Annotated in this window: 56 protein-coding genes (2 of these 56 cut by a window edge); 38 read left to right on the forward strand and 18 right to left on the reverse strand. The window is 32.8% G+C overall.

Annotation, left to right across the window (positions count from 1 at the left end; all coding sequences use genetic code 11):
* The 9 genes from C3729_RS10040 to C3729_RS10080 all read left to right on the forward strand — a co-directional run.
* Positions 1 to 77, forward strand: the 3' portion of a protein-coding gene (locus C3729_RS10040) for a glycoside hydrolase family 2 TIM barrel-domain containing protein (protein WP_104794021.1). 3,052 nt of this gene lie to the left of the window's left edge; the window shows 77 of its 3,129 coding nt (coding positions 3,053-3,129); its start codon lies beyond the left edge, outside the window; its stop codon occupies positions 75 to 77.
* 10 nt (positions 78 to 87) lie between these two features.
* Positions 88 to 1,971, forward strand: coding sequence for an Ig-like domain-containing protein (locus C3729_RS10045; protein ID WP_123057194.1), 1,884 nt, complete (start codon positions 88 to 90; stop codon positions 1,969 to 1,971).
* Between the two features lie 29 nt (positions 1,972 to 2,000).
* On the forward strand, positions 2,001 to 2,846 hold the full coding sequence (locus tag C3729_RS10050; protein WP_104794022.1) for a family 16 glycosylhydrolase: 846 nt from the start codon (positions 2,001 to 2,003) through the stop codon (positions 2,844 to 2,846).
* A gap of 32 nt (positions 2,847 to 2,878) precedes the next feature.
* Positions 2,879 to 4,426, forward strand: a complete 1,548-nt coding sequence (locus C3729_RS10055) for a T9SS type A sorting domain-containing protein (protein WP_104794023.1) — start codon at positions 2,879 to 2,881, stop codon at positions 4,424 to 4,426.
* Between the two features lie 71 nt (positions 4,427 to 4,497).
* Positions 4,498 to 7,212 carry a triple tyrosine motif-containing protein gene (locus C3729_RS10060; RefSeq protein WP_133159970.1) on the forward strand — a complete coding sequence of 905 codons (2,715 nt, stop codon included), beginning with the start codon at positions 4,498 to 4,500 and terminating at the stop codon, positions 7,210 to 7,212.
* Between the two features lie 33 nt (positions 7,213 to 7,245).
* Positions 7,246 to 7,710, forward strand: coding sequence for a hypothetical protein (locus C3729_RS10065; protein WP_104794025.1), 465 nt, complete (start codon positions 7,246 to 7,248; stop codon positions 7,708 to 7,710).
* 12 nt (positions 7,711 to 7,722) lie between these two features.
* Complete coding sequence (locus C3729_RS10070; RefSeq protein WP_104794026.1) at positions 7,723 to 8,115, forward strand: hypothetical protein; 393 nt, start codon at positions 7,723 to 7,725, stop codon at positions 8,113 to 8,115.
* 28 nt (positions 8,116 to 8,143) lie between these two features.
* Entirely contained in the window at positions 8,144 to 8,488 is a 345-nt protein-coding gene (locus C3729_RS10075) for a phage holin family protein (protein WP_104794027.1), read from the forward strand.
* A 164-nt stretch (positions 8,489 to 8,652) separates the two neighbouring features.
* Complete coding sequence (locus C3729_RS10080; RefSeq protein ID WP_104794028.1) at positions 8,653 to 9,096, forward strand: DUF2147 domain-containing protein; 444 nt, start codon at positions 8,653 to 8,655, stop codon at positions 9,094 to 9,096.
* Between the two features lie 35 nt (positions 9,097 to 9,131).
* Here the strand turns inward: C3729_RS10080 and C3729_RS10085 are convergent, their stop codons facing one another.
* Positions 9,132 to 10,904: an AMP-dependent synthetase/ligase gene (locus C3729_RS10085; RefSeq protein ID WP_104794029.1), complete on the reverse strand. Its 1,773-nt coding sequence runs from the start codon at positions 10,902 to 10,904 to the stop codon at positions 9,132 to 9,134.
* A 122-nt stretch (positions 10,905 to 11,026) separates the two neighbouring features.
* On the opposite strand from C3729_RS10085, the gene C3729_RS10090 reads away from it, so the two are divergent.
* The 3 genes from C3729_RS10090 (at position 11,027) to C3729_RS10100 (ending at position 14,052) form a co-directional block, all read left to right on the forward strand.
* Positions 11,027 to 12,169, forward strand: coding sequence for an acyl-CoA dehydrogenase (locus C3729_RS10090; RefSeq protein ID WP_104794030.1), 1,143 nt, complete (start codon positions 11,027 to 11,029; stop codon positions 12,167 to 12,169).
* 90 nt (positions 12,170 to 12,259) lie between these two features.
* Positions 12,260 to 13,333 carry a DUF2891 domain-containing protein gene (locus C3729_RS10095; protein WP_104794100.1) on the forward strand — a complete coding sequence of 358 codons (1,074 nt, stop codon included), beginning with the start codon at positions 12,260 to 12,262 and terminating at the stop codon, positions 13,331 to 13,333.
* Between the two features lie 11 nt (positions 13,334 to 13,344).
* Positions 13,345 to 14,052 (forward strand): endonuclease/exonuclease/phosphatase family protein, encoded by a 708-nt coding sequence (locus tag C3729_RS10100; protein ID WP_133159971.1) that lies wholly within the window; start codon positions 13,345 to 13,347, stop codon positions 14,050 to 14,052.
* Between the two features lie 132 nt (positions 14,053 to 14,184).
* Here C3729_RS10100 and C3729_RS10105 read toward each other — a convergent pair whose 3' ends face one another.
* From C3729_RS10105 to C3729_RS10115, 3 genes are all read right to left on the reverse strand, one after another.
* Positions 14,185 to 15,354, reverse strand: a complete 1,170-nt coding sequence (locus C3729_RS10105) for a DUF4349 domain-containing protein (protein WP_133159972.1) — start codon at positions 15,352 to 15,354, stop codon at positions 14,185 to 14,187.
* 173 nt (positions 15,355 to 15,527) lie between these two features.
* Positions 15,528 to 16,034 carry a hypothetical protein gene (locus C3729_RS10110; RefSeq protein ID WP_104794033.1) on the reverse strand — a complete coding sequence of 169 codons (507 nt, stop codon included), beginning with the start codon at positions 16,032 to 16,034 and terminating at the stop codon, positions 15,528 to 15,530.
* Positions 16,035 to 16,155: 121 nt separating this feature from the next.
* Positions 16,156 to 17,751 (reverse strand): peptide chain release factor 3, encoded by a 1,596-nt coding sequence (locus tag C3729_RS10115; RefSeq protein ID WP_104794101.1) that lies wholly within the window; start codon positions 17,749 to 17,751, stop codon positions 16,156 to 16,158.
* Positions 17,752 to 17,945: 194 nt separating this feature from the next.
* Here C3729_RS10115 and C3729_RS10120 point away from each other — a divergent pair, with 194 nt between their 5' ends.
* From C3729_RS10120 to C3729_RS10135, 4 genes are all read left to right on the forward strand, one after another.
* A complete protein-coding gene (locus C3729_RS10120; protein WP_104794034.1) occupies positions 17,946 to 18,785 on the forward strand; it encodes a CPBP family intramembrane glutamic endopeptidase in 840 nt (279 codons plus the stop codon).
* A gap of 46 nt (positions 18,786 to 18,831) precedes the next feature.
* Positions 18,832 to 19,401 carry an RdgB/HAM1 family non-canonical purine NTP pyrophosphatase gene (gene rdgB / locus C3729_RS10125; RefSeq protein ID WP_104794035.1) on the forward strand — a complete coding sequence of 190 codons (570 nt, stop codon included), beginning with the start codon at positions 18,832 to 18,834 and terminating at the stop codon, positions 19,399 to 19,401.
* A gap of 132 nt (positions 19,402 to 19,533) precedes the next feature.
* The gene (locus C3729_RS10130) at positions 19,534 to 20,448 is read left to right on the forward strand and encodes a ribonuclease Z (RefSeq protein WP_104794036.1); all 915 of its coding nucleotides are present in this window, start codon (positions 19,534 to 19,536) and stop codon (positions 20,446 to 20,448) included.
* A 104-nt stretch (positions 20,449 to 20,552) separates the two neighbouring features.
* Complete coding sequence (locus C3729_RS10135) at positions 20,553 to 21,320, forward strand: TIGR02757 family protein (protein ID WP_104794102.1); 768 nt, start codon at positions 20,553 to 20,555, stop codon at positions 21,318 to 21,320.
* 9 nt (positions 21,321 to 21,329) lie between these two features.
* Here C3729_RS10135 and mgtE read toward each other — a convergent pair whose 3' ends face one another.
* Positions 21,330 to 22,679 carry a magnesium transporter gene (gene mgtE / locus C3729_RS10140; RefSeq protein WP_104794037.1) on the reverse strand — a complete coding sequence of 450 codons (1,350 nt, stop codon included), beginning with the start codon at positions 22,677 to 22,679 and terminating at the stop codon, positions 21,330 to 21,332.
* Positions 22,680 to 22,812: 133 nt separating this feature from the next.
* Between mgtE and C3729_RS10145 the strand changes: the two genes are divergently transcribed.
* Positions 22,813 to 23,340: a coiled-coil domain-containing protein gene (locus C3729_RS10145; RefSeq protein ID WP_104794038.1), complete on the forward strand. Its 528-nt coding sequence runs from the start codon at positions 22,813 to 22,815 to the stop codon at positions 23,338 to 23,340.
* Here the strand turns inward: C3729_RS10145 and rsmA are convergent.
* On the reverse strand, positions 23,337 to 24,110 hold the full coding sequence (gene rsmA / locus C3729_RS10150; RefSeq protein WP_104794039.1) for a 16S rRNA (adenine(1518)-N(6)/adenine(1519)-N(6))-dimethyltransferase RsmA: 774 nt from the start codon (positions 24,108 to 24,110) through the stop codon (positions 23,337 to 23,339). The genes C3729_RS10145 and rsmA overlap by 4 nt on opposite strands.
* An 89-nt stretch (positions 24,111 to 24,199) precedes the next feature.
* On the opposite strand from rsmA, the gene C3729_RS10155 reads away from it, so the two are divergent.
* The 5 genes from C3729_RS10155 to rluF all read left to right on the forward strand — a co-directional run bounded on the left by C3729_RS10155 (position 24,200) and on the right by rluF (position 27,741).
* Entirely contained in the window at positions 24,200 to 25,099 is a 900-nt protein-coding gene (locus C3729_RS10155) for a cell division protein FtsX (protein WP_104794103.1), read from the forward strand.
* 12 nt (positions 25,100 to 25,111) lie between these two features.
* Positions 25,112 to 25,387, forward strand: coding sequence for a DUF3098 domain-containing protein (locus C3729_RS10160; protein ID WP_104794040.1), 276 nt, complete (start codon positions 25,112 to 25,114; stop codon positions 25,385 to 25,387).
* 79 nt (positions 25,388 to 25,466) lie between these two features.
* Complete coding sequence (locus C3729_RS10165) at positions 25,467 to 26,282, forward strand: undecaprenyl-diphosphate phosphatase (RefSeq protein ID WP_104794041.1); 816 nt, start codon at positions 25,467 to 25,469, stop codon at positions 26,280 to 26,282.
* Positions 26,283 to 26,303: 21 nt separating this feature from the next.
* The gene (gene truB, locus C3729_RS10170; protein WP_104794042.1) at positions 26,304 to 26,999 is read left to right on the forward strand and encodes a tRNA pseudouridine(55) synthase TruB; all 696 of its coding nucleotides are present in this window, start codon (positions 26,304 to 26,306) and stop codon (positions 26,997 to 26,999) included.
* Between the two features lie 22 nt (positions 27,000 to 27,021).
* A complete protein-coding gene (gene rluF / locus C3729_RS10175; protein WP_104794043.1) occupies positions 27,022 to 27,741 on the forward strand; it encodes a 23S rRNA pseudouridine(2604) synthase RluF in 720 nt (239 codons plus the stop codon).
* Between the two features lie 2 nt (positions 27,742 to 27,743).
* Here the strand turns inward: rluF and C3729_RS10180 are convergent, their stop codons facing one another.
* From C3729_RS10180 to C3729_RS10195, 4 genes are all read right to left on the reverse strand, one after another.
* The gene (locus C3729_RS10180) at positions 27,744 to 28,526 is read right to left on the reverse strand and encodes a hypothetical protein (RefSeq protein WP_104794044.1); all 783 of its coding nucleotides are present in this window, start codon (positions 28,524 to 28,526) and stop codon (positions 27,744 to 27,746) included.
* A 12-nt stretch (positions 28,527 to 28,538) separates the two neighbouring features.
* Positions 28,539 to 29,792 (reverse strand): M48 family metallopeptidase, encoded by a 1,254-nt coding sequence (locus tag C3729_RS10185; protein ID WP_104794045.1) that lies wholly within the window; start codon positions 29,790 to 29,792, stop codon positions 28,539 to 28,541.
* 893 nt (positions 29,793 to 30,685) lie between these two features.
* Complete coding sequence (locus tag C3729_RS10190) at positions 30,686 to 31,060, reverse strand: DUF779 domain-containing protein (protein ID WP_104794046.1); 375 nt, start codon at positions 31,058 to 31,060, stop codon at positions 30,686 to 30,688.
* 76 nt (positions 31,061 to 31,136) lie between these two features.
* Positions 31,137 to 32,642, reverse strand: a complete 1,506-nt coding sequence (locus tag C3729_RS10195; protein WP_104794047.1) for an aldehyde dehydrogenase family protein — start codon at positions 32,640 to 32,642, stop codon at positions 31,137 to 31,139.
* A 195-nt stretch (positions 32,643 to 32,837) separates the two neighbouring features.
* Between C3729_RS10195 and C3729_RS10200 the strand changes: the two genes are divergently transcribed.
* On the forward strand, positions 32,838 to 33,782 hold the full coding sequence (locus C3729_RS10200; protein WP_104794048.1) for an AraC family transcriptional regulator: 945 nt from the start codon (positions 32,838 to 32,840) through the stop codon (positions 33,780 to 33,782).
* 65 nt (positions 33,783 to 33,847) lie between these two features.
* Here C3729_RS10200 and C3729_RS10205 read toward each other — a convergent pair whose 3' ends face one another.
* The 8 genes from C3729_RS10205 to C3729_RS10240 form a co-directional block, all read right to left on the reverse strand.
* Entirely contained in the window at positions 33,848 to 35,623 is a 1,776-nt protein-coding gene (locus tag C3729_RS10205; RefSeq protein ID WP_104794049.1) for an acyl-CoA dehydrogenase family protein, read from the reverse strand.
* Between the two features lie 121 nt (positions 35,624 to 35,744).
* Positions 35,745 to 36,929 carry a thiolase family protein gene (locus C3729_RS10210; protein WP_104794050.1) on the reverse strand — a complete coding sequence of 395 codons (1,185 nt, stop codon included), beginning with the start codon at positions 36,927 to 36,929 and terminating at the stop codon, positions 35,745 to 35,747.
* Positions 36,930 to 37,060: 131 nt separating this feature from the next.
* Positions 37,061 to 39,454 carry a 3-hydroxyacyl-CoA dehydrogenase/enoyl-CoA hydratase family protein gene (locus C3729_RS10215; RefSeq protein WP_104794051.1) on the reverse strand — a complete coding sequence of 798 codons (2,394 nt, stop codon included), beginning with the start codon at positions 39,452 to 39,454 and terminating at the stop codon, positions 37,061 to 37,063.
* Between the two features lie 13 nt (positions 39,455 to 39,467).
* On the reverse strand, positions 39,468 to 39,920 hold the full coding sequence (locus C3729_RS10220; RefSeq protein ID WP_069798987.1) for a MarR family winged helix-turn-helix transcriptional regulator: 453 nt from the start codon (positions 39,918 to 39,920) through the stop codon (positions 39,468 to 39,470).
* Between the two features lie 165 nt (positions 39,921 to 40,085).
* Complete coding sequence (locus C3729_RS10225; RefSeq protein ID WP_104794052.1) at positions 40,086 to 41,009, reverse strand: ABC transporter ATP-binding protein; 924 nt, start codon at positions 41,007 to 41,009, stop codon at positions 40,086 to 40,088.
* A gap of 81 nt (positions 41,010 to 41,090) precedes the next feature.
* Positions 41,091 to 41,468, reverse strand: coding sequence for a GxxExxY protein (locus tag C3729_RS10230; RefSeq protein ID WP_104794053.1), 378 nt, complete (start codon positions 41,466 to 41,468; stop codon positions 41,091 to 41,093).
* Positions 41,469 to 41,566: 98 nt separating this feature from the next.
* Positions 41,567 to 42,538: an iron ABC transporter permease gene (locus C3729_RS10235; protein WP_104794054.1), complete on the reverse strand. Its 972-nt coding sequence runs from the start codon at positions 42,536 to 42,538 to the stop codon at positions 41,567 to 41,569.
* A 137-nt stretch (positions 42,539 to 42,675) separates the two neighbouring features.
* Positions 42,676 to 43,230 (reverse strand): thioredoxin domain-containing protein, encoded by a 555-nt coding sequence (locus tag C3729_RS10240; RefSeq protein WP_104794055.1) that lies wholly within the window; start codon positions 43,228 to 43,230, stop codon positions 42,676 to 42,678.
* 117 nt (positions 43,231 to 43,347) lie between these two features.
* Here C3729_RS10240 and C3729_RS10245 point away from each other — a divergent pair, with 117 nt between their 5' ends.
* The 15 genes from C3729_RS10245 to uvrA all read left to right on the forward strand — a co-directional run.
* Positions 43,348 to 43,983 (forward strand): vancomycin high temperature exclusion protein, encoded by a 636-nt coding sequence (locus tag C3729_RS10245; protein ID WP_165785761.1) that lies wholly within the window; start codon positions 43,348 to 43,350, stop codon positions 43,981 to 43,983.
* Positions 43,984 to 44,061: 78 nt separating this feature from the next.
* Entirely contained in the window at positions 44,062 to 44,679 is a 618-nt protein-coding gene (gene udk / locus C3729_RS10250; protein WP_069798997.1) for a uridine kinase, read from the forward strand.
* Positions 44,679 to 45,038 (forward strand): FtsB family cell division protein, encoded by a 360-nt coding sequence (locus C3729_RS10255; protein ID WP_069798999.1) that lies wholly within the window; start codon positions 44,679 to 44,681, stop codon positions 45,036 to 45,038. Before udk ends, C3729_RS10255 begins: the two co-directional genes overlap by 1 nt.
* Before the next feature lie 63 nt (positions 45,039 to 45,101).
* On the forward strand, positions 45,102 to 46,259 hold the full coding sequence (locus tag C3729_RS10260; RefSeq protein WP_104794056.1) for a methylmalonyl-CoA mutase family protein: 1,158 nt from the start codon (positions 45,102 to 45,104) through the stop codon (positions 46,257 to 46,259).
* Positions 46,260 to 46,336: 77 nt separating this feature from the next.
* The gene (locus tag C3729_RS10265; RefSeq protein ID WP_104794057.1) at positions 46,337 to 46,708 is read left to right on the forward strand and encodes a GxxExxY protein; all 372 of its coding nucleotides are present in this window, start codon (positions 46,337 to 46,339) and stop codon (positions 46,706 to 46,708) included.
* 68 nt (positions 46,709 to 46,776) lie between these two features.
* Positions 46,777 to 47,928: a THUMP-like domain-containing protein gene (locus C3729_RS10270; RefSeq protein ID WP_104794058.1), complete on the forward strand. Its 1,152-nt coding sequence runs from the start codon at positions 46,777 to 46,779 to the stop codon at positions 47,926 to 47,928.
* A gap of 77 nt (positions 47,929 to 48,005) precedes the next feature.
* Positions 48,006 to 48,227, forward strand: a complete 222-nt coding sequence (locus C3729_RS10275) for a hypothetical protein (RefSeq protein ID WP_104794059.1) — start codon at positions 48,006 to 48,008, stop codon at positions 48,225 to 48,227.
* 72 nt (positions 48,228 to 48,299) lie between these two features.
* Positions 48,300 to 49,682 (forward strand): dipeptidase, encoded by a 1,383-nt coding sequence (locus tag C3729_RS10280; protein WP_069799013.1) that lies wholly within the window; start codon positions 48,300 to 48,302, stop codon positions 49,680 to 49,682.
* A gap of 364 nt (positions 49,683 to 50,046) precedes the next feature.
* Positions 50,047 to 50,793 carry an electron transfer flavoprotein subunit beta/FixA family protein gene (locus C3729_RS10285; protein WP_104794060.1) on the forward strand — a complete coding sequence of 249 codons (747 nt, stop codon included), beginning with the start codon at positions 50,047 to 50,049 and terminating at the stop codon, positions 50,791 to 50,793.
* A gap of 85 nt (positions 50,794 to 50,878) precedes the next feature.
* Positions 50,879 to 51,826 carry an electron transfer flavoprotein subunit alpha/FixB family protein gene (locus C3729_RS10290; RefSeq protein WP_069799018.1) on the forward strand — a complete coding sequence of 316 codons (948 nt, stop codon included), beginning with the start codon at positions 50,879 to 50,881 and terminating at the stop codon, positions 51,824 to 51,826.
* A 227-nt stretch (positions 51,827 to 52,053) separates the two neighbouring features.
* Entirely contained in the window at positions 52,054 to 52,653 is a 600-nt protein-coding gene (locus C3729_RS10295) for a bifunctional nuclease family protein (protein WP_069799021.1), read from the forward strand.
* 79 nt (positions 52,654 to 52,732) lie between these two features.
* Entirely contained in the window at positions 52,733 to 54,052 is a 1,320-nt protein-coding gene (locus tag C3729_RS10300; RefSeq protein ID WP_104794061.1) for a nucleoside permease, read from the forward strand.
* A gap of 103 nt (positions 54,053 to 54,155) precedes the next feature.
* Complete coding sequence (locus C3729_RS10305; protein WP_104794105.1) at positions 54,156 to 55,334, forward strand: acetyl-CoA C-acyltransferase; 1,179 nt, start codon at positions 54,156 to 54,158, stop codon at positions 55,332 to 55,334.
* A gap of 108 nt (positions 55,335 to 55,442) precedes the next feature.
* A complete protein-coding gene (locus C3729_RS10310) occupies positions 55,443 to 56,966 on the forward strand; it encodes an MFS transporter (RefSeq protein ID WP_104794062.1) in 1,524 nt (507 codons plus the stop codon).
* Between the two features lie 136 nt (positions 56,967 to 57,102).
* Positions 57,103 to 57,671 carry the 5' portion of an excinuclease ABC subunit UvrA gene (uvrA, locus tag C3729_RS10315; protein WP_104794063.1) on the forward strand. 2,263 nt of this gene lie beyond the right edge of the window, so only the first 569 of its 2,832 coding nucleotides appear in the window; it begins with the start codon at positions 57,103 to 57,105; its stop codon lies off the right edge, out of view.

The raw sequence follows: 57,671 nt of genomic DNA on the forward strand, positions 1-57,671 counted from the left end.
ATCCTACTGCAATTGGTTTCCCAAATGGAAACGAGTGGGAAATCAGAACGTATATTCAAATCAACATAGGCAAATAATTTTATCAAAATGAAAAATATATTTAAACATAAATTCATTAAGCCATTTTTAGGAATTTCTTTGCTGCTTGCATTGGGCTGTCAAAGAGATCTAAATGACCTAGAACCTGCTAGTTATTCTAAAAATCCAGATGTTTTCTTAGACACTTTTAGTGCAGGACTTAACTATGCCGCATTTGGCGGTTCAGATGTTAAAGCTTTCGATGTAGATACTCAAGTGAAGTATTCTGGAACTACCTCTATGAAAATTGCTGTTCCTGATTATGGAAGTCCAGAAGGAGCTTATGCTGGTGGAACTTTTTTCACTTCTGTAGGAAGAGATTTATCCGATTACAATGCCTTAACATTTTGGGTTAAAGCCACTCAATCTGCTAATATAGACGTTTTAGGTTTTGGTAATGATTTAGGCGAAAATAAATATCAAGTTTCGCTTTCTGGAGTTGCCGTGAACACGAATTGGAAGAAAGTTATTATTCCTATTCCAGATGCTGCGAAACTAAAAATGGAAAGAGGAATGTTCTTCTATTCCGAAGGACCAGAAAACAATAAAGGTTACACTTTTTGGATTGACGAAGTAAAGTTTGAAAAAATAGGAACTATTTCTTATCAATCTGCAACAGTTTTAAATGGAGAAAACAAAACGGTGACTTCATTTGTAGGCGTAAAAAATGTATTAGATGGTTTAACTGCTCAGTTTAGTATGCCTAATGGAACTACACAAGCAGTTAACCTTACGCCTTATTATTTCAATTTTGCGAGTTCTAATCCTAGTGTAGCCACTGTAGATGGAGTAGGTAATGTGAATACCATAGCAGCAGGAAACTCTATCATTACCGCTTCTTTGGGAAATAATGTTGCTAAAGGAAGTCTTACCATTAATTCTAGTGGTGCCTATACGCATGCTCCAACTCCAACCCAAGATGCTTCTAAAGTTATTTCTTTGTTTAGTGACAAATATTCTAATGTTCCCGTAGATTATTATAATGGTTATTGGGCACCATATCAAACAACTCTCTCTTCAGATTTTGTGGTAGAAGGAGACCATGTACTAAATTATACTAATTTCAACTTTGTAGGCATGCAAATGAGTTCACCTCCAGTGAATGCAACCTTTATGTCACATTTGCATTTAGATATTTATTTACCAAATGCAATGCCAGCTGGAGCTAATTTTAAAATACAAGTTTTAGATTTCGGTGCCAATGGAGTTTATGGAGGAAATGATGACAAAACAGGCGAAACAACTATTACAGCTCCTACTTTACAAGGTCAAAAATGGGTGAGCCTAAATATTCCAATAACTGCGTTTGCTGGACTTACTTCTAAAGCACATATTGGTCAAGTAATTTTTGTAGGAACGAATATTTCTGGATTCTATGCAGATAATATTTATTTTTACAATGACGGAAGTATCATTACCCCAACTCCTACAGTAGCAGCACCAACACCTACTCATGCAGCTAATACTGTATTGTCAATTTTTAGTGATGCTTATACCAATGTTACAGGCACAAATTTTAATCCTAATTGGGGACAAGCTACCCAAGTGTCACAAGTATCAGTCTCTGGTAATAATACTCTAAAATACGCCGGACTCAACTATCAAGGAACACAGTTTGGTAGTAATCTTAATGTATCTTCTTATGGGTATTTACACATTGATTATTATTCTTCTAATTCTACTGCCCTTAATTTTTATTTAATCAGTTCAGGACCTGTAGAAAAAGCGTATTCTCTGTCTGTTCCTACAAGTTTGGGAACTAATAATAATGGTTGGAAAAGCATTGATATTCCATTGTCAGCCTTTTCACCTGTAGCGCTTAATAATCTTATTCAGTTTAAAGTAGATGGAAACGGAGATGTTTTCTTTGATAATATTTATTTCCACAATTAAAATGATTCCTAATTTTTAAATTAAAATTTATGAAATTTTTCGAAATCAAAAATATTCAAAAAGTAATTCTTACCAGTAGTTTAGGACTTTTTTTACTACCACTTATAAGTTGTGAAGAAGAAGCTGTACAAAATTTACCTACCCGAAATTGGGAACTTGTATGGAGCGACGAATTCGAAGGTAATGCAGGAACTTTACCAGACGCAAGTAAATGGACTTATGACATCGGAACAGGTACGAATGGTTGGGGAAACCAAGAATTAGAATATTACACCAAAAGAACTGATAATGTAAAACTTGATGGCACAGGAAATCTAGTCATTACCGCCAAAAAAGAAAATTATTCTGGTTCTGCTTTTACTTCTGCAAGAATTAAAACTCAAGGTTTATTTTCTCAGACCTATGGTAAAATAGAAGCCAGAATTAAAACACCTTATGGACCTGGAATTTGGCCAGCATTTTGGATGCTCGGAGATGACATAGGCACTGTTGGTTGGCCACAATCTGGAGAAATAGACATCATGGAACTTAAAGGTAATATTCCAAATGTGGTCTACGGAACTTTACATGGTCCTGGCTATTCTGGTGGTGCTGCCAAAACCAAATCTTATGGTTTGCAAAATTCTAGATTTGACCAAGATTTTCATGTATTCGGTATCGAATGGAAAGAAAACCAAATTGACTTTTTTGTAGATGGCTTTCTTTACCAGAGAGTTACTCCAAAAGATGTTACTGGAGAATGGGTCTACAATAATCCTTTTTTCTTAATTCTTAATGTAGCAGTTGGAGGGAATTTCGTGGGTTTTCCAACCGATGGAACTTCCTTTCCACAGAATATGTACATCGATTATGTACGTGTATACAAGGCTAAGTAAATTTATTAATAATAACCAAAAAATTTTTAATTATGAAAAAAATATCTATTTTTTTGATGTTTTTGCTATCAGTGTTGGTTTTTTCGCAGCCTAGCACTAATGCTCCAACCCCTACTCATGCATCTACAGATGTAATATCTATTTTTAGTGATACATATACAAATGTTGCCACTAATTATAATCCATATTGGGGTCAATCGGGCACAGTTAATACCAATTTTGAAGCAGTTTCTGGTTCAGGAAATAAAATTTTAGTTTATTCTAATTTTAATTATCAAGGGACCGAAGTTTCAACCCAAAATGCTTCTGCAATGGAATATTTGCATATAGATGTTTGGACCAATAATGCTACCGTTCTTAAAGTTTCTCCTATTAATAATGGAACTGGGACAAATGAAAAATTAGTAGAAGTAACACTTGTCAATGGGGGATGGAGCAGTGTAGATATTCCTAAAAGTTCTTTTACAGGAATGACATGGGATTCAGTATTTCAATTCAAATTTGATGCACAATCAGGAACTACACCATGTACTGTATATTTAGACAATATTTATTTCTGGAAAACAGGCACTACGGCTTCTGCGGATGCTACTTTGAGTGATCTAAAAATTGATGGTGCTACCATTACAGGATTTAATGGAAGTGCAACCACTTATAACTATGGTGTTCCGGGAGGAAATCCTATTCCGCAGATTACAGCAGCTACAACTACTAATTCATCAGCTACAATAACTAGTATAACTCAAGCAAGTGCTATACCAGGAAATGCTACTGTATTGGTAACTGCAGCAGATGGAACAACAACTAAAACATATACGATTTCTTATTTTTATAATTCGCCAGCTACTGCAGCTCCTACACCAAGTCATTCTAATGTGGTGTCTTTATATAGCGGAGCCTACTCCAATATAAATGTTGACACATGGAATACAGGATGGAGCCAAGCATCTTATTCTGAAGTCAATATTGCTGGTAATGCCACAAAAAAATATACAAGTCTAGGATTTAATGGAGTAGAAACTACAAGTAATCCAATAAATGCAGGAGGAATGTCTTATTTACATATGGATGTTTGGACTCCAAATATTACCACCCTTGGCTTGAAACTTGTAAGTTTCTTAGGAGATGGATATGGAGGTGCTAATGGTGATTCTGAAGGTAATGTAAATGTAAATTTAACTGCTGGTCAGTGGAACCAATTGCATATTCCATTGTCAGACTTTACTGCTGCAGGATTAAGTAGCCTTAATGATTTACAACAATTTATTTTCACTAGTACTCCTTTTGGTAGCGGAATTTTGTTTATAGATAATGTATATTTTACTGCAGAAACATTAGGAGTTAAAGATATTAAAGCTAAAGAAAACTTTAGAGTCTATCCTAATCCTGTTCGTTCTGGTGAAATGATTAACGCTAATATAAATGTAAAAAGTTTAGAGATATATAATTTAGTAGGGCAGAAGGTTAAAACCGTTACAGGTAAAACAATTAGTACTGATGGCTTATCTAAAGGAATTTATCTTATAAAAGCAACGAAAGATAACGGCGAAGTTTTAACTTCTAAACTTATCGTTAACTAAAGTTTTATTTCATGATGTATTTTAACGCTCGTTTTTATTAACGAGCGTTTTTTTTATAAAAAGTCGTATATTTGAAATACTTCATGTACAAGAGATACTTCACATATTTTTTATTTCTTATTTCTATTTTTTCTGGGGGACAAGTCATCGCAGAAAAAGGGATTCCTTTTATTAAAAATTATCTTCCTGAAGATTATGGAAACCACGGTAAAATCTGGGAAATAAAGTCCGCACAGAATGGTCTCGTTTACATGGCTTCTGAAAACGGTTTATTAGAATTTGACGGTAAAAAATGGAACCGTTTCCGAGATTACAAAGGATACACTCGTTCGCTTTTTTTAGCCAATGATTCTACTATTTATACCGGTGCAGACATGGATTTTGGGATTTGGAGAAAAAATAAATTCCAAAAATTTGATTATCAATCGCTTTATCCTTACAACAGAAAAATCGGTGGCGTAAATGAAGAGTTCTGGGGAACTTACGCTTATCAAAATCAAATTGTTTTTGTTTCTCATCAGAACTTATATCAATATTCCAACAAGAAAATCACCAAAATTCCTGCTCCTGTTCGTTTTTTTGAAAGTTTTCAAGTAAAAGGCAGAATCTTTTTAGCCGATGAGAAAAAAGGTCTTTATGAATATGTGAATAACCAATTGGAGCTCTTGTTTTCTTATCCAAATGATAAAAATTTAGAAATTTCAGGGATTTATATTGAGCAAAACGGTACCATTATTATCGTGACGAGAAGTTCTGGAATTTACACCTTCCAAAACGGAAAATTACAAACAGTTACTCTAGAAATCAGTTCAGAAATTATCAAAAATAAGGTTTTTAGTTTTACCTATTTTGACGAAAAATATTGGGCTTTTGGTACGATTCTCAATGGTTTATATATTACTGACCATCAAGGAAAAATCATTCAGCATCTCAATAAAGACAAGGGAATGCCCAATAATACCATCCTCAGTTTGCATTATCAAAAAAATGGAAAAATATGGATGGGATTAGATTATGGGTTATCTTATTCTGATATCAAAAACAACGTTACTTACTTTTATAACACCAATACCAATTTCGGAACAGGTTACACCGCTGCTTTAGATGGAGATTCTTTTTATTTAGGCACTAATCAAGGACTTTATAGTGCTTCTTGGAACGCCATGAATAACAGCAAAGACGCCAATCCTTTCCGCATTATTAATGGAGCAGAAGGACAAGTTTGGACTTTGCAAAAAGTAGGCAATATCATTCTCTTCGGTCATGACAGCGGTTTATTTGAAATAGAAAATGGTCAACTGAATAAAATCTACAATGAACCAGGCGTTATGAGCATTTTGTCTTATAGCGATGACATTTTACTTACCGGAAATTACAACGGAATTTCTATTTTCAAAAAAGAAGGCAACTCATGGAAATTCGTCAAAAAAATGAAGGTAATTCTTGGCGCCATTAATCAAATTGTGAAGGAAAACAATCGTACACTCTGGGTAAATATCCCCAATTACGGGTTTATACGATTTGTGATGGATGCTCAGTTTAATCCTATCACCAAAACCATTATTAATCCTAAAAAATTTAAAGGATATTTCCCTTATCTTTTCAAAGATCATTTGGGAATTCATATTCTTACCAATAAATCAGAATATTTATATAGTAATTCTACCCAACAGTTTAAATTGATAAAAAAACAAGTTCATCTAAAAAACATTAATAATAGATTTACGGGATTTTATCTTCCTCTTGCACTTAATTCAGAATACGGTTTTTACTCCATTCATAATGGTTTTGCCCTTGAAAAAACAATAAAACAAAAACAAAATTATCCTTTTTATTCAGAGTTGCTTTTCAGAAAAAGTCAAGCTTTTAACAATCAAGAAACTAAAGATTTATATCGTGGTTCGGAGGTTCCTTATCGTTTTAATAACGTGAAATTTTCTTTTATTCATCCTCATGAAACGGCAATTCAATATCAATATTATTTAAAAGGATTTTCTGACGATTGGAGCAATTTTAGCGAACAGAACGAAATTGAGTTTTTAGGACTAAGAGAAGGAAGTTATATTTTATTTGTAAAAGCCAAAAAAGGGGAGCAAATTTCTTCTGTAAAAAGTTTTTCGTTTATCATTAATGCACCTTGGTACAGAACTTATTGGAGCTATTTTTTCTACCTTCTTTTGTTATATGCTACTTTTGTTTTTTTGAAAAAAATTCACTTAAAAAGATTAGCTAAACAGAAAAAAATATTTTTAGAAAAAGAGAAAAAAGCACTAGAAGAACAAGCGGAAAAACACCGCCAAGAAATGCTTTTAGAAAAACAAAAGCAATTGGAGCTAGAACAAAATAAACTCAAAGAAGAGATTAAAAATAAGACGATTGAACTCGCTACCAAAGCAAAAGATGATGATGATAAAAATAGAATTTTGCAAACCATTAATGAAAAAATAGGTGAAGCTGAAAGTAACCCTAATATTCTTAAACTAAAATTAGGTGAAATCCGAAGAATGGTACAAAATTATCTAGAAACAGAAGACCATACCTTCGAAATTCAAATGGATGAGTTGCATCAAGAGTTTTTCAAAGCCATGAAGAAAAGATTCCCAAATCTTTCTATCTATGACCTCAGATTATGTGCTTATCTCAAAATTGGTCTCAATTCTAAAGAAATGGCTGATATTTTTCAGGTTCTTCCTTCGAGTATTAATGTTAGTCGCTCTAGATTAAGAAAAAAACTGAATTTATCGCCAGATGAAGATTTATATGAATTTTTAAATTCTGTAGAATAAATTCTAAGAAATTCATTAACTTTAAAAGAAAAAATGAAAGCCTTTTTTTCTTTTGTAGTACTCATTTCATTTTTGGTTTCTTGCCAAAATAAATCTTCTGAAAAAGAATCAGAACGCATTAAAACAGATACTATTCTCCAAAAAAATGGTCAGGTTTTGAGTTATACCTTTTTTGATAAACAACTCTTTAAAATGAAGCGAGACCGCAGTGTATATAGTGATGCTTACCAAAAAAGGATTGCTAAATTAGTTGAATATTATCTGGATAAAAATAACCAAACTGGTGTACAATTTCAACTTAAAAATCCTGAAGCGAAGTTGGGTTATTCTGTAGAAGAAACCGATTGGGAAGGCGTACTTTATACCCAAATTGGCCTTTTTACGATGGGAAAATCCAATATGAAAACATTTCAATGGTTATTTTACAATGCAAAAACCCAAGAACTCTATGAGTTTGACGTTCCGCAAAATACACCTATCTTATTTAAGTACCGATAATTTTTAAAATATATGAAAATCAAACAACTACAAAGCATTTTAGACCAGCAACCTTCTGTTTCTGGAAACACTTATTTTATCTTCATTGTTTGGGGAATATCTTGGCTGTTTGCACTGGTCTTTTTACTCTTGGGCATTGGACTTTTGCTCGAAAGTTTGCTTCATTATAAAATATTTTTAGATACAGTCGCCCAAAAATTACATCTTGTGCTTACTGATGAACAGCGCTGGAACATTTCTACGAGTCTGGGATGGCTCTCATTGATTCTCGCTTTTGTTTTTGGAGCGATGATTTATATCTGCAAAATGGTTTTGGTGAGAAATCACTTCATTATTCAGTTAGAAGAATGGCTTATTTCTGAAATAAAAGAAGTAAAAATAAATCGCAAAATTTCAAAAAAATAACTAAATTTACTCTTATAAATACCAAATTATGAACACTATTATTAAACTTATCATTACCGCTGTTGTGGCTTATTTATTGCCCAATGTTCTCAGTGGAGTACATGTTACTACTTTCTCTGCAGCGATTATTTTTGCTATTGTATTAGGACTTTTGAATTTATTTGTAAAACCTATTTTGCATTTATTTTCTTTTCCAATTACGCTTTTAACTTTAGGATTATTTGCTTTGGTTATTAATGCCATCATTATACTTTTGGCAGACCGTTTTACAGACGGCATTCAGATTGATGGATTCTGGTGGGCACTTATTTTCAGTGTGGCTTTATCTATCATCACTTCTGTTTTAGAAAGCATCTTCATCAGCAAAGAATAAATTCATTTCATTTTAAATATGATTCAAACCTCAAGAAATTGAGGTTTTTCTTTTTTCTAAAAATTTTGAAAATCCTCTTCAAAATTCTGTAAAACATTTTATCTCCGGCTTTTACATCTTTACAAAAATTTAAAACAACACCATCACCTTAAAAATATAAAGTCATGAGCAGAATATTATTTATTTTATTATTTCTTATTTTCGGAAAATTGAGTGCTACCAATCCTGATGATCTTTTGGGAACTTGGATGAGCACAGATAATAGTGTAAAAGTAGAAGTATATAAAGTCAATAATCAATTTAAAGCCAAAGTTCTTTGGTTTAATCATCTTTTGAGCGAAAGCAAAACGCCCATGCATTTGTCTTTAGATACGAATAATCCCAATCCTGCATTGAGAAATAGAAAAATTCTTGGCATGGAAATTTTAGATGGATTGCGCTATGATGCTCAGAAAAAAGAATGGGTTAATGGAAAAATTTATGACGCTTCTAGCGGAAGATATTGGAGTTCTTGTGCCAAATTGCTCCAAAACGGAACATTAAAAGTTCGCGGTTTCTGGAAGGTAGAATGGATAGGAAAATCTATATCTTTTAGAAAAGTATCTTAAAAAAAGACCTCCTAAAATGGGAGGTCTTTTTTGATTTATGCTCTGTCGTATAATTTTTCGTAAAGGTTAAAGAATTTTTCTTTTACCGCTTTACGTTTTAGTTTCATCGTTGGAGTAAGTAAACCATCTTCAATCGTCCAAAGTGTAGGCGTAAGTTCTATTTTCTTGATTTGCTCCCATTTTCCTAAAGTAGCATTCAGCAAATTAATATCTTTCATAATTCTTGCTTTTAGCTCAGGAGAATTCGCCATTTCTTCTGGAGTTTTGCCTATTTTAAGATGTTTTCTCTCTGCCCAAAGCTTTGCAAAAGCATAGTCTGGTTGTACTAAAGCACACGGCATTTTTTCGCCGTCACCTACTACCATAATTTGCTCGATAAATTTAGAACCTTTCGCTAAATTTTCTAAAACTTGAGGCGCAACATATTTTCCACCAGAAGTTTTGAACATTTCTTTTTTACGGTCTGTAATGTGTAAGAAACCTTCTTCGTCTATATGACCAATGTCTCCCGTCATGAAGTAACCATCTTCTGTAAATGCTTCTTTGGTTTTTTCGTCGTCTTTATAATATCCTTGGAAAACAGAAGGTCCTTTTACGGTGATTTCTCCATCTGCTTGGATTTTTACATCTAAGTTGTCTAAAACATGACCTACAGTTCCTATTTTCACTCTTTCGAAAGAATTTACCGCAATTACTGGTGAAGTTTCTGTAAGCCCGTAACCTTCTAAAATAGGAATTCCAGCACCGTGGAAACTTCTGTTCAGTTTGGTAGATAGAGCAGCAGAACCACTTACTAAAGTAATCATATTGCCTCCTAAACCTTCTCTCCATTTAGAGAACACCAATTTATCAGCAATTCTGTGTTTTAGAGATTTAGGTTTCTTCATGTCATAATTCTCAAGCAATGACAATGCCCAATAGAAAATTTTGGTTTTTAAACCACCAGCTGCAGCTCCTTTGTCTACAATTTTATCATATACTTTTTCTACCAATCTTGGTACTACCGTCATGTAATGAGGTTTCACTTCTTTTACGTTATCCCCAATTTTATCAATACTTTCTGCAAAGTGAATCGAAAAACCGTTGTACATAAATAGATAAGAAATCATTCTCTCAAAAATATGACAGATAGGTAAAAAGCTTAATACTTTAGTATCTGTGTATTCTAATTTCCAATTTCTAGGAATTCTGTGATCAGAAGCCAACACATTTGCTACAATGTTTCTGTGTGTAAGCATTACACCTTTTGGTCTACCTGTAGTTCCAGAAGTGTAAATTAAAGTTGCTAAATCATCTGGTTGAATCGTTTTAGCAATGTCTTCTACTTCTTGTTGATTGTCATCATTTTCTCCCAAATCGAGCACTTCCTTCCAGTTTGCAGCTCCAGGAATGTCATCAAAAGTAAAAATTCCTTTCAAACTTTCTACTTGAGGTTTTACTTGAAGTAATTTTTCGTACAAATCTTTATCTGAAACAAAAACGTATTTTATTTCCGCATTATTAAAGATGTAAATATAATCTTCAATAGAAATAGTAGGATATACAGGAACGTCTATTGCACCAATTTGCAAAATTCCCAAATCCATAATGTGCCATTCTGTGCGGTTATTCGTAGAAATTAACCCGATTTTATCTCCTGGTTTAATCCCTAATTTTAACAGTCCTCTGGAAATTTTATTTCCTTGATTCACATATTCTTTTGTAGAAGTTTTTGTCCAAACTCCATTATATTTGGTCACCAAAGCATCCTCTTTCGGGAATTTGTATAGCGCATGATGAGCAAAGTCAAACAATCTTGTAACTGACATACTTTACGGTTTTTGATTTTTGTAAAAATAATACTTTTTCTTAATTAACAAATAGTTAATATCAATTTTCGTTGAAATACCTAAAAAATGTATATTTACGGCAATTAATTTTAATACAAAAAATGGATTTTAATTTAACAGAAGAACAACTGATGATTCAGCAAGCAGCGAGAGATTTCGCGCAGACTGAACTTTTGCCTGGCGTAATAGAAAGAGACGAACACCAGAAGTTTCCTTATGAACAAGTAAAGAAAATGGGAGAACTAGGATTCCTAGGAATGATGGTAGACCCAAAATACGGTGGAGCAGGAATGGATAGTATTTCTTATGTTTTGGCAATGGAAGAAATTGCAAAAGTAGACGCTTCTGCAGCTGTAGTAATGTCAGTAAACAATTCTTTGGTTTGTGCTGGTCTAGAAAAATTCGCTTCTGAAGAACAAAAACAAAAGTATTTAGTTCCTTTAGCAAAAGGTGAAGTCATCGGTGCATTTGCACTTTCTGAACCAGAAGCTGGTTCTGATGCTACTTCTCAAAAAACCACTGCCATAGATATGGGAGACCATTATCTATTAAACGGTACTAAAAACTGGATTACCAATGGTGGAAACGCTCAATATTACATTGTGATTGCACAAACTGATGTGGAGAAAAAACACAAAGGAATCAATGCTTTCATCGTAGAAAAAGGATGGGAAGGTTTTGTAATTGGTAAAAAAGAAGAAAAATTAGGAATCAGAGGTTCTGATACACATTCATTAATGTTTACAGACGTAAAAGTTCCTAAGGAAAATAGAATCGGTGAAGATGGATTTGGTTTCAATTTCGCCATGGCTGTTTTGAATGGTGGTAGAATTGGTATTGCTTCTCAAGCTTTAGGTATTGCTTCTGGAGCTTATGAATTGGCACTTAAATACGCTAAAGAAAGAAAAGCTTTCGGTACAGAAATCATTAATCACCAAGCAATTGCTTTCAAATTAGCAGATATGCACGTGAATATTATGGCGGCAAGAATGCTTTGTTATAAAGCTGCTGCTGAAAAAGATGCAGGTCTAGATATTTCAGAATCTGGAGCAATGGCAAAACTATACGCTTCTCAAGTAGCAATGGATACTACCATTGAAGCAGTACAAGTTCACGGTGGTTATGGTTATGTAAAAGAATATCACGTAGAAAGAATGATGCGTGATGCTAAAATTACTCAGATTTACGAAGGAACTTCAGAAATTCAGAAAATTGTAATTTCTAGAAGTATTGCTAAGAAATAATTGGCAAATTCTTTTCAAAATATGAAAGTCGGACAAGCAATTGTTCGACTTTTTGTTTTCCTATTTATCAAATTTTTATACATTTATTCTATGAAAAAATTAAGTCTTTTTACAGTTTTGTTTTCTTTAAGTTTTTCAGCTCAAGTTCCCACGCTTACTGATGAAATCGCATTTCAATTGTCTGAAAAACCAGTACATTGCATCAATCAAGAATACCCCAATAAAACCGCGCATGTTATCAATAATGAAATTGATGTAAAACTGACTCCCAAAGAATTGCATCCTAGTTTTTATGGCTGTTTTGATTGGCATTCATCGGTTCATGGACATTGGATGCTCGTAAAACTACTCAAAGACAAACCTTTTCTCAAAAATAAAGAAGAAATTGTAAAAATTTTGGACGGTTCTTTTCAAGCGGAAAAAATAAAAACCGAAGCAGAATATTTCCATAAATATCAAGTGGCAAAAGGTTTTGAGAGAACTTACGGTTGGGCTTGGTTGCTTCAATTAGATGCAGAATTGGCGAGTTGGGATAATTCTCAAGCGAAAATTTGGCATCAGAATTTAAAACCTCTCACTGATGAAATCGTAAAATTGTGGAAAGAATATTTACCGAAACAAACGTATCCCAATAGAACAGGAGTTCATCCTAACACTGCATTTGCGCTAAGTTTTGCCATAGATTGGGCAAGAACGGTTGGCGAAAAAGATTTTGAAAATCAACTCATCGAAAAAGCAAAATATTTCTATCTAAAAGACGAAAAAACGCCTGCTTATCTGGAACCAGACGGAAGTGATTTCTTCTCGCCAAGCTTAGAAATTGCTGATTTGATGACTAGAATTCTTCCGCAAGATGAATATGTAAAATGGTTTAATAAATTCTACGAAAAAAGAAGTATTGAGAATGTTTCACAGATTCCTGTAATTTCGGATATTAATGATTATCAAACCGTTCATTTGGTTGGTTTAAGTTTTACTAGAAGTTGGTGTATGAAAAACATTGCTCAAGTTTTACCTAAAAATCACCGACACAAAAAACATTTCGAGGAAACTTCTGCCAAATTTTTAGAAAATGCTTTACCATTGGTTTTTAAAGGAAATTATGGAGGCGACCATTGGTTGGCTAGTTTTGCGGTGTATGCGCTTTCGATGAGTAATGAGTAATGAGTAATTTTATGAAAATAGCAACATTAAACATAGATTGGGCAAAAATTTATAACTCTCCAAATCATTTTCTAAAAATTGAAAAATTTCTTAATCAACAAGATTTTGATTTTTTTATTTTAACAGAAGCTTTAGCTCTTAATTTAAAGAATTATAATTTTTGTTATTTTTCAGAACAAATACCTCAAAATGTTGATTATGAAAATTTGAATTATTCCCAATATTTAAATGGAGAAAAAGCATTTAGAACAATTATTTATTCAAAATTTCCTTCTAGGAAGAAATATCAAGTTAGTGATAATAAAACAAGTTTAGCGCTTGAATTTGAAACAGAATTTGGTGACATTGTAATTTATGCAACAATTATTGGGACATGGTTTAATAAACTACCTTTTGCAAAAAAGGAGCTTGAAAATTGTGTCACAGATTGTGAAAATATATACAAGACCAATCAAAATTTATTGATTGTTGGAGATTTGAACACTTCATTTCTTGAAAATGAAATGCAATATTGCATTAATAAAGAAACTACTAAAACTATAGAAAATCTTATTGACAAACTAAGTTTATATAATACCACGAAAAACCTTAAGAAAAATATTGACCACATCATTATTCCACAAAATTTAACATCAAAAATTTTAGAAAGCAATGTCTTTGTTGAAGCAGGAATTTTAAGTGATCATCAAGGAATTTACATATGTTTGGATTCAGTTTAAATATTTTTATCGGCAAAAAATATCCAAATTTTAGAGAAAAAGTGTTTTTTGACGATATTGGAAAAAACTAAAAAAATCCTTCAGAATTTTCTGAAGGATTTTAATTTTTAAATATTTTAATTCTTTAATTTTTCATTTCTCTTTCGGCATATATTTAGAAATATCGTCATCGTTTTTATTTTCCTCAGCATTGGTTGGTTCTGTATTTTGAGGCGTTTCTGCTGATGGTTTTAATGCTTCCGCTGCTTTTATTTTTTCTCTTTCTAAAGCCAATCGTCTTTGGAATTCTTCTTCGCGTTTTTTCTTATTTCTTTTTGCCACGAAATACCAAACAATTCCTCCGATTAAAAATATTGGCCAAAACGGAATAAGCGCTAAAAATAATCCACCCAAAACCGCAAATCCTTTCATAAATGCATTAGAAGATTTATCCCCGAAAGTTTCATCTTTTTGTTCGTCATTCAGAATGTTTAAATCCTCTGCATTATTGGTTTCTGGAGTATTGTCTACCAAAGTGAGTTCCACATCGCACATTTGGCTTCCTACATAATCATTGCCTTGCACTTCTGTATTTTTAGATTCTACATTTCCCAGACTGCTCATTTTATTCACCAATTCATTAAAATTACTCAATGGTACTTTTACGGTCAAATATTGTTTGGCAATTCCTTCGTTTTCGGTATAATTTTCTGTGATAATATCTGCATTGTACGTGCTCAATTCTTGATTTAACAGGGATTTTGCAGCAGCCAAATCTTCTACCGAAACTTGCAATCTCGTGGTTTTCGAAATAGGGTAGAGTTCACGCTGAGGAACTGGTTGATTCTGAACTTGATTTTGATTTTGAATCTCTGGTTCAGATTGGTTTTGTGTATTATTTTTAGAAGTTTGTTTCAAAATTTTATTGGCCGTTTCAGCAATGACCACAGCAGCATTGTCGCCACTTTTTATGGCATTATTCGCTGAATCAATCGCTTTTCTAATGTCTTGTGCTTGTTGGCTTTTGTTATCTAATTTTTTAAATTCCCTGTTGAGGGAATCTATGTTTACATTTCCTTTTTTAATGGCATCTTCTATGATTTCTTTATGCTTATTAATTTCTGGAAGGATTACTTTTCCTACCGTACTGTTAGAATCATTGACAATTTTAGAAATAGAATCGAGGGTTTGATAACTTTCTTTTGCTTGGTTAAAAAGGCTATCTGCTGTTTTAAAGGAATCAGCTGTTTGTTGAATATCGGTTTTATTACAAGCTACCAATAATAGAGTAGCAATAAAAAGACTAAAAATTGTTTTCTTCATTTTAATAGTTTTGTTGATGCCAAACTTAATACAAAAAATGTTCCCTAAAAATAGGTAAAAAATCGTATTTACATTAAATTTTTGAAAATCAATGAATTGTAAAATAATTTTCAAAATTTTTACAAAAAAAATCCTCAGAAAAAATCTGAGGACTTGTATTGAGAAATATACTTTTAGTTACTTTCTTGAACAGAAGCTTTACCACTGAATTCACCATTTACGGTTTTGCCAGAAGCTGTTTTAAAAGAAAAACTTACCGTAAAATTATCTGTAGAATTTCTTTTCACAGTACATGTTCCTTGTGTTAAGTCGTTATAATTTTGCATAGCAGAACCTGTAGTTTCAGCATAACTGCTTAACCAATCATCTAATTTTCTAGAAGTACTTGTTAAGGTATAAGTACCATCCATAGACTGATTGTAAGGGAAATAAATGGCTAAAGATGCCATTTTCGTTGAAGTTCCCGCAGTGTTAATGAGCGTAATGGTGTAAAAATTCTCTTCTGAAGCATCACTTGCTTTGAAACCCATTACAGCAGCACTAGAAACAGCGAGTTTACTGCCATTATCTACCTGAATGTAATTGGAAGAAGAAGAACCTTCATCATCGTCTCTACTACAAGAAATGAACACAAAAGAAAATGCTAATAATAGCATTGAAAGGGAAATTAGTTTTTTCATGGTTATTGATTTTAATTACGGCCGTAAAGATAATATAAATTGGCTTTTTACAAAAAAAAATCTCCAAGTTTCCTTGAAGATTTTTATCATGTATTATTTCTTATCATTCTAAAGAGAATAATTATTTTGCGTGATTCCATTCACTGATGAAGTGTAATTTTACATTCGGGAATTTTTCTTGAGTCATGTGAATCGTAAAAGCAGAATCTGCTAAAAACACTAACTGACCATGATTATCTCTTGCCATAAAACGCTGTTTTAATCTTGCAAATTCTTTGAATTCTTCAGATTTTTCGTCGGCTTCAATCCAACACGCTTTATGAATTCCGATAGGTTCATACGTGCATTTTGCGCCATATTCATGCTCTAATCTGTATTGGATTACTTCGTACTGAAGCGCACCCACTGTTCCAATAATTTTTCTGCCGTTCATTTCTAATGTAAACAATTGCGCCACACCTTCATCCATTAATTGGTCAATACCTTTCGCCAATTGTTTAGCTTTTAAAGGATCATCATTATTGATATAACGGAAATGTTCTGGTGAGAATCTCGGGATTCCTTTGAACTGTAATTTTTCACCAGCAGTTAAAGTATCTCCAATTCTGAAACTTCCAGTATCGTGTAAACCTACAATATCTCCAGGAAAACTTTCGTCTACCACTTCTTTTTTGTCTGCAAAGAAAGCATTCGGTGAAGAAAACTTCATTTTTTTACCTTCTCTTACTAGAAGATAGTTTTCATTTCTCTTAAAAGTTCCAGAAACAATTTTCACGAAAGCCAATCTATCACGGTGTTTTGGATCCATATTGGCATGAATTTTAAAGACAAATCCTGTAAAATTTTTCTCTTCTGGTTTTACCAATCTAAGGTCAGATTCTTTGGGTTGAGGCATTGGTGCAATTTCTACAAACGCATCTAGCAATTCTCTTACCCCAAAATTATTCAAAGCAGAACCAAAAAACACCGGTTGTTGTTCACCAGTAAGATATTGTTCTCTATCGAAATCTGGATAAACTGATTCTATAAGTTCTAGTTCGTCTCTTAAAGTAGCTGCAGCTTTTTCACCTATGATTTCATCTACTGAACTGTCATTGATATCATTGATGACGATGGTTTCGCCTACTTTTTGTTTCTTTTCTTCAAGAAACAACTGAATGTTTTTCTCCCAAATATTATAAATTCCTTGGAAATCACTTCCCATACCAATCGGAAGCGAAAGCGGAACTACTTTTAAGCCTAATTTTTGTTCAACTTCATCCAGCAAATCAAATGCATCTTTACCTTCTCTATCGAGTTTGTTGATGAAAACCAACATAGGGATTTTACGCATTCTACAAACTTCTACGAGTTTTTCAGTTTGCTCTTCCACACCTTTTGCTACGTCTATTACTACAATTACAGAATCTACCGCAGTAAGCGTTCTGTACGTATCTTCCGCAAAATCTTTGTGACCGGGCGTATCGAGAATGTTGATTTTCTTTCCTTTGTATTCAAATGCTAAAACCGAAGTCGCCACCGAAATCCCTCTTTGTCTTTCGATTTCCATAAAGTCGGAAGTTGCTCCTTTTTTAATTTTATTCGATTTTACAGCACCTGCTTCCTGAATTGCTCCTCCGAAAAGAAGTAATTTCTCCGTCAAAGTAGTTTTTCCAGCATCTGGGTGAGAGATAATCCCGAAAGTTTTACGTTTTGATATTTCTTGTAATAAACTCATTTCTAAATTTTGAAGTTGCAAAAATCGTGATTTTTATTGAGATTTGAAAATATTGGTTTATTTCCACGCAAAGGCGCAAAAAACTTTCAGCTTCCTACTTGTAGCTTCACTCATTTTTCTATCTTTGAACAAAATAAGTTTTTAGAAATTTTTCTTTAGATTTTTTTTGAACACCCATCAACTTATAACCATTTATGAGTATAGACAATACAAAATACAGGAATTATATTTTTGATTTCAAAGCGGCGGCAGCTTTATTTGCTGGACTATTTATTGGCATCATGGTTTTAGGTTTGTATACGCTTTTTGCTTATTTTATTCTAAAGCAAGACTATCCAGAAATACAGAGCAGCATGGTATTTTTTATTGTGAGTTATCTCTGCACAGTGCTTTTTCCGATTATAGGTTTTGATGTTTTCGTGATGAAGAGTCATGGAAAAAAGCTCAATTTTAACATGCAAACCAGACCTTTTCATGTTTATCTTATGATTTTCCCTATGATGCTAGGAATGATGTTGGTTTCTGAATTTTTAGTTTCAAGAATTCCTATTGAAGGAGAGTTTTTTGGTCCTTTGTATGATCAAATGTCTGATGCTTTTAGCACCATCGCTACAGATACTGCGGGAATCTATCTGCTTACGGTACTTTTTGCGCCCATTTTAGAAGAAATTCTCTTTAGAGGTATCATTCAAAAAGGATTGATTAATAAAGGTGTAAAACCAGCAAAAGCGATTATTTTTTCAGCTTTAGCCTTTGGAATTTTTCATCTTAATCCTTGGCAAACAGTCAATGCATTTTTATTAGGATTGGTTTTAGGCGTAGTTTATTACAAGACAAAATCCTTATTAATGCCCATTTTATTGCATGCTTTTAATAATTTTATTTCTGCCTATTTATTACTGAATGGAAATTCAGAAAGCGTGACTGAAAACTTACATCTTCCAGAATATTATGGTCTAATAGTAGGAATTGTACTTTTGTCTGTTTCTTATTATTTATTCATGTACCGAAATAGAATTTATTACAGAGAATAAGCGCTAAAAATTTAAAAATTATAAATCTTATATTTAATATTACATAATGGAAATCCTCGTTGCCACGCACAACTTACACAAGAAAGAAGAAATTCAACAGATTTTAGGCGAAAAATACCACATTACTTCACTTACTGATTATCATATTCACGACGAAATAATAGAAGACGGAAATTCTTTCCACGAAAACGCTTTGATTAAAGCCAAATTCTGCTTTGAAAAAACTGGAAAACCCAGTTTAGGAGACGATTCTGGATTGGTAGTTCCGGCGCTTGATGGAAGACCTGGAATTTATTCTGCTCGTTACGCAGGAAATCATGATTTTGATAAAAACATGACCAAAGTTCTAGAAGAAATGCAAGACAAAAATGATAGAGAAGCTTATTTTATTACGGTTTTATGCTTGTATAACGAACATGGAGCAGAATACTTTGAAGGTAGAGTTTATGGTGATTTAAGCAAAGAAAAAAGCGGCAATAAAGGTTTTGGGTATGACCCGATTTTCATTCCCAAAAATCATGAAATTTCTTTTGCAGATATGCCTGCAGAACAAAAAAATGCCATGAGTCACCGCAAAAATGCTTTAGATAAATTTCTTGCATTTTTAGAAAAATAGTTTTTATAAAAAAAAACTTCCACAGATTCCACAGATTTCACAGATTAATAAATAGTTTTCTACTTTTGATATTAGAATAATTTTCACGAAATTTGCAGACTTTAAACCTCTAAAAATCATCATTTAAGCATTTTGAGTACCTATTTAACAATTCTCGGCTATAACTCAGCAATTCCTACTGTGAAATCTGCACCTACTGCGCAATTTCTAGAAATGGAAGAGCGTTGTTTCCTCATCGATTGTGGTGAAGGAACGCAAGTTCAATTGAGAAAAGCTAAAGCCAAATTTTCTAAAATTAATCACATTTTTATCTCACACCTTCATGGCGACCATGTTTTTGGTTTGCCGGGATTGATTTCTAGTTTTAGACTTTTGGGTAGAGAAACGCCACTTCATGTGTACGGTCCAAAAGGCATTAAAGAAATGATGGAAACCATTTTTAGAATTACCGAAACGCAACAAGGTTTTGAGGTTGTTTTCCATGAACTTTCTTCTAAAAAATCTGAAAAAGTCTATGAAGATAATCGAGTAGAGGTTTTTACCATTCCATTAGACCATAGAATTTACTGTAACGGCTATCTTTTTAAGGAAAAACCAAAAGAAAGACACCTCAATATGCAGGAAATTTCTAAATATCCTGAAATTGAAATCTGTGATTATCATAATTTAAAACGCGGCAAAGATATTCAGTTGAGTGACGGTTATATTCTCAAAAATGAAAATTTAACGAAACCAGCAGAACCTTCTGTTTCTTATGCTTTTTGCAGTGATACTCGATATTTAGAGAGCATCATTCCGATTATTAAAAATGTAGACGTGTTGTATCACGAAGCTACTTTTTTACATGATTTAAAGAAAATGGCAGATTACACAGGGCATACAACTGCTCTAGAAGCTGCGAAAATTGCCAGAAAAGCCAATGTTAAAAAATTAATTTTAGGGCATTTTTCTAATCGCTACAATGACTTGTCGGTTTTTCTCAGTGAAGCCTGTGAAATTTTCCCTGAAACTTATCTTCCAGAGCAATTGGAAGCCGTTAAAATTTAAGATTTACGATTTTTGATTTATAATTTTTATTTCGCAGTTAGAGTTTAACTCTAATCAGTCTGCAAAATTTCAAACATCAAACATCCATCATCCCACAAATTATGATGAACGAACAAGAAATCTTTGAATTTCTCAATCAAAAAGCCGAAAAATATAATCATGTAGATTTTATTGAATTAGACCCTATTTCTATTCCGCATCAGTTTTCTTTGAAACAAGACATAGAAATTTCAGGATTTTTCGCAGCTACAATCGCTTGGGGAAATAGAAAATCCATCATTACATCAGCTCAAAAAATCATCCAATTCATGGGAAATTCTCCGTATGATTTCGTGATGAATGTAACCCAAAAAGATTTCAAAAAATTAGAAAATAAGGCGGTTCATAGAACTTTCTCAGCAGAAGATTTCGAGCAGTTTATATTGAATTTGAAAAGCGTTTACATTGAATTTGAAAGTTTAGAGCAGTTATTTCTTTTAAAAGAACACGAAGAAAATTATTATCATGCTATCGAAAGATTTAGAACTCGTTTTTTAGGAGAAATTCCGCACAGAAGTCATAAACACGTGAGTTCACCTTATAAAAATTCTGCTTCAAAAAGATTGGTCATGTTTCTGCGATGGATGGTTCGTCAAGATAAAAAAGGCGTAGATTTTGGCATTTGGAAAAACCTTTCTCCTCAATATTTATCCATTCCATTAGATGTTCACACCGCGAATATTTCCAGAAAATTAGGAATTTTACAAAGAACTCAAAACGATTGGAAAGCCGTAGAAGAACTTGACCAAATCATCAGAAAATACAATCCACAAGATCCTGCTGTATACGATTATGCTCTTTTCGGGATTGGCGTTTCTAATGAGTTATTATAAAAAATATTTCTAAATGTGGAGGAGTGCTTTTGCGATAGCAAAATAGATTAAAACTCCTAAAATATCATTAGAAGTGGTGATAAAAGGACCTGTAGCAATTGCGGGGTCTATTTTATTTTTCTCCAGAACAATAGGAACAATGGTTCCAATAATCGCCGCTACCATAATTACTGCTAAAAGAGAGATAGAAATGGTCACAGAAACCATCAAATCATTATGGTTAATCAATAAATTGAATCCAAAAATAATTAAAGAAAGTATCATTCCTGAAGCTGCAGAAACGCTTACTTCCTTGAATAAAGTTTTAAAAGTATCTTTTCCTAAAGTGTTATTTGCTAAACCTTGTACAATAATTGCCGAAGCTTGAACTCCAATATTTCCCGCAGTTGCCGCAATCAGCGGAACGAAAAACATCAATGCAGGAATGTCGTGCATCGCATTTTGATTGCTTTGCAACACTCTAGAACCAATTAAACCACCTACCATTCCAATGAATAGCCAAGGTAATCTCGCTTTGGTTAAATGAAAAATGGTATCACTAGAGTCAACGTCTTGAGAAATCCCCGATGCTAACTGGTAATCTTTTTCTGCTTCTTCGGTAATAAAGTCGATAACGTCATCTACCGTAATTCTTCCGACTAATTTTCCTAATTTATCAACAACAGGAACTTCGAACAAGTCATATTTCTGCATAAAACGCGCTACTTCTTCAGCAGATTCAGTGTCTTTAACGTATTGAATTTTAGAGTTATAAACATCTGAAACTCGAGTAGAAGATGAAGTGGTTAATAATTTTTTGAGACTTAACAACCCGAGTAATTTTTCGGAATCATCTACTACATAAATAGAGTAGACTTCTTCCATTTCTTCGGCTTGTTTACGCATCTCTTTGACCGCAGAAATAATAGAAAGATTCTGATTCACTTTTACCAATTCGGTTGCCATTAAACCACCTGCAACATCTTCATCATAACGCAAAAGTTCTACAATATTCTGTGCGTGCTCCTCGTCATTTAAGTGCTGAATAACTTCATCTTGTTGATATTCAGGCAATTCTGCAATAATATCTGCCGCATCATCGGAATCTATTTCGTTGATGATATTATCTGCAATCTCTTTGGTAGAGAAGTTTTTTAGGAATTTTTTACGCGCGTCTTCGTCTATATAGAGTAGTACTTCTGCAGAGCGCTCATTATCCATAATTTCGTAAAGAAATTTTTGATCTTCTTCTTCTAGAATTTCAAAAATCTTGGCAATATCTACCGCTTCTACTTCCGAAATGGCTTCAGAAACAGCTTTTACATTTCTTTCCTCGATGAGAAACTGTAAGGTGTGAGATATTTTTTGCTCTTCAATCACAGAAATTAATTGGGATAAAAAGTTAGAATTTTTGCAAAAATACAAAATAAGAGTTCAAAAATTCACATTAATAATCATTAAAGTCAAATTTTAGTCGATTTTTAATCGTAATTTTGTCAAAAAATTAAGCAAAATGAAGTTTAGAGAACTTAAAACAGAAAATAGTACGATGCTCGATAAAATGGCAGACAGCGTTATCATTTGGATTGGTTCTACCTCTTCATTGGTCTTTCACACTTTACTATTTATCACCAGTTTTTTACTTCCGCTATTTAAAGTAGTAGAATTCGAAGAAATGCTTTTGGTTCTCACCACGATTGTGTCTTTAGAAGCGATTTACTTGTCTATTTTCATTCAAATGTCTGTGAACAAGAGCAATAAACACATAGAAGTGATTAAGGAAGATGTAAACGAAATTCAGGAAGACATTGATGAAATCCAAGAAGACATCGATGAAATTCAGGAAGACATTGACGAAATTCAAGAAGATATCGACGAGATTGCTGATGATGAAGACGAAGATGAACACAAAGAAAAAGCTCAAAAAGTAATTCTCAAGAGCAATGTCTCTAATAACAAGCAAGAAATCAAGGAATTAAAAGCTAAAATTCACGATTTACAATCGAAATTAGAAGAGTTAATTCAGAAAGATTTCAATTAATTTTTTGCAGCTTTCCATTCTTTCGTGAAGTTGATAAAATCTACTACACTCAGTTCTTCTGCACGTTTATCCATAAAAGCATGAGATTTTAACACTTCTGGAATATCTAGAGATTTCAGTGCGTTGCTCAGTTTTTTCCTTCTTTGACCAAAACCCGTTTTTACAATTTGTTTGAAAAGAATTTCATTGCCTTCCAAACCTTCTTTTCTGTTTCTGGTAAGTTTGATGACTCCAGATTTTACTTTTGGAGGTGGGTTAAAAACGTTTTCGTGAACGGTAAAGAGATATTTCACATCATAATACGCTTGAACCAAAACCGACAAAATTCCATAATCTTTGGTTCTAGGAACCGCAGCTGTACGTTCTGCCACTTCCTTTTGGAACATCCCTACCATTTCTGGAATCTGCTGATAATTTTCTATAATCTTAAAAAGAATCTGAGACGAAATATTGTAGGGAAAATTGCCAATTACCGCCACTTCACCAGAGAAAACATCACTTAAATTAATTTTGAGAAAATCACCTGTAAAATGTTTATTTTCAAGTTTTTGATAATGTAATTTCAGATATTCTATGGATTCTATGTCTATTTCTGCAACGTAAGTTTCCGTAGGTTTTTCGAGGAGATATTTGGTTAAAACACCTGTTCCAGGACCTACTTCTAATACATAATGATATGGTTGAAAGTCAAGACCTTCTACGATTTTTTTGGCAATATTTTCATCAGTTAAAAAATGCTGACCAAGATGTTTTTTTGCTTTTACGTTCAAAATTTTTAAGATTTTTTAACACAGTTTTGTGTTTGTTCAGGGGCAAATTTCGGAGTTTTTTTTCTATTTTAGCAGAAAATTTTTTATTGATGGCAAAATTAGCAGAAGATTTAAACAAGAAAAGGCTCCGTTCTAGCAACATTACCGTATCCATTAGTATTGCATTGGTATTATTTTTAGTAGGACTTTTTGGGTTGATATTGATAAATGCTCAAAAATATTCGGATTATATCAAGGAGCAATTGGTGGTAGAAGCTTATTTTGATGACTATATAGACCCTAGAGATTCTGCGAAAGCAGAGCAGTTGCAAAAATTAACTTACGAAAGAATAAAATTACAGCCTTTTGTGAAAAAAGCTAAATTTATTTCTAAGCAAGAAGCCACTGAACTTGCCAAAAAACAATTGGGTATAGAAACAGATGCACTTTTTGAAGGAGATATTTTTCCACCATCTGTAGAAGTTACCTTGAAACCAGAATACGTAGATCCTGAAAAAATAAATGATGTTGTAAAAAAACTGAATGAAGTAGAAGGCGTAAAAGAAGTGAAAAACGACAGTAAATTGACGATTGAAGTTTACAATAACCTGAATAGAATTTTGACTTGGATTTTGGCATTTTCTATCTTATTCTTAATCGTAGCAATGGTGTTGATTAACAATTCTATCCGTTTAAAAATATTCTCTAAACGTTTCATTATCAAAACCATGCAATTGGTAGGTGCAAAACGCAGATTCATCTTAAAACCATTTGTAAAAGAAGCGGTAATCTTAGGAATTATCGGTGCTATTATTGGTTTAACAGCATTATTCACTGGTTGGTATTTCTTTACCAGCGAAATCGGGACTCCATTTGTACAAGACACCAATCAATACATTTGGTTAGTCGCAATCGTATTTGGAGTGGGAATTCTTATTACCGTCATCAGTACAGTTTTTGCAACTTGGAGATTCTTAGCATCTAGTGTAGATGATTTATATTACTCATAGAAAATTTTAAAAATGTCTAAAAAACAAACTATAGAAAAGTCTGAATCCCAGCACAATCCTTTTTATTTTGGCAAAAAAAACTATCAACTCATGTTGGTAGGATTGGCTTTAATTTTAGCAGGATTTCTTTTAATGCTCGGTCCAGATGCTAATACAGTCGACGGAAAACTAGATCCTAATGCTTGGAATGAAGACATTTTCTCCATCAGAAGAATCAGAATAGCGCCGTTATTGGTGATTGCTGGATTTGTAGTTCAGGTTTTCGCTATTCTTAAAAGAAACAAATAAAAACATTTAAAAAAACTAAAGAATTAAAAGATTTGAATTGGTATTTGAATCTTTTAATTTTTTTATCACAATACAGTTTATGGATTTAATCAGAGCAATTATTATTGCAATTGTAGAAGGTCTTACCGAATATTTACCCGTTTCTTCTACCGCACACATGATTTTCACGAGTTCTTATTTTGGAATTCAAGAAGATGAATTTGTTAAAATGTTTCAAGTTTCTATTCAGTTTGGAGCTATTTTGGCGGTAGTTTTTTTGTATTGGAAGAAATTTTTTGATTTTAAAAACATTAAATTCTATTTAAAATTGGCAGTTGCCGTTTTACCAGCTTTGGTTCTAGGAAAATTATTTGATGATAAAATAGAAACGGTATTAGAAAAACCAATTCCCATTGCAGTTGTTCTGATTGTAGGTGGTATTATTTTACTTTTTATCGACCAGATTTTCACCAAACATACGATAGATGATGAAAAAGATATTACTTTCAAAAAAGCATTAACAATTGGCTTTTGGCAATGTCTAGCGATGATGCCAGGAACGAGTAGAAGTGCGGCTTCTATCATTGGTGGAATGCAACAAAACCTTACCAGAAAGGCTGCCGCAGAGTTTTCATTCTTTTTGGCAGTTCCTACTATGTTAGCGGTTACCTTTTATTCGATTTTTGTAAAAGATTGGAATCATAATGGAGTGGAGCAAAAAGGTTACGAAATGATTTTTGCGACTCCAGAAAACACGATGAGTTTTTTCGTGGGGAATTTGGTAGCATTTGTAGTAGCGGTTATTGCGATTAAGTTTTTCATTGGTGTTTTGACCAAATACGGCTTCAAACCTTGGGGTTGGTATAGAATTATTGCAGGGATTTTATTGTTGATTTATTTTGGTTGGGTGAAGTAATTTCATTTTATACTTTTTACATTGAACGCAGAAGATTTTTTAAACGGACAAGTACTTTTGGTGGACAAGCCTTTGGATTGGACCAGTTTTCAGGCTGTTAATAAATTGAAGTACAAACTCAAAAGAGAGTTCCATCTTCCTAAAAAATTTAAAATAGGTCATGCTGGAACGCTTGATCCTAGAGCAACTGGCTTATTGATTGTCTGCACCGGAAAATTCACCAAGAAAATTCCAGAAATTCAAGATGCGCCAAAAGAATACATCGCCGAAATTAAAATTGGCGTACAAACAGAATCTTACGACACCGAAAAACCAGAAATCCTTCACACCGATTATTCACACATTACAGAAAATTTCATAAAGGAAATTTTGGCAAAATTTGTAGGAGAAATTGAACAAAAACCGCCTGTTTTTTCAGCGATAAAAATAGATGGAAACCGCGCTTATGATTTAGCAAGAGCTGGTCAAGAAGTAGAAATGAAATCTAGGAAAACAACCATTCATTATCTCAATAACATCGAAATTCATCTTCCTTTTGTCACTTTTACCGTAGGTTGTAGCAAAGGAACGTACATCAGAAGTTTGGCTCACGATATTGGTCAAAATTTAGGAGTTGGTGCTTATCTTACTCAACTCAGAAGAACCAAAATAGGAGAGTACCATGTAGAAAATGCCCACGCAGAAATTTTGGAAAATGAGTTTAGATTTTCTGATTAACATTTAAATTTTGCAAAAATTTGTGGAAACGCGTATCAATAAATATTTATCAGAAGTAGGTTTTTGTTCGAGAAGAGAAGCCGATAAACTTTTGGAACAAGGAAGAATTACCATCAATGGCAAAAAGCCAGAATTAGGAACTAAAGTTTCTGATGCTGATGAAATTTGCGTAGATGGCAAAAACATCAAAAAAACAGAAGAAAAACACATTTATATCGCATTTAACAAACCCATCGGAATTGTTTGCACCACAGATACCAAACGTGAAAAAAATAACATCGTAGATTACATCAATCACCCGAAAAGAATTTTCCCCATCGGTAGACTTGATAAACCTAGTGAAGGATTGATTTTATTGACTTCTGACGGTGATATTGTGAATAAAATTTTACGCGCCAGAAACAACCACGAAAAAGAATACATTGTACGTGTAGACAAACCCATTACACCCAAATTTCTAGAAAAAATGCGCAATGGTGTTCCGATTTTAGACACCGTAACCAAAAAATGCGAAGTAGAACAAATCGATACTTTGCAATTTAGAATTGTACTTACACAAGGTTTAAACCGCCAAATCAGAAGAATGTGCGAATATCTAGGCTACGAAGTAAAAAAACTGAAGCGCATTAGAATAATGAACATCAAACTGGATTTACCCATAGGAAAATGGAGATATTTAACCGATGCTGAAATGAAAGAACTGGCTCAACTTCTCCAAGATTCTAGTAAAACGGTGGATTAAAATTATTCTAAAATTTCTACCATAAGTTCTAATAATTCTTTTTTCAATTTGAAATAAGATTTGCTCATGGTTTCTTGGTATTTCCCTAGAGCTTTGTCTAAAATCTGTATTTCTGAATCGTTATACTTATTGTGTTCGAAGTAAATAAAATCTGCATCCACATATTCTCTTAGCACTTCTTGGTCTTCTTCTTCCATATACATGGCAAAAGTAGAAGATAAAAGCTCTGTAACTTTCTTTTTGAAAATCTTTTCTTTAGAAACCATTATGTTTCTGTTTCTCATAATCGTTTCGAAATCAAGTCTTTGAGACATAAAATTGATATACGGAACAAACTCTTGAAAAGCATTATAATACTCATCAAAATCTTTATCTGTTTGTGTAAAACGGGTTGCCAATTCAGAAAATTTTTCTTTCTGTTCATGCGAAGCTTTATGCAAAAGATACTTTAAAATAGCATCATCATTTTCTTTGATTTTTTGGTCAACTTGTTCTTCTCTTTGTTTTAGAATTTTCAGGACTTTTGGTGTTTGACTTTTGGTGAATTTTGCACCGTCATAATCAAAGGTTTTCAATTTATACGTTCCATTTTGAATCATTTCTAAGACTTTAGCATCGTTTTCTAATGCATTTTTTTCAAAGACAAGGCTTACTTTTTCGTCTGAGAAAAAATCTTGAGCTACGACCTCATCTATAGTAGACGTTTCATTTTCAAGATTTTCGAAAATTGGATTTTTAAAATCATAATAAGAATTAAAAATCTTATGGAAGGACTTTTCATTCACTATGCTTTTATATTACTCTCTGAATTCTTCCTCGGAAAGAAATTCTTCTGTATGCGTAAGCATATTATACTCGAAGAGTTTATTGGTAAATTTCTCTGCGTATTTATCAAAATGCTTCAAAATGTTTTTAGAAATCCTATTGTCTACCTTTTCAGAAGGAATATTGAGTTTTTTGATGGCTTCAATTCTTTGTTTTATGGTTGGGTGAGAAGCCCATTGATCTTCAATTTGAAGCTTAGATTTATTATACCTTTCTATTTCATTAATATTGATATACGGCAAATCATTTTTAATTTCATGGTTATTTTCTTGAGCAAAAAAATGTAACAATGTAGTCTGATTTTGGTAGATATTTTTGGTGTCGGCTTTTACATTTTTGTCAAGGTAAAAATTCATCGCATTAGAAAGCGCCGATTCTGAAAGGTCTAGTCTTAGAAGAGCAGAGGTTTTAACATCGGCACCTACCACATACGTAGCGATTGCATCTGCATTAAATTCCATCTGTCTGCTTAGCGACATGTGTTTCAGATATAAAAAATCATAAAACTTAGTCAACACCCATTGTATTCCTTCAATAATCCACGCTGCCAATCTTGTAAAAAGTGCAATTATAGCATGAGTACTCGCAAAACTTTCCATAGAATCTGCAAAGCCTTTGTTATTGTACAGCATGTCGTAAATCATTTTATTGGCTTGATTTACATAGCTTCCTACCTTCATGCTTTTTTGAGAAAAATGTCCAAATTCATGTGCAAGAATCGCTTTTAATTCACTTACCGTAGTGGTATTGATTAAGCCCATTCCTATAGTAAGATTTTTTCTTACTGGGAAAAACATGCTCCAAAAAGGAGAGTTGTAGTTTACAAAAGCATTTACATCATTAGATAAAAACAGTTTTTTAGGTTGATCTGTTCCTACTTCTTGTACCACTTCATCTATTAATTTGAAAAATTCAGGTTCTTGATTTCTTTTGATTTCGATAAATGCGCTGGTATCATTTTTCTGAAAATTAAAAATAAATTTAACCAAGAAAATCAAAATGAAAACCGCCATTCCTATTAATCCACCAGAAAGCAAAATGACCAAATAATTAAATCTAAAATTTACAATGATTTCAAATACTAAATAGCCAATAGCAGCGACTAATATTAGTGCCAAAGTGATTAATACTAAATAAACTAAAAAGAATAAAATGATGTAGAGAATAGCCTTGGTTACTTGTTTTTTATACTCCGAAGAGATAGGAGGTAATGTTTTTTTAGACATTGGTTTAATGATTATTTTTTTGTTTTTTTACTAAAGGAACATAAAATCAAATTCTAGAAAAGATTTTTTTGAAAAAAGAGTAGAGTACTCTGAGGAATTATGTGGTATTTCCCATTTTTAAAATTTTTTAAGAAATCTTAAAAATAAGAAAGGAGAATTTCTAAGATCTCATGGTTATTGTTTTACAGAGTAAAAATAATAAAAAAGTGGAAAATAAAAAAGACTGATGGCAAAACTTCTTTGCTTTTCTCAAAGCATTGTCGTTTCTGTCATCAGTCCGGAAACATTGCCTCTGCAACCTTTATTGCTTCAACTCCCGAAAAATGTTTAATTGCATCTTTTTAAATTCTATCCGCAGATATTTCTAAAAATTTTGCCATTTTTCATTAAAACATATTCCATTGCTCGGGCAATTTTATCAACTTGAATTTGGGTTGAGCTATTTTCTTGTCAAACACTTCTGTATTCTTCTGAAAAACAACCAAAGTCTACGTTGACTATTTTTAAGTCTTACTTTAAGAATCTAAGTTTCTTTATCTTTTTGTTTCAAAATTCTTGTGAGAAAATTTTAAAAAACTATTTATTAATAAATTAAACTTTGTTCTTTTTTTGGTATCAAAATCAAGTTTGAAGAAACTTCACAACTCTCATTTTTCTACCTAAAAGTTTGACTTGTTTATTGATGTAAAGGTAGCGTAGAAATTTACTTTTTATAGACTAATTTGCTTTCTGTTTACTCACTTTAAGATATGATTTATGCACAATCATTTTCATCTAAAAGTCTTTATTGATAGACGTTTGTAATTTTATGCACAAAACAAACACTTAGGTAGTCATGTAAAAATGTATTAGTTTTTAATTTTCAATAGATTGAAAAGTTATCAATTACCAGATTACTCCATTCTTTTTACAGGCTCTAAATTTTTCAATTCTTCCTCAGTAAAAAGTCTGTAAATAATTTTAAAAGTCTTTCCTAATGGTGTTTCCAGAGAAAAACCGCCTGGTCCGAAACCTTCTGTAACATCTAGCGTGAAATGTGAAAATTTCCAATATTCAAATAAATCTCTATCGATCCAAAATTCAAAACCATCTACCAAACCAATCATGGCATCATTGGTTCTTACGTAGAAACCTCCTTTTTCAAAACATTGAGGTTGTGTTCCTTCGCAGCAACCCCCAGCTTGGTAAAACATTAAATCACCGTGTTTTTCTTTTAGCGTTTTAATGACTTCCAACGCTTTTTCTGTTACGTCTAAACTTTTTACCATTTCTAAATTTTTTTTATAAAATTAAAAAAAGGAATGCTGATGAACAACATTCCTTAAAGTTTAAATCACAAGTGAACTAGAAAAATCCTAGTTTATTTTTGTTGTAAGAAATCAACATGTTTTTTGATTGTCTGTAATGATCAAGCATCATTTTGTGGTTTTCTCTACCAATACCAGATTGTTTGTAACCGCCAAAAGGTGCACCAGCTGGATATGCGTGATATTGGTTTACCCAAACTCTACCAGCTTTTATCGCTCTAGGAACTCTGTATAATTCATGTGCATCTCTCGTCCAAACTCCAGCTCCAAGTCCATACATAGTATCGTTCGCAATTTCTATCGCTTCTTCTGTAGATTTAAAAGTAGTTACCGCTAAAACTGGCCCAAAAATCTCTTCTTGGAAGATTCTCATCTTGTTGTGCCCTTTAAAAATGGTTGGCTGAATGTAATATCCACCTTCTAAATCTCCACCTAGATGATTCACTTCTCCACCACAAAGCAATTCCGCACCTTCTTCTTTGCCTAATTTGATGTAAGAAAGAATTTTATCTTTTTGAATTTGTGAAGCTTGAGCTCCCATCATTACGGTTGGGTCAAGAGGATTTCCTGTTTTGATGGCTTTAGTTCTTTCTACCACTCTTTCTAAGAATTTATCAGCTATAGATTCATGAACCAATAATCTAGAAGGACAAGTACAGATTTCACCTTGATTTAGAGCAAATAATACCGCTCCTTCAATGGCTTTGTCAAAAAATTCATCATCTGCATCCATCACAGAAGGGAAGAAGATGTTTGGAGATTTTCCTCCCAATTCTAAAGTCACTGGAATAATATTTTCTGTAGCATATTGCATTACCATTCTACCTGTAGCTGTAGAACCAGTAAACGCTGCTTTTGCCACTTTTGGATTGGTTACTAAAGTTCTTCCTAACTCAGCGCCAAAACCATTGACAATATTCACCACACCTGCAGGAAGTAAATCTTCAATTAGCTCCATTAAAACCATAATAGAAATAGGCGTACTTTCTGCTGGTTTCAGAACTACGCAGTTTCCTGCAGCTAGAGCAGGAGCAAGTTTCCAAACCGCCATTAGAATAGGGAAGTTCCAAGGAATAATTTGTGCAATTACCCCAATTGGTTCGTGTACGATAATAGAAACGGTGTCTTTGTCTAACTCAGAAATAGAACCTTCTTCAGCTCTTATTACACTTGCAAAATATCTGAAATGATCTACTGCTAAAGGTAAATCCGCTGCTAATGTCTCTCTTACAGCTTTACCATTATCTACAGTTTCTACTGCAGCGATATAAGGTAGATTTTCCTCAATTCTATCCGCAATTTTATTCAAAATAATGCTGCGTTCTGTCGCAGAAGTTTCGCTCCATGTTTTGAAAGCTTCAGATGCAGCATCTACAGCCATTTCTATGTCTTGTTTCGCAGAATGTGCAGCTTTTGCCATAACTTTTCCATCAAGTGGAGAAAGCACTTCGAAATACTGTCCTGTAGAAGGAGCAGTCCATTTTCCGTTAATGTAGTTGTCGTATTTTTCTTTTAAAACCGGACGATTGATGTGTGTTGACATAATTTGTTGAATTTTTAATTTTCAGCCAAATTATCTTAAACATGACAAATGTCATGGTAAAATCGTCTCAAATAATAGTATAATAGTGTTTTGAAAATATTGATTATAATACTTTAATATAAATCTTGTTTGATTGAAAAATTATTATATATTTAGCCAAATTGATTATTTTATCAAAAATATCATTCATAGTTTATGATACGAGAAGACAAACATTTGCTCTATACCCCTGAATTAACGGGACATGAGCAATTACAAAATATAATAGAAAACAAGACTACTTTCACCTTAAATAATTGTGAATTTTCTTTGTATGAAACGCACAAGAAGACAGAAGATGTTAAACTAAAGTTTAATGATTTGACTTTTACAGCGATGTTACGAGGGAAAAAGCACATGAAATTGGAAAATAAATCTGAGTATTTTGATTATTTTCCTGGTGAAACGGTTTTAGTTTCTCCCGGTGAAACAATGGTCATCGATTTTCCAGAGGCAGACGAAACTCCTTCACAATGTATTGCATTAAGTTTCAGTCCAGATTTTGTAGAAGAATCTTTGCATTATCTCAATACCAAATTGATGAAAGTAGACGAAAGCACTTGCTGGAGAATTTCTAGCGAAGAATTTTATCTGTTCAACAGTTTACCACTTGCTTCTGCAACCAATAATCTCATGAGAATTGCCATGGAAGATAACATGAATAAGGATATTATGGCAGATTTGGCGCTGAAAGAATTATTGGTGAGATTGATGCAAACTCAAGCAGGAAAACTCATTGAAAACGATTACAAAACCCTGAAAACTTCAAACCGATTGGCTTTTATCATAGACTATATTAAAAACAATCTTCATCAAAAATTAAGTATTGAACATTTGGCAAAATTGGCTTTCGTAAGCAAATCTAATTTCTTTAAACTTTTTAAATACGAACTCGGAACGTCTCCAAATGAATATATTCTTCAGCAAAGAATAAAACGTGCTAAAGAATTGCTCAAAGAAAACCAAAGCATTAAAGAAGTAGCTTTTGCGACTGGTTTTTCTGATACCAATCATCTCATCAAAACCTTTAAAACTTTTGAAGGTATTACTCCGAAAAATTATCAACGAAATTTATTTTCAGAATATAAAATCGTTTCTTAAATAAACAAAAAACCGCTTCAAGAAATTTGAAGCGGTTTTTTTGAATATAATTGAATTAACAAATTTTAGTAAGAATTTTTCTCTACAAAATGCTTAGCAATTTTCTCAGTTAACGCGATTACGTTTGGCTGATTGGTATATTTTGTAAATCTTCTAAGACCAGAAAGCATCATTCTTTGCTCATCTCCATCAGCAAAAGAAACAATTCCTTCTTTAGCAGAAGTAATTACAGCTTCTACCGCTTTGTAAAGGTTTAATTGTGCCATTGCTGCTTCTATAGAATCTGGACCGAAGTTTTTCTCAACTCTTAGAATTGCAGATTCTGCCATATAGATTTGGTTCAAGATTTCTGAAGCATTGATTAACAAGTGTTGTTGTTTTTCAATCTCCATCATGTATTTCTGAAGTGCAGCACCAGAAACCATTAAGAATACTTTCTTAAGATTTGCGATGATTGCTTTTTCTTCTGACATAAATTCTGAATAATCAGGCGTTTCGAAAGAAGGAATACCCATTAATTCTTTACCCACTGCCATTGCAGGAGACATTAAATCGATTTCGCCTTTAAAAGCTCTCTTAATTAACATTCCTACAGAAAGAAGTCTGTTGATTTCGTTTGTACCTTCATAAATTCTAGAAATTCTGGCATCTCTCCAAGCTGCTTCCATTGGTGTGTCTTCAGAGAATCCCATACCTCCAAAAATCTGAATTCCTTCATCTGCTGCTTTTTGAGCGATGTCTGAAACATATACTTTAAGGATAGAACATTCTACCGCGAATTCTTCTACACCTTTTAACTCAGCTTCTTGATGAGACATTCCACCAGCAACAAGTGCATCAATTTTATCTTGAATATCTTGAGCCGCTCTATAAGATCCAGCTTCTGAAACGAAAGTAGCAGTAGCCATTTCCGCTAATTTTTTTCTAATGGCTCCGAAAGTAGAAATAGGAGTATTGAACTGTTTTCTTTCGTTCGCATAGTTTACAGAAAGGTTGAAAATTCTTCTCTGTGCATCTAAACAAGCTGCAGCCAATTTAATTCTACCTACATTTAATGCATTTAAAGCGATTTTGAAACCATTGTTTCTTTCACCCAAAAGACATTCTACAGGAACTTTCATATCATTGAAGAAAACCTGACGAGTAGAAGAAGCTCTAATCCCTAATTTGTGCTCTTCTTCACCGAAAGTAAGGCTTTCAGGATTTTCTAGTTCGCTTCTATTTACTACGAAACCAGTGATATTTTTGTCATCATCAATTTTAGCAAAGAATGTGAATGTATCTGCAAAACCTGCGTTAGAAATCCACATTTTTTGACCATTAATGATATAATGTTTACCATCTTCAGACAATTTAGCTTTTGTTTTTCCAGAGTTTGCATCAGAACCAGCATCTGGCTCAGTTAAACAGTATGCTCCGAATTTAGTTCCAGCTGCTAAATCTGGTAAATATTTTTGTTTTTGAGCTTCGGTTCCGTATAATAGGATAGGAAGCGTACCAATTCCAGTGTGTGCTCCATAAGCAGTTGCCAATGAACCAGTTGCGCCAGAAATGTAATCACAAGCAATCATAGTAGATACAAAACCAAGACCAAGACCTCCGTAATTTTCAGGAACTGCGATTCCTAAGAATCCCATTTCACCGATTTGTTTCATACACTCTTCAGTGAATGCGTAGTCTTTTTTCTCGAAACGCTCTTTGTTAGGAACTACAACTTTGTCAATAAATTCTCTTGCAGAGTCGCGAAGCATTTTTTGTTCCTCAGAAAAATCTTCCATCGTGAAGATATTCTTAGCTTCTATTTCTTTTATTAGGAATTCTCCTCCTTTTAATGTGCTCATATTATTATTTTTTTATTCTGTATAATGTAAAATGTATAAAGTACAAAGTACATTTGGTTAATTTATTTTTTTTGAAATTTTAAAAGATACATTGTACATCGTACATTGTACTTTCTACGATTTAAAGAAGTTCAATTACACTTGCAGCGCCTTGTCCTGTTCCTACACACATAGAAACCATTCCGTATTTCACGCCTCTTAATTTCATTTCGTCAAGAAGTTGAACCGTCAATTTAGTTCCTGTACAACCTAGAGGGTGACCAAGAGCGATTGCTCCACCATTTACATTTAATATTTCTGGGTTTAAATCCAATTCTTTTTTAATGGCAACTGACTGAGAAGCAAAGGCTTCGTTCAATTCAATTAAACCAATATCTTGAAGAGAAAGCCCTGCTTGTTTTAGCGCTTTTGGAATGGCGTAAATTGGGCCAACTCCCATAATTCTAGGCTCTAAACCAACAGCTGCATAAGAAACTAGTCTTGCGATAGGTTCAAGATTCAATTCTTTTACCATTTCTTCTGACATTACTACTACGAAAGCAGCACCATCAGACATCTGAGAAGAGTTTCCTGCTGTAACAGAACCTCCAGCAGCAAAAACTGGTCTTAATTTTGCCAAACCTTCGATAGAAGTATCTGCTCTAGGACCTTCGTCTACTGAGAAATCAAATTTTTTGGTTTGAACTTTTTGATTTTCGTCTAAGAAATTATATTCTACAGGAATTGGAACGATTTGTTTGGCGAATTTTCCTTCAGCAATAGCTTTCAAAGCTTTTTGATGAGATTCAAAAGCAAATTGGTCTTGTTCTTCTCTTGTAATTTTATATTGCTTAGCAACTTCTTCTGCAGTATAACCCATTCCCCAATAATAATCTGGGTTAGATTTTGCGTAATGACTTTCTGGAACTGGTTTATAACCGCCCATTGGAATGAAAGACATAGATTCTGCACCTCCTGCAATAATACAATCTGCCATTCCTGCTTGAATTTTAGCAGAAGCAATCGCAATCGCTTCAGAACCAGATGCACAATATCTGTTTACGGTAACTCCTGGAACTTTATCGGTATTTAATCCCATTAAAGAAATCAAACGTGCCACGTTTAAGCCTTGTTCTGCTTCTGGCATTGCGTTACCAACGATTAAATCGTCGATTCTATCTTTATCTAGCTGAGGCAAATCTGCCATCAATTTTTCTATCACTTTTGCAGCCATTACATCTGGTCTGGTAAATCTTAAACTTCCTTTCGGAGCTTTACCTACCGCTGTTCTGTAACCTGCTACTATATATGCTGTTTTATTTGACATATTTTTTAAATTTTAAATTTTGATTTCGCCACTTCGTGGCTTTTTTATTTATGGCTTTTAATTTCATCGGGCTTTACCTGATGCTATTTTATTTCGCCACTTCGTGGCTCAAAACTTGATTTTTAAGATTTTTAGTTTCTTAGCGGTTTCCCTTTTTGTAACATAAACTGAATTCTTTCTAGTGTTTTTCTTTCACCACACAATTGTAAGAATGCTTCTCTTTCAAGATTCAATAAATATTGTTCTGTAACTACAGTTGGCTCAGAAAGATTACCACCTACCATTACATAAGCTAATTTATCTGCAATTTTCTTATCGTGTTCAGAAATGTAATTTCCAGTTACCATTTGGTCTGTTCCTACGTAGAACATTCCTAATGCACCTTGCCCAAGAACTTTTACTTTTTGAGGAATTGGTTGTGTATAACCTTGTTCTGCCAATAATTTAGCCACTTTTTTAGCTTCAGCAATTTGTCGGTTTTTGTTTACTACCACGATGTCTTTATGATTTTCAAGAATTCCCATATCGAAAGCTTCGTAAGCAGAAGTTGCCACTTTTCCCATTGCGATATTCATAAAAGCATCACGCATTCTATTGGTTTTCACATCATCTGCAACAAATTCTTTAGAAGTTCTTAAAGCAAATTCTTTAGTACCACCACCACCAGGAATTACACCAACTCCCGTTTCTACTAAACCAATGTATGTTTCAGCTGCAGCAACTACTTTATCAGCGTGCATTGTCATTTCGCAACCACCACCTAAAGTCATTCCGAAAGGTGCAACTACCACAGGAACAGAAGAATAACGAACTCTCATCATCGATTTTTGAAAATAAGCAATTGCCATATTCAGATCGTCCCAATCTTGTTCGATTGCCATCATCAAAATCATCGCTAAATTAGCTCCAACAGAGAAATTAGCACCTTGATTTCCTATCACTAAACCATCATATTCTTTTTCTGCTAAATCAATTGCTCTATTTAAACCATCAAGAACTTCACCTCCTAAAGAATTCATTTTGGAACGAATTTCAAAGTTGATGATTCCGTCTCCTAAATCTTGGATTGCAGAACCAGAATTGCTCCACAATGTTTTATTTTTTCTAATATTATCAAGAATAATGAAAGCTTCTTGACCAGGAATATTATTGTAATTTCCAGAATTTTTGTCGAAGAAAATGCTTTGACCTTCTTCATTTACTTTGTAGAAAGATTCTACTGATTTCACCCATTCTGAAACAGTGAAACCTGCTTCTGTAGCCAATTCAATGCCTTTTTGAACACCTACAGCATCCCAAATTTCGAAAGGACCGTTTTCCCAACCGAAACCTGCTTTCATCGCATCGTCTACTTTGTAAAGCTCGTCTGAAATTTCAGGAATTTTGTGAGAAACATAAGCGAAAAGAGCACCAAGAGATTTTCTGTATAAATCGCCTGCTTTGTCTTTACCACCAATTAAAACTTTGAATCTGTCAATTGGTTTATCAATATTTTTAGTGAGTTCAAGAGTAGCAAAATTTGCTTTTCCTTGATTTTCGTATTGATAAGAATCTAAATTAAGACCGTGAATTTCTGATTTTCCATCAGCATTTTTCACTTTTTTATAGAAACCTTGTTCCGTTTTAGACCCTAACCATTTGTTTTCCATCATCATATTGATGTAATCTGGAAGAACAAAAGTTCCTTTAAATTGTTCATCTTCTACACCAGAAGCATGAACACCGTTTGCTACGTGAACCAAAGTATCTAAACCTACCACGTCTGCAGTTCTGAAAGTTGCAGATTTAGGTCTACCAATAACTGGACCTGTTAATTTATCAACTTCAGTTACATTAAGACCAATAGATTTTACATTGTGAAGTAAATTCATCATCGAAAAAACTCCAATTCTGTTTGCAATGAACGCAGGAGTATCTTTTGCTAAAACAGTAGTTTTTCCTAAGAATTTAGCGCCATATTCCATGTAGAATTTCACGATTTCAGCATCGGTGTCATTGGTAGGAATAATTTCTAAAAGCGGTAAATATCTTACCGGGTTAAAGAAGTGCGTTCCTGCAAAATATTTTTTGAAATCATCACTTCTTCCTTCTACCAACATATTAATTGGAATACCAGAAGTATTAGAAGATACCAAAGTTCCAGGTTTACGGAATTGTTCGATTTTTTCGTAAACAGACTTTTTAATGTCTAATCTTTCTACTACCACCTCGATAATCCAATCTGTATTTTTGATTTTTTGCAAATCGTCATCAAAATTTCCTACAGAGATTCTTTCTGCAAACTCCTTTTTATAAAGTAGAGCAGGGCTGGCTTTTACTAATTTAGCCAAACTTTCTGTAGCAATTCTGTTTCGTACTGCTTTGTCTTCTTTGGTAAGATCTTTTTTCTGTTCAGCTTCTGTTAATTCAAACGGAACAATATCCAGAAGGAGAACTTCTACGCCAATGTTTGCAAAGTGCGCAGCAATTCCGCTTCCCATAATTCCTGAACCAAGAACTGTAACGTGTTTAATTCGTCTTTTCATTATAAATATAGGTTTATTTTTTATTGTTCATATCATTAGCAATTTTCAAAATGTCTCCCATGACTTCTTTGAAAACAGCGAATTTTTCTGGGTCTATTTTTTCTACCACTTTTTTATTAAATCCTACCACAACCTCTTTTGAAAGGTTTCTAGATTTAAGACCTTTGTCTGTCAATTTAATAATTACTTCTCTTTTATCAGAAGTTGTTTTTTCTTTGTAGATATAACCATTATCTTCTAAAAGCTTGATAATTCTAGTCAAAGAAGTAGGCTCAATAGCCATTTTAGGACCAAGATTAGTACTTCTTGTTCCTTCTTTTGGATCGATTTTAAGTAGCGTTAAAGCTTGTACAGCCGTAGAATTATGCATAGAAGCTTGTTCGGAGTACATTTTACTCACTGCCAACCAAACTGATTTAAGCATTAAGTCTACATTTTCTACTTTTTCTTTAGTCTTAGTTTCCATTTTTAAAAAATGTTATGCGTGCATAGCAAATATAAAAAAAATACTATGCGTGCATAGTATTTTTTATTACAAACGGATAACTTATTGATTATGTGACAATTAATTATTATGCAAAGAATAAGAGAAAGAATTTGAAAATGAGAAATTTCAAACGAAAAACGCTGATTATAAGCAATTTCTAATTGATAACAGTATTTCGTCAATAGATTGACAAGAAAACCTATTATTTTGGTAAAAAATCTCCCAAAATACACCCTGAAATTCTATTTTAAAACCAGAAAGGTCTCTTTTAAAGTTTTTTTGCAAAGCTGAGTACAACATTTCTTTTTCTAAAAATGGAGCTATAATTTCAGGTGAAACAAAGTCTTCATTGATGGTAAAAAGTCGAGGATTGGTCAATAAATCATTCTTCAAGAGAATGTCTTCCGCCAAACCTTCTTGGAGCTTTTGGTCATTAATAAACCAAATTTTATCAGCAAATTCTTTAGCCAATCGCCAATCGTGAGAAGAAAAAAGAATGATTTTATTGTGGTTTTTAGCTAAATCTCTCAACAATTTTAAGATGATGATTTTATTTTCTTCGTCTAAATGAGTTGTAGGTTCATCTAAAATAATCATAGGAGAATTCTGTGCTAAAGCTCTTCCAATAAAGGCTTTTTGAAGATTTCCATCTGACAATTTCTGCAACTGAATATTTCTATATTCTTCCAGCTTTAGCTGAGAAATAATGTTGTTGACATGTTCTACATCTTCATTTTCCAATTGATAATAAAAAGGCAAATGGATGAATTTTCCAAGGGAAATTAAATCTTCTGTGGTGTAATTTGCAGGAATTTGAGATTTTGCAAAAACCACTGCTATTTGTTCTGCAATTTCTTTATCTGAAAGTTTCTCTATATTTTTTTGATGTATCAAAATCTCACCATTTAATGTAGAAATCTGATGAAGTATACTTTTAATCAATGTGGTTTTACCCACACCATTATTACCAATCAGCAAACAAACATCACCGTAATCCAATGACGCATTAACCTCTGAAATAAGAGGTTTTTGGTAACCAATTGTTGTATTTTTTATTTGTAAAAACATTTTTTTTAACGCAAAGGCGCAATTCAATTTTTTATAAGTGTTACGTTTTTAAGGCGCAAGAAAATCAAAGATTTTCATTTTTTATAAACCATTAACAACTCTTTTTACTCCGTCTTTAAATATATCTGTTCTAAAATTAAGAATTAATCCTAATTTGCAATTTGTCAATTTTAAATAAGTCAATATCTGTGCTTTATGAACATCATTTATGAAGTCAACCGTTTTTATTTCTAGTATAAGTTTATCCTCAATAATAATATCAATTCTATAGGCATTTTCAATTCTTAATTCTTCATAGATGATGGGAAGTATTCTTTGTTTTTCTACCTTTAATCCAGTTTTTTTCAATTCATAAAACAAACATTCTTCATAAACATTTTCAAATAATCCTGCTCCAAATTTCCTGTGAATTTTTAATCCTAAATCAAAAACAATTTTTGATAATTCATTTTCTGTCATAGTTTTGTTATTAGTTTTTATTGAATTGTCATCTTAGATGACTTGCGTCTTAAATGCGCTTTGCAGATAAAACTTATTTTGCGACTTTGCGTTTAGTTTTATTTTTTCTTCAAAATCATCATCAGAATTACAGGTACTCCAAACAAACTCGTAATGACATTAATTGGGAATTGAGAAATCTCTGAAATAATAGAGAAAAACTCCATAATAAAAACTCCCAAAATCATGTTCAAAATCCATTGCTGCCACAATTTTGCAGGCGAATAAATCATTCTGCTAAAATGAGGAACTACGATTCCTATAAACAAAATTGGCCCTAAAAACGCCGTAACAGATGCAGAAAGTAGGGAAGAAGCAATGATGACAAAATATTTCAGTTGCTCTAAATTTACCCCTAAACTTTTAGCATATTGATTTCCTAAACTATTCCCGATGAGCGGTTTTATGCTTTTGAAACTTAAAAACAATCCAATTAATACTACAATAAATAGCACCCAAAGTTGATTTCTGGTCACTTGATTATTCGCACCAAAACTCCATAAAATATAGTTTTTCAGACTTTGATTTTCTGCATATAATTGTAAGATAGAAACTACTGCTCCTGCTAAAGCAGAAACCAAGAAACCAAAAATAATCAGATATGATTTATCTTGAAATTTTCTAGAAAAAATCAATAAAATACTCATCAGCAAAAGGCTTCCAAGAATTGCAGAAATACTGATGAAACCATTTTGCAAAAATTCTGGTAAAGTAAAATCTTGAGAAAAAAAGATATAAAAAGCTACGCTTAAACTCGCCACTGAAGTTATCCCAAGAACCGAAGGTCCCGCTAATGGATTTTGAAAATATTCTTGCAAAAGAAATCCAGAAGTAGGAATAGAAACGCCTGCTAGAAACATCGCTAAAACACGATTCATTCTGAGTTCTGCAATTTGTGAGTTCTGAGCATTGCCATCAAAAAAATCTGCTAAACCTAGTTTTATGAAACCTATATTTAAATTGATGAGAATCGTAATCACCACCAATGAAAATAGGAAAATAAGAATGGTTTTGAAAGTTTTATTGTTCACAGATTTTATTTAAAAACTTCACAAATTTAACTGAAAAAAATCTATGAAAAAGAAAACTCTCACTGATTTTGCAAATTTTGCAGATTTTTTTGAGTCTATTCATCTGCTTTATCAGCCCCATCTGCGAGAGAAATATTTTATTTAAAAGAATTCAGTTTTGCATCTAAATCTTCTTTGCTCATCATTCCTACTGTTTCTATTTCTTTATCACCTTTTTTAATCACGGTAAAAGGAATAGAACCACCATCCCAAGTCTTGGTAATCGTAGTGAAATAATCTGGTGCAATCATAGAAGCATCGAAAAGAACTACATTTTTTCTGATATCATATTCATCTGCAAAATCACTTACAGCTGTGTTCCAATCTTCTTTAGCATCTACACTTACAAAGGTAAATTTCACTGGTTTTCCTTTTAGTTCTTCCATTTTTTCTTTGAAATGCGGAATCTCTTTCATACAAGGTCCACACCAAGTTGCAAAGAAATTGGTTACATAAATGGTGTCATTTTTTTTTGGTGCAACCATTGCTTTTAATTGTTCTTGATTTACTTCAGGCAAAGCATTAACAGTAGTTACAGCTGAGCTATCTACTGTTTCATTGGTTGTTTCTTCTGTTAATTGATCTGGAGCTTCGTTCTTTTTACAAGAAAATAGTGCGGTTAATATAAGTGTGGAAAAGATTAATTTTTTCATAAATATTAATTGTTTATTTTTGTTATGGAATTGATTATTGAGTCGATTTTACAAATATAATAAAATCAAAATGCTTCTTTTGATATATTTGTTACCAACGAATTTAGAATTATTTTATTGAGAATCCTTTTAGACATATTTAAAAAATTTTTCTTGTTGATAGAAATAGGATTTTTGCTGATGATATTGGCAAACTTCTGGGTATTTTCTCTCACCGAAGGAAGAACGTATACTAAAATTTCTAAAATTCCGCCAAGAGAAGTAGCACTGGTTTTAGGAACATCCCCCAAAACGATGGCAGGAAATGCCAATCCATATTTCATTTCTAGAATGGATGCTACTGCGCTACTTTATCATCATGGAAAAATCAAAAAAATCATTGTAAGTGGCGAAAAAAGTAAAGGCTATAACGAACCAAAAGCCATGAAAAATTTCTTGATTTATCAAGGTGGAGTTCCCGAAAACATTATTCTAGAAGACCCAAAAGGTTTTAACACTCGCGAAAGCATTCTAAGATGCAAAAATGAATACCAACAAAAAAACGTAATCATTGTTTCACAAGGATTTCATAACCTTAGAGCTTTATTTTTTGCAAGAAACATTGGTATGAACGCATTAGGATTTGATGCCCAAGACGTTACTAAATATCAGAGTTATTACAGAAATCACTTTAGAGAATTTCTCGCAAGAGTACAAGCTGTAGTATATTATATTTTTGGAATTTCCAATGAAGAAGAACATCTGAAAAAATAGGGTTTCTGACCAAAAAAGAACGCATCAATCAACCAATTATTTAGGAATTTAGCTAAATTTGTAAAAAATATATTTTTAATGTTAGTAATAGGTATTGCAGGTGGAACTGGTTCTGGTAAAACCACCGTAGTGAATAATATTTTGCAACAATTGAATGCAGAAGGTGTAAATGTACTTTCTCAAGACAATTATTACCATGATAATCACCAATTATCGCTCTCAGAAAGAGAAGCGCTGAATTATGACCATCCAAAATCAATCGATTTTGAATTATTGGTAAAACATGTAAAAGCGCTTAAAAGAGGAGAAAACATAGAACAACCTTTGTATTCTTTCGTTACGCATTCTAGAACTGGAGATCACGTTACTGTAGAACCTAAAAACGTTTTAATTGTAGAAGGAATTTTGGTTTTGACTAATCAGGAACTTTTAAAGGAATTCGATCTTAAAGTATTTGTACACGCAGATTCAGACGAAAGATTAATCAGAAGAATTAGACGTGATACACAAGAACGCGGCAGAGATTTACATGAAGTTCTTCACCGTTATCAAACTACGCTGAAACCAATGCACCAAGAGTTTATAGAGCCTTCTAAAAACGAAGCAGACCTTATTGTTCCTAACATGAGAAAAAATTCTGTAGCTATTGATTTTCTTTCTACAGTCATTAACAATTCTCTTAAAAAAGCCTATTAATGAAGGAACTAATTAAAGATATTCAGAAAAAATCTCCGAGTTGGCGTTTCGTTCAGAAATACCTTCTCAATAAATATTTTATTACCATTTTTCTTTTTTTGGTATGGATGATTTTTTTTGATTCCACATCTTGGTTAGTCATCAAAGATTTAAACAAAGAAATAGACAAATACGAAGAACAACTCTCGTATTACAAGTCAGAATATCATAAAAATGATGCTTTCTACAAAAAGCTCATGAACAACAAAGCAGAAAAAGAAAAGTTTGCGCGAGAAAATTATTTCATGAAAAAGAAAAATGAAGAAATTTTCATTCTCGTGGTAGACAGTTCTGCCATTAAGCAAAAAGAAGAAGAATAAATAAATTATCTTGAATTTCGAATGTCGAAAAACATTTGAACATAAAACAAAAAACCATACATTATGTTTGCTCAAGTTACCCTTCAGGATTGGGAAAATCTGGTCAAAAAACAATTGAAAACAGAAGATATTTATGCCGTTCTTACCAAAGAAAACTTGGAAGGCATTTCTGTAAAACCTTATTATGCCGACACTGATTTTGTCTTAAAAAACCTTCCAAAAGTAGAAGAATCTACGCATTTGGTTGCTAAATATCAAGATAATTTAGAAGAACATGCTTATGCGTTTTTACTTGAGCATAATGTAGAACATTTGACCGAAAAAACGCTTTTCGTGGCCAATAAAGATTTGGCAGGACACATTTCTCTTGCAGATGATAATCAATATATTTCTTTGATAAATGTTTTTGAAAATCAAGAAATTAACACGCAATTAGCGGAAGAATTATTATCTAAAAATTTCAAAAGAAATATTGCGGTAGATACTACTTTCTATCAAAATGCTGGAGCTTCTATCACGCAACAATTGGCTTTAGCATTAGCAAAAGCAAAAGATTTGGCAGAAGTTTTTGGAGCTGAAATTTTAGAAAAATTGGTTTTCAAATTTGCAGTAGGGGGAAATTATTTCTTTGAAATTGCAAAAATCAGAGCTTTTAAAATCCTTTTCAATCAACTTTCTAAAGAATTCGGACTAGACAGCATTCCTTACATTTTCACAGAAACTTCTCTAAGAAATAAAGCTAAAAACGACGAAGAAAATAACCTTATTCGTTCTACGCTAGAACTTTCCGCTGCTATGATTGCTGGTTCTGATGCGGTTTATAGCAATGATTTTAAAGTACAAAATTCTAATTCACTTTCAGAGGAAATTTCATTTAAACAACAAATTGTTTTGGCATACGAAAGTATTATTAATGTTTTTGACGATGCTGCCAACGGAAGTTATTATATTGAAGAAATTACCCATCAATTTGCAGAAAACGCTTGGAAATTATTCTTAGAAATCGAAAATTCTGGTGGTTTTATAGAAAATCTAAAATCTGGAAAAATTGCTGAAATGATCTATCAACAGGCAATTGCAGAACAAAATTGGGTAGAAGAAGGGAAAATAAAACTCATTGGTGTAAATCTTTATCCAAAACTAGAAAAAACCAAATCTGTAGAACAACTTTATAATCCTCAGGAAATAAAACCAGTAAGATGGGCTGAAATGTTTGAGTAATCGCCACTAATGCACGAATATTTTTTAAAAAAAAATTGTTTTTAATTCCACTAATTCACAAATTGAAAAACTAATATATGGGTATCATTCATAAGGATGAGTCATATCAAATTATTGGAATTTGTATGGAAGTTCACAATAATTTGGGAGCAGGTTTTTCAGAAATTGTTTATAAAGATGCTTTGGAATTAGAATTCAAGAATGCTAAAATTGAATACTCTAGAGAAAAAGAATATGCAGTAAACTACAAAGGCATTATCCTTTCTCATAAATTTTATGCAGATTTTGTCATATTTGATAAAATTATACTTGAAGTTAAAGGGAAAAATAAAATAGTTGATGAAGATATTGCACAATGTATTAATTATTTAAAAGTATCTGGAAATAATTTGGCTCTTTTGGTAAATTTTGGCGAACCAAAACTTAATTATAAAAGAATAGTTCTTTAGTCAAAATTTATTATAAAAATCAAATAAATTAAATATAATTTGCGCATTTGTGGCATAAAAAATAAACTTTGAATCAAGAAAAATTAAATAAAATTCGTGTATTCGTGGCAAAATATAAAGATGCAGATTTGCATTCTTTGTTATTGAAAAAATCTCCATTTCCTGAGGTTTCTATACAAGAATTGGTTCAGCAAATCAAAGGTAGAAAAGTAGCAGAGAAAAAGTTTCCTTTTTTGAATCAAGAAAACATTATTTTCCCGCCAAATCTTAATCTAGAACAGGCTTCATCACAAGACACCGCAGACTTCAAAAAACAGTTTTTTAAAGGGAAAAAATTCATTGATTTAACTTGTGGTTTTGGAATTGACGCTTATTTTTTTTCTCAAAATTTTGAAGAAATTACTTTAATAGAGCAGAATACAGAGCTTTTGGACATCGTAAAACACAATTGGGAAGTTCTCGGAAGAAAAGCGAATTTCATTAACCAAAAATTAGAAGATTTTCTAGAAAACAATTCGGATAAATTTGATTTGATTTACTTAGACCCTGCAAGAAGAGATAATCATAACAGAAAAGTATTTCTTTTAGAGGATTTGTCGCCTAATATTATTGAAATTCAAGAGCATTTAAGTGACATTTCACCTGAAATTTTAATAAAACTGTCACCGCTGATTGATATTCAGCATTTGGTTTCTTCGCTTCAAAATATTCATAAAATATGGATTATTGCGGTCAAAAATGAAGTAAAAGAAGTTTTGGTTTATCTCAAGAAAACAGAAAATCAACCAGAAATCTTCTGCATCAATTTACAATCTTCAGAACCTGAATTTCACTTTAATTTAGATGATGAAAAACATTGTAAATCAGAATTTTCAATTCCAAAAAAATATATTTACATTCCAAATAATTCCGTATTAAAATCTGGAGCTTTTAATTTAGTTTCAGAGAAATTTGGTTTGAGAAAATTACATCAGAACACACATATTTATACTTCCGAAGAAAAGATAGAATATTTCCCTGGAAGAATTTTTGAGACAGAAGAAATCAATTCAAAAGCGATTAAAAAGGGTGAACAATTTAATATCATCACCAAAAATTTCCCTTTAAAACCTGAAGAAATCAAGAAAAAATACAAAATAAAAGACGGAGGAAACCAATACCTTATCGCGGTAAAATCTCTTTCTGGAAATCATTTCCTAGTAGGAAAACTTCTTGATTAAGAAAATTTTAAGTTTTTTTTGTGGTAAACTCAATATTTCTTACTTTTGGAAAAATTTATAAACGTAATAATTTAGATATGAAAAAATTGGTATTTGCTGTAGCTGCAGCGTCTTTTTTAGTTTCTTGTGGTTTACCTGAAGGAGGAAACAAGGGAGTTTTGAAAAAAACTGAAGATGTAGTAAGATATGACGATGAAAATGCTGAAGCGCCTACTTACAAAGAAAAAACAGACTCTGCTACTGTAGTAGAACAACCAGCTGCAGCAGAAGTTAAGGTAGATAGCACTGCAAAAAAATAAGATATTTTCTCATACAAAATACATGTCTTGCAATTGCGAGACATTTTTTATATTTACTAAAATTTTAAAACAATGTCGGACACACAAAGTTATATCCAACAAAACAAGCAACGTTTTCTAGACGAATTGATAGAATTATTGAAGATTGCTTCTATTTCTGCAGACCCAGCTTACAATCAAGATGTGCTCAATTGTGCTGATGCTGTGGCAAAACACCTTGCCAATGCAGGAGCAGATCAAGTAGAAATCTGCGAAACCAAAGGTTATCCTGTGGTTTATGGTGAAAAAATCATCAATCCAGAATTACCAACTGTTTTAGTCTATGGTCACTATGATGTTCAACCTGCAGATCCATTAGAATTGTGGGAAAGCGGACCATTTGAACCAGTGGTTAAAAAGACAGAACTTCATCCAGAAGGTGCGATTTTTGCAAGAGGAAGTGCAGATGATAAAGGCCAATTCTTCATGCACGTAAAAGCTTTTGAAGCAATGATGAAAACCAATTCTCTACCTTGTAATATTAAATTCATTATTGAAGGAGAAGAAGAAGTAGGTTCTGTAAGTTTAGCTGGATTTTTAGAAGAAAATAAAGAAAAACTTTCTTGTGATGTTATCTTAATTTCAGACACGCATATTTATTCTAACGAACAACCAACGGTGACTACTGGTCTTAGAGGTTTAAGTTATATGGAAGTAGAAGTAGAAGGTCCGAACAGAGATTTACACTCGGGATTATATGGTGGTGCTGTTCCTAATCCAATTAATGTTTTAGCCGAAATGATTGCTAAACTTCATGATGAAGAAGGGAGAATTACCATTGATGGTTTTTATGATAATGTAGAAATCGTTTCTGCGGAAGACAGAGCAGAAATGAATAAATTAAAAGACAACCCAGAAGAATTCAAAAAATCAATTGGATTAAGTGGAGTAGAAGGTGAAACTGGTTATACTACCCTAGAGAGAACTTCTATAAGACCAACTCTTGATGTAAACGGAATTTGGGGAGGATATACAGGTGAAGGCGCTAAAACCGTCATTCCTAGTAAAGCATTTGCTAAAATTTCTATGAGATTGGTTCCTTATCAAACAGACGAAGAAATTACTGAAAAATTCACGAAATATTTTGAAAAAATAGCTCCAGCTTCTGTTAAGGTAAAAGTTACGCCTCATCACGGTGGAATGCCTTACGTTTTACAAAGCAATACCAAAGAATTCCAAGCGGCCAAAAAAGCGATGGAAAAAGCCTTTGGTAAAGAAGTTTTACCATATAGAAGTGGCGGAAGTATTCCTATTACTTCTCTTTTTGAGAAAATTTTAGGAGCAAAATCAGTTTTAATGGGCTTTGGTTTAGATTCTGATGCGATTCACTCGCCAAATGAACACTACGGATTGTATAATTTCTACAAAGGAATAGAAAGTATTCCATATTTCTTTGAATTTTATACTCAACAATAAATTTTAAGTTAATCCTCAGTCGAAAAGATTGAGGATTTTTTATTTCTGGTTAAAATTTGAGAATTAACTCCACTTTTTTGGGAAAGAAAAAACAATTAATTTGTGGTAATTTTTAATGATTTCAAAAATTATTTCCGAAATAAAATCTCAAAATTTCCTTTGTTTCAGGCAATTATCGTATATTTATGCATTGAATATAAATATTTTTAGAGTATTATGCATGCATAATATATTTTTATTTAAATTAGCAAACATTCAAATAAGAAAAATTGAACCTTATGAAATCGCCGTGATTACCAAAACTAATTATAATGATGAATGAGCGATTGCATATGACCTTAAAAAAAACAATAAAATTCTACATATGAAAATATTAGTTTGTATTAGTAGTGTTCCAGATACTACTTCTAAAATTAACTTTACTGCAGATAAATCTGCTTTTGACAAAAACGGAATTCAGTGGGTAATTAATCCTTACGACGAATTTGCTCTTACAAAAGCTGTAAAATTACAAGAATCTCAAGGCGCTACAGTGACCATCGCTACTGTAGGTGACGCTGCCACTGAAGCTGTAATGAGAAAAGCTCTTGCTATCGGTGCAAATGACGCAATAAGAGTAAACGCTGAACCAAAAGACAGTATTACCGTAGCTAAAGAATTGGCTAAAATTGTAGAAGAAGGTGGTTATGACTTGGTACTTTGCGGTAAAGAATCTATTGATTATAATGGTGCTGCAGTTCCAGCAATGATTGCTCAATTACTTAATAGACCTTTCGTAAACGCTTGCGTAGGTTTAGAAGTAAACGGTGCAGAAGCTACTGCAGTGAGAGAAATTGAGGGAGGAAAAGAAACTTTAACTGTAAAAATTCCTGCTGTAATCGCTGGTCAAAAAGGTATGGTAGAAGAAAAAGACCTTATTATTCCTAACATGAGAGGAATTATGTCTGCTAGAACTAAACCTTTAACCGTAAAAGAACCAACTGAAACTGATGTTAAAGTAAGTGCAGTATCTTTTGATGCTGTTCCGGCAAGAGCTCAAGTAAAACTAGTTTCTGCGGATAATCTAGACGAATTGGTAAGATTACTTCACGAAGAAGCAAAAGTTATTTAACAAATTATTAATCTATTTGAAATTTGAAATTTGAAATTCAAAAAATCTCAAATCTTAAATCTCAAATCTCAAATCTTTTTAAATTATGTCAATTTTTGTATATACCGAAAATATTTCAGGAGCATATAAAAAAGCAGCTCTAGAAGCTGTTTCTTACGCAAAAACAGTTGCAGATATGTCTGGAACTGATGTAGTAGCGGTAAGCATTAATCCTACAGATGCTGCAGATGTTCTTTACAAATACGGAGCTTCTAAAGTGGTCACTCTAAAAAGTGACGCACTTAAAAGTTTCAACCCAAAAGCTTATGCAGAAGCTCTTGCTACTGTAGTAGATGGAGTAGTAGTTTTTCCGCATTCTACAGATGCTAGTTCTGTAGCTCCTATGCTTGCTGTGATTAAAAACGCTTCATTATTAACTAATGTAGTTTCTGCTCCAGTTGCTGTTTCTCCATTCGAAGCGAAGAGAAAATCTTTCTCTGGAAAAGCTTTTATGGATGCTAAAGCTCATGGTGAAAATGTAGTGGTTACTGTTTCTCAAAACTCTTTCGGAGTAAAAGAAAATCCAGTAGCAGGTTCTGAAGAAGTAAAAGAAGTTTCTGTTTCTGCAGAAGGTCTTACAGTAGTGAACCAAGAAAAATCTTCAGGAAAATTAGACCTTAAAGAAGCTGAAGTTGTAGTTTCTGCAGGTAGAGGGATGAAAGGTCCTGAAAACTGGGGAATGATTGAAGAATTAGCTAATGTTTTAGGTGCAGCTACTGCTTGTTCTAAACCAGTTTCTGATATCGGTTGGAGATCTCACTCAGAACACGTAGGACAAACCGGTAAAGCCATTGCTCCTAATTTATACATAGCAGTAGGTATTTCTGGTGCTATTCAGCACTTGGCTGGTGTAAACTCTTCTAAAACCATCGTAGTGATTAATAATGATGCAGAAGCACCATTCTTTAAATCTGCTGATTATGGAGTAGTAGGAGATGCTTTCCAAATTATTCCTGCACTAACAGAAAAAATTAAAGCATTAAAAGGACACTAAAATATCATCCTTTTTAAAAATATCAATCCGAGATTTTTATCTCGGATTTTTTTGTCGTTGCAGAAGCCAAAATTTTTTATTTCTTTTGAAGAATAAATGAATTTCTCATTATATAAAAAGTAAAACCAATTTTATCATCAAAACTTGTGAAATAAATCATCTGAAGGCAGTGATAAAATTTTAAATATCAAATGTTAAATTTTAAAAATTAAAGTATATTTGTATTCATGGATTATAAACAACTAATCATACGCGGAATATCTTATAGCCAAACTCAATCTGGAGCTTATGCACTGCTTCTGGAACATGAAGAAACTGGCGTAAAACTACCTGTAGTAATTGGTAATTTTGAGGCTCAATCTATTTCTTTAGGTTTAGAAAAAGACTTGCGACCACCTCGTCCACTCACGCATGATTTATTTACCAAATTTGTAAATTCTACGCACTACACGCTAGAATCGGTAATTATTTATCAAATTATTGACGGTGTTTTCTTTTCTAATCTCAATTTTAAAAATACAGAAAACGGAGAAGAACTTATTTTAGATGCCAGAACTTCTGATGCCGTAGCAATGGCAGTACGTTTTGATGCCCCAATCTATACTACAGAACAAGTATTGAACGAAGCTGGAATTCTTCTAGAAATTGACAATAACAATGAATTGCCAGAACCTGAAACTGCTTCAGAAAGCGAAACTTCTGACCTCAGAAAACTCAGCACAGAAGAATTACAAATTTTATTAGACGATGCTGTGAGAGAAGAAGACTATGATACCGCTATGGAAATCCAAGAAGAACTCAAAAGACGAAATAAAAAAATTGACTAGCGCTAAAAATTAAAATTAAATAATAAACTCTGAAAACACTCAACGGTCTAAAATACCGTAAAAGAAAAAATTACTACTTATGAATATTAAATTTAGATTGACACTGCTCAGTTTTCTACAATTTTTTGTTTGGGGAGCTTGGCTTACTACCTTAGGAACTTATGGCTTTGGTATAAAAAAATGGTCAGGAGAAGAATTCGGAATTGTATTTATGACATTAGGAATTGCTTCGATATTTATGCCTGCTATAATTGGTATGATTGCAGACCGATGGATCAACGCTGAAAAAATTTATGGAATACTACATATCCTTTATGGTATAACATTAGTTTTTCTAGCTAAGACTGATAACCCTACAACTTTCTTTTGGATTTTATTATTTGCCATGTTTTTTTACATGCCAACTATATCCTTATCTAATTCTCTATCCTATACAATATTAAAGAATAATAATTACGATGTGGTTAAGGTTTTCCCTCCAATTAGAGTTTGGGGAACAATAGGTTTTATTGCCGCAATGTGGATAACTAATATTTTCAGTGATAACTTGTCACCATTAAACTTTGGAGTAGAAGCAGGAGAGAAATTAGCATCAATAACAGGAAACATAATAAATGCTAATCAATTTTATATTGCATCATTTGTTGCTATAATTTTAGGCATATATTCGTTTACAATGCCTAAATGTCCTCCTCAAAATGTAAATAGCAATAGCTCATTATTTGAAAAATTAGGACTTAATGCATTTAGTTTATTTAAAGACTATAAAATGGCACTATTCTTTGCTTTCTCAATGCTTTTGGGAGCTGCATTACAATTAACAAACATGTATGCGGACACATTCTTAAAAGACTTTAAAAATATAGCGGAATATGCTAATTCTACCGTTGTACAATACTCAACTATGATTGTATCAATTTCTCAAATTTCTGAAACTTTATTCATTTTAACGATTCCTTTTTTCCTGAAAAAATTTGGTATTAAGAAAGTGATGCTAATGAGTATGGTAGCTTGGGTGATTAGATTTGGATTCTTCTCTTTTGGTTCTCCAGATGGTTTTGGTTTATTGTTAATAATATTGTCAAATATTGTTTACGGAATGGCCTTTGACTTTTTCAATATTTCTGGCTCACTTTTCGTAGAAACATCTACAGATTCTAAAATACGTTCTTCTGCACAAGGTTTATTTATGATGATGACTAATGGCTTTGGAGCAATTTCTGGAAGCTATTTAAGTGGAGTAATCATTAGCAAATTTTTCACAGATGTTGCAGGAGTTAAAGACTGGCACGGAATATGGCTTACTTTTGCAATATATGCATTAATAATAACTGTTCTTTTTGGCATTATGTTTAAACACAAGCACAATCCAGAAGCAATAGGAAACGTATCTCATTAATCTAAATCATTGATTATAAACATAAAACACACTTTTTAAAAAGTGTGTTTTTTTTTGTACTTTGGCGAAAAGAATTTTAAAATTTAAATCTCTATTAAATATCATGAAAGAAGTATTTATCGTTTCAGCAGCAAGAACACCTATGGGAAGTTTTCTAGGAAGTTTATCTAGCATTCCTGCCCCTAAATTAGGTTCAATTGCTATCAAAGGAGCGTTAGACAAAATTAATCTTGACACAAAACACGTTCAAGAAGTTTATATGGGTAATGTTTTACAAGCTGGAGAAGGTCAAGCTCCTGCTCGTCAAGCTGCATTAGGCGCTGGTTTATCAAACGAAACACCTTCTACCACAATCAATAAAGTATGTGCTTCTGGGATGAAAGCCGTAATGATGGCTTCACAATCAATTAAATCTGGCGACCAAGACGTAATCGTAGCTGGCGGAATGGAAAACATGAGCCAAGTTCCGCATTATTATAACGCGAGAAATGCTGTAAAATTGGGGGATGTAAAAATGCAAGACGGAATGTTAGTTGACGGTTTGACTGATGTTTACAACAAAATTCACATGGGAGTTTGTGCAGAAAAATGTGCAGCAGAATATGAATTCTCAAGAGAAGACCAAGACAACTTCGCAATTCAGTCTTATAAAAGAAGTGCAGAAGCTTGGGCTTCTGGTAAATTTAAAGAGGAAATCGTACCTGTAGAAATTCCACAGAGAAAAGGAGAACCTATTATTTTCGCAGAAGACGAAGAATATAAAAATGTAAATTTTGATAGAATTGGAACTTTGCCTACTGTTTTCCAAAAAGAAAATGGAACGGTAACGGCTGCTAATGCTTCTACCTTAAATGACGGCGCTTCTGCATTGGTTTTAATGTCAAAAGAAAAAATGGAAGAATTGGGCTTAAAACCTTTGGCAAAAATCGTTTCTTATGCAGATGCTGCTCACGAACCTGAATGGTTTACAACAGCTCCTGCAAAAGCATTACCAATCGCTCTTAAAAAAGCTGGTTTAGAAGTTTCTGACATTGATTTCTTCGAATTTAATGAAGCTTTTTCAGTAGTTGGTTTGGCCAACAATAAAATTTTAGGTTTAGACGAATCTAAGGTAAATGTAAATGGTGGTGCCGTTTCATTAGGACATCCTCTAGGAAGTTCTGGTGCTAGAATTATCGTTACACTCATTAATGTTTTAAAACAAAACAATGGCAAATATGGCGCTGCTGCAATCTGTAATGGAGGTGGTGGTGCTTCTGCAATTGTGATTGAGAATTTATAATTTTCTCATCTTACAAATGATTAACCATTAAGATTTATTGATTTTTTAGTCAATTTCTTAATGGTTTTTTTATTTTTGTGTAATAATTCCCTTTTACGGAAAAAAACTATGAAACAAAATATCAAAAATAACCCTAAAATCATGAAAGCTTGGGCTTTCTACGATTGGGCGAATTCTGTTTATTCACTGGTAATTACCTCTACCATTTTTCCTATTTACTATTCTATTATTACTACTGCTTACGAAAAAAGCGAGTACGTAACCGAAACAGGAAAATGGATAAAAGTTCCAGTGAGAAATATGATTAATATTTTCGGAAAAGATTATCAACCAGATGCTGTTTATGGCTATTCGCTTACCATTTCGTTTTTGATTGTGGTTATTCTTTCGCCGATTTTATCATCTTTAGCAGATACCATTGGAAATAAAAAGTCTTTCTTGCAATTTTTCGCTTATTTAGGAGCAACTTCTTGTATGGGATTGGCGATGTTTACCAATATGAATAACGTCTTCTTAGGATTGCTTTTCAGTATTACAGCGAGTGTAGGTTTCTGGGGAAGTTTGGTTTTCTACAATTCCTTTTTGCCAGATATTGCTACGCCAGATAAACAAGATGCACTTTCTGCAAAAGGTTACGTTTATGGTTACATTGGTTCTGTAATTTTAGTGGTGATTTGTTTGGCATTGATAATGTTTTTTGCGGATACTCCAAAAGAAGCACTTTTATACACTAGAATTTCATTCTTATTCACGGGAGCTTGGTGGTTTGGATTCTCTCAATACACCTTCAAACATTTACCTCAATTTGGTGAAGTAAAAGACCAATTACCAAAAGATTTAGTATTGCTGAATCTAAAAAATATTTTCCAAAATCATAAAAGTAACGGTGGCTTTATCGAAGTTTTAAAAGACAATATTATCTTCTACATTGAAATCGTGAAAGAAAGTTTTAGAGAATTGTATAAAGTTGGTGCACAATTATTTAGAACCGCTAATCTTAAGTATTTTTTAGCAAGTTTCTTCTTTTACAGTGTGGGAATGCAGACCATTTTCTTAATGGCCACATTATTCGGAAAGAGTGAAATCAACCTTGAACAAGGAAAACTGATTATGACCTTGTTAATCATTCAAATTGAAGCGATTATTGGTGCAATTTTCTTCTCAAGATTATCCAAAAGAATAGGCAATAAAAATGTGATTAGCATTACCATTATTTTATGGATTTTTGCTTGTCTTTCTGCTTATTTCCTCAAAAAAGAAAATCCAAATGTAGAGTATCAATTTTACGGAATTGCAGCCATCATCGGTTTGGTAATGGGCGGAATTCAGTCGATGTCTCGTTCTACCTACAGTAGACTTTTACCAAAAGATTCTATGGATAACACTACATATTTCAGCTTTTATGATGTATTAGAAAAGATAGCAATTATTTTAGGAACATTTATTTTTGCTCTATTGATTGATAATTATGATGCAATAAGATTGTTCTTCTTACAAGAAACTTCATTCCAATTGCCTACCACTTCAGGAATGAGATTTGCAGCACTTTCCATGTCTGTTTTCTTTGCATTAGGATTGTTCTTCATTAGATTTTTGAAATTCAACAAAATATCAGACAAAGAAACTTTGTAAATCTTTAGATAATATATTCACAAGAACCTCAAATTTGAGGTTCTTTTTTTATGCGGAAATCTTACGATTGATAAACTTTTTCAGAGAATAATTCCGTATTTTTGTAAGTCTTGATTTTTTTGACGAGATTGACATTATGAGTACAGAAAAAGAATACATCGAAATATACGGAGCCAGAGAACACAATCTTAAAAACATCAATGTTAAAATTCCTAGAAATGAATTGGTTACCATTACGGGACTTTCAGGTTCTGGGAAATCTTCTTTGGCTTTTGACACCATTTTTGCAGAAGGACAAAGACGTTATATCGAAACTTTCTCTGCATATGCTCGTCAGTTTTTGGGCGGTTTAGAGCGTCCAGATGTGGACAAAATCGAAGGACTTTCTCCTGTAATTGCCATCGAACAAAAGACTACCAATAAAAATCCACGTTCAACGGTAGGAACCGTTACAGAATTATATGACTTTCTGCGTTTGCTTTTCGCTAGAGTTTCAGATGCTTATTCTTTGGAAACTGGTCAAAAAATGGTGAGCTACACAGAAGAACAAATTCTAGAAACCATCAAAGAAAATTATAAAGGCGAAAAAGTATTGCTTCTCGCTCCAGTTGTACGTTCCAGGAAAGGACATTATCACGAACTTTTTGTACAATTGGCTAAAAAAGGGTATTCACAAGCCAGAATTGATGGAGAATTACAAGATAT

The sequence above is a fragment of the Cloacibacterium normanense genome (assembly GCF_002943105.1).
Classification (GTDB): Bacteria; Bacteroidota; Bacteroidia; order Flavobacteriales; family Weeksellaceae; genus Cloacibacterium.

Bases quoted from the DNA above. Each gene is read 5' to 3' on its own strand.
- C3729_RS10160 (WP_104794040.1), top strand. From the start codon at position 25,112: ATGTCTAAAAAACAAACTATAGAAAAGTCTGAATCCCAGCACAATCCT.
- C3729_RS10080 (WP_104794028.1), top strand. From the start codon at position 8,653: ATGAGCAGAATATTATTTATTTTATTATTTCTTATTTTCGGAAAATTG.
- C3729_RS10070 (WP_104794026.1), top strand. From the start codon at position 7,723: ATGAAAATCAAACAACTACAAAGCATTTTAGACCAGCAACCTTCTGTT.
- C3729_RS10200 (WP_104794048.1), top strand. From the start codon at position 32,838: ATGATACGAGAAGACAAACATTTGCTCTATACCCCTGAATTAACGGGA.
- C3729_RS10075 (WP_104794027.1), top strand. From the start codon at position 8,144: ATGAACACTATTATTAAACTTATCATTACCGCTGTTGTGGCTTATTTA.
- C3729_RS10255 (WP_069798999.1), top strand. From the start codon at position 44,679: ATGAAGGAACTAATTAAAGATATTCAGAAAAAATCTCCGAGTTGGCGT.
- C3729_RS10045 (WP_123057194.1), top strand. From the start codon at position 88: ATGAAAAATATATTTAAACATAAATTCATTAAGCCATTTTTAGGAATT.
- C3729_RS10220 (WP_069798987.1), bottom strand. From the start codon at position 39,920: ATGGAAACTAAGACTAAAGAAAAAGTAGAAAATGTAGACTTAATGCTT.
- C3729_RS10285 (WP_104794060.1), top strand. From the start codon at position 50,047: ATGAAAATATTAGTTTGTATTAGTAGTGTTCCAGATACTACTTCTAAA.
- C3729_RS10085 (WP_104794029.1), bottom strand. From the start codon at position 10,904: ATGTCAGTTACAAGATTGTTTGACTTTGCTCATCATGCGCTATACAAA.
- C3729_RS10065 (WP_104794025.1), top strand. From the start codon at position 7,246: ATGAAAGCCTTTTTTTCTTTTGTAGTACTCATTTCATTTTTGGTTTCT.
- C3729_RS10265 (WP_104794057.1), top strand. From the start codon at position 46,337: ATGGGTATCATTCATAAGGATGAGTCATATCAAATTATTGGAATTTGT.
- C3729_RS10290 (WP_069799018.1), top strand. From the start codon at position 50,879: ATGTCAATTTTTGTATATACCGAAAATATTTCAGGAGCATATAAAAAA.
- rdgB (WP_104794035.1), top strand. From the start codon at position 18,832: ATGGAAATCCTCGTTGCCACGCACAACTTACACAAGAAAGAAGAAATT.
- C3729_RS10190 (WP_104794046.1), bottom strand. From the start codon at position 31,060: ATGGTAAAAAGTTTAGACGTAACAGAAAAAGCGTTGGAAGTCATTAAA.
- C3729_RS10115 (WP_104794101.1), bottom strand. From the start codon at position 17,751: ATGAGTTTATTACAAGAAATATCAAAACGTAAAACTTTCGGGATTATC.
- C3729_RS10120 (WP_104794034.1), top strand. From the start codon at position 17,946: ATGAGTATAGACAATACAAAATACAGGAATTATATTTTTGATTTCAAA.
- C3729_RS10195 (WP_104794047.1), bottom strand. From the start codon at position 32,642: ATGTCAACACACATCAATCGTCCGGTTTTAAAAGAAAAATACGACAAC.
- C3729_RS10210 (WP_104794050.1), bottom strand. From the start codon at position 36,929: ATGTCAAATAAAACAGCATATATAGTAGCAGGTTACAGAACAGCGGTA.
- C3729_RS10230 (WP_104794053.1), bottom strand. From the start codon at position 41,468: ATGACAGAAAATGAATTATCAAAAATTGTTTTTGATTTAGGATTAAAA.
- C3729_RS10145 (WP_104794038.1), top strand. From the start codon at position 22,813: ATGAAGTTTAGAGAACTTAAAACAGAAAATAGTACGATGCTCGATAAA.
- udk (WP_069798997.1), top strand. From the start codon at position 44,062: ATGTTAGTAATAGGTATTGCAGGTGGAACTGGTTCTGGTAAAACCACC.
- C3729_RS10105 (WP_133159972.1), bottom strand. From the start codon at position 15,354: ATGAAGAAAACAATTTTTAGTCTTTTTATTGCTACTCTATTATTGGTA.
- C3729_RS10095 (WP_104794100.1), top strand. From the start codon at position 12,260: ATGAAAAAATTAAGTCTTTTTACAGTTTTGTTTTCTTTAAGTTTTTCA.
- C3729_RS10100 (WP_133159971.1), top strand. From the start codon at position 13,345: ATGAAAATAGCAACATTAAACATAGATTGGGCAAAAATTTATAACTCT.
- C3729_RS10090 (WP_104794030.1), top strand. From the start codon at position 11,027: ATGGATTTTAATTTAACAGAAGAACAACTGATGATTCAGCAAGCAGCG.
- C3729_RS10300 (WP_104794061.1), top strand. From the start codon at position 52,733: ATGAATATTAAATTTAGATTGACACTGCTCAGTTTTCTACAATTTTTT.
- C3729_RS10310 (WP_104794062.1), top strand. From the start codon at position 55,443: ATGAAACAAAATATCAAAAATAACCCTAAAATCATGAAAGCTTGGGCT.
- C3729_RS10110 (WP_104794033.1), bottom strand. From the start codon at position 16,034: ATGAAAAAACTAATTTCCCTTTCAATGCTATTATTAGCATTTTCTTTT.
- C3729_RS10305 (WP_104794105.1), top strand. From the start codon at position 54,156: ATGAAAGAAGTATTTATCGTTTCAGCAGCAAGAACACCTATGGGAAGT.
- C3729_RS10225 (WP_104794052.1), bottom strand. From the start codon at position 41,009: ATGTTTTTACAAATAAAAAATACAACAATTGGTTACCAAAAACCTCTT.
- C3729_RS10165 (WP_104794041.1), top strand. From the start codon at position 25,467: ATGGATTTAATCAGAGCAATTATTATTGCAATTGTAGAAGGTCTTACC.
- C3729_RS10135 (WP_104794102.1), top strand. From the start codon at position 20,553: ATGAACGAACAAGAAATCTTTGAATTTCTCAATCAAAAAGCCGAAAAA.
- C3729_RS10240 (WP_104794055.1), bottom strand. From the start codon at position 43,230: ATGAAAAAATTAATCTTTTCCACACTTATATTAACCGCACTATTTTCT.
- C3729_RS10215 (WP_104794051.1), bottom strand. From the start codon at position 39,454: ATGAAAAGACGAATTAAACACGTTACAGTTCTTGGTTCAGGAATTATG.
- C3729_RS10205 (WP_104794049.1), bottom strand. From the start codon at position 35,623: ATGAGCACATTAAAAGGAGGAGAATTCCTAATAAAAGAAATAGAAGCT.
- C3729_RS10050 (WP_104794022.1), top strand. From the start codon at position 2,001: ATGAAATTTTTCGAAATCAAAAATATTCAAAAAGTAATTCTTACCAGT.
- C3729_RS10055 (WP_104794023.1), top strand. From the start codon at position 2,879: ATGAAAAAAATATCTATTTTTTTGATGTTTTTGCTATCAGTGTTGGTT.
- C3729_RS10275 (WP_104794059.1), top strand. From the start codon at position 48,006: ATGAAAAAATTGGTATTTGCTGTAGCTGCAGCGTCTTTTTTAGTTTCT.
- C3729_RS10155 (WP_104794103.1), top strand. From the start codon at position 24,200: ATGGCAAAATTAGCAGAAGATTTAAACAAGAAAAGGCTCCGTTCTAGC.
- C3729_RS10185 (WP_104794045.1), bottom strand. From the start codon at position 29,792: ATGTCTAAAAAAACATTACCTCCTATCTCTTCGGAGTATAAAAAACAA.
- C3729_RS10295 (WP_069799021.1), top strand. From the start codon at position 52,054: ATGGATTATAAACAACTAATCATACGCGGAATATCTTATAGCCAAACT.
- C3729_RS10280 (WP_069799013.1), top strand. From the start codon at position 48,300: ATGTCGGACACACAAAGTTATATCCAACAAAACAAGCAACGTTTTCTA.
- C3729_RS10260 (WP_104794056.1), top strand. From the start codon at position 45,102: ATGTTTGCTCAAGTTACCCTTCAGGATTGGGAAAATCTGGTCAAAAAA.